The sequence below is a fragment of the Paracoccus versutus genome, from assembly GCF_029909795.1.
Lineage (GTDB): Bacteria > Pseudomonadota > Alphaproteobacteria > Rhodobacterales > Rhodobacteraceae > Paracoccus > Paracoccus versutus.
This window is the reverse complement of sequence record NZ_CP038196.1, coordinates 1128817-1186487: the sequence shown is the minus strand read 5'-3', so window position 1 is coordinate 1186487 and position 57671 is coordinate 1128817. Positions and strand designations below refer to the sequence as shown.

49 protein-coding genes and 3 pseudogenes (2 of these 52 only partly in view) are annotated in these 57671 nt (G+C 66.8%); 29 read left to right on the top strand and 23 right to left on the bottom strand.

The window, feature by feature from the left end; genetic code table 11:
* The 3 genes and pseudogenes from E3U25_RS24905 to proS all read right to left on the bottom strand — a co-directional run.
* A pseudogene (locus tag E3U25_RS24905) lies at nt 1-273 on the bottom strand (NAD-dependent epimerase/dehydratase family protein); its annotated part reaches 147 nt to the left of the window's first position; the annotation flags it as partial.
* Nucleotides 274-306: 33 nt separating this feature from the next.
* Nucleotides 307-1431 carry a GDP-mannose 4,6-dehydratase gene (gene gmd / locus E3U25_RS05780; protein WP_181180798.1) on the bottom strand — a complete coding sequence of 375 codons (1125 nt, stop codon included), beginning with the start codon at nt 1429-1431 and terminating at the stop codon, nt 307-309.
* Between the two features lie 226 nt (nt 1432-1657).
* Nucleotides 1658-3010, bottom strand: a complete 1353-nt coding sequence (gene proS, locus E3U25_RS05775; RefSeq protein ID WP_116220958.1) for a proline--tRNA ligase — start codon at nt 3008-3010, stop codon at nt 1658-1660.
* Nucleotides 3011-3150: 140 nt separating this feature from the next.
* On the opposite strand from proS, the gene E3U25_RS05770 reads away from it, so the two are divergent.
* The 4 genes from E3U25_RS05770 (at nt 3151) to E3U25_RS05755 (ending at nt 8941) form a co-directional block, all read left to right on the top strand.
* On the top strand, nt 3151-4443 hold the full coding sequence (locus E3U25_RS05770) for an AI-2E family transporter (RefSeq protein ID WP_243700203.1): 1293 nt from the start codon (nt 3151-3153) through the stop codon (nt 4441-4443).
* A 3-nt stretch (nt 4444-4446) separates the two neighbouring features.
* Entirely contained in the window at nt 4447-5136 is a 690-nt protein-coding gene (locus E3U25_RS05765) for a P-loop NTPase family protein (RefSeq protein ID WP_116220959.1), read from the top strand.
* Nucleotides 5137-5167: 31 nt separating this feature from the next.
* Nucleotides 5168-7333, top strand: a complete 2166-nt coding sequence (locus E3U25_RS05760; RefSeq protein WP_036757916.1) for an RNA degradosome polyphosphate kinase — start codon at nt 5168-5170, stop codon at nt 7331-7333.
* Between the two features lie 66 nt (nt 7334-7399).
* Nucleotides 7400-8941, top strand: coding sequence for a Ppx/GppA family phosphatase (locus E3U25_RS05755; protein ID WP_036757915.1), 1542 nt, complete (start codon nt 7400-7402; stop codon nt 8939-8941).
* A gap of 163 nt (nt 8942-9104) precedes the next feature.
* On the opposite strand, the gene E3U25_RS05750 is transcribed toward E3U25_RS05755, so the two are convergent.
* A complete protein-coding gene (locus E3U25_RS05750) occupies nt 9105-10154 on the bottom strand; it encodes a dipeptidase (protein ID WP_116221689.1) in 1050 nt (349 codons plus the stop codon).
* 103 nt (nt 10155-10257) lie between these two features.
* Here E3U25_RS05750 and E3U25_RS05745 point away from each other — a divergent pair, with 103 nt between their 5' ends.
* From E3U25_RS05745 to E3U25_RS05730, 4 genes are all read left to right on the top strand, one after another.
* Nucleotides 10258-11211: a hypothetical protein gene (locus E3U25_RS05745; protein ID WP_116220960.1), complete on the top strand. Its 954-nt coding sequence runs from the start codon at nt 10258-10260 to the stop codon at nt 11209-11211.
* Between the two features lie 34 nt (nt 11212-11245).
* Complete coding sequence (locus tag E3U25_RS05740; protein WP_036757913.1) at nt 11246-11569, top strand: antibiotic biosynthesis monooxygenase family protein; 324 nt, start codon at nt 11246-11248, stop codon at nt 11567-11569.
* A gap of 102 nt (nt 11570-11671) precedes the next feature.
* Entirely contained in the window at nt 11672-12307 is a 636-nt protein-coding gene (gene parA, locus E3U25_RS05735; protein ID WP_036757911.1) for a ParA family partition ATPase, read from the top strand.
* A 242-nt stretch (nt 12308-12549) separates the two neighbouring features.
* The gene (locus tag E3U25_RS05730; protein ID WP_036757909.1) at nt 12550-12837 is read left to right on the top strand and encodes a hypothetical protein; all 288 of its coding nucleotides are present in this window, start codon (nt 12550-12552) and stop codon (nt 12835-12837) included.
* Between the two features lie 48 nt (nt 12838-12885).
* Here E3U25_RS05730 and uvrB read toward each other — a convergent pair whose 3' ends face one another.
* On the bottom strand, nt 12886-15072 hold the full coding sequence (uvrB, locus tag E3U25_RS05725) for an excinuclease ABC subunit UvrB (protein WP_072462416.1): 2187 nt from the start codon (nt 15070-15072) through the stop codon (nt 12886-12888).
* Between the two features lie 188 nt (nt 15073-15260).
* Between uvrB and E3U25_RS05720 the strand changes: the two genes are divergently transcribed.
* Nucleotides 15261-15572, top strand: coding sequence for an ETC complex I subunit (locus E3U25_RS05720; protein ID WP_072462415.1), 312 nt, complete (start codon nt 15261-15263; stop codon nt 15570-15572).
* Between the two features lie 25 nt (nt 15573-15597).
* On the opposite strand, the gene E3U25_RS05715 is transcribed toward E3U25_RS05720, so the two are convergent.
* Nucleotides 15598-16761, bottom strand: a complete 1164-nt coding sequence (locus E3U25_RS05715) for an NnrS family protein (protein WP_166435400.1) — start codon at nt 16759-16761, stop codon at nt 15598-15600.
* A gap of 115 nt (nt 16762-16876) precedes the next feature.
* Between E3U25_RS05715 and E3U25_RS05710 the strand changes: the two genes are divergently transcribed.
* Nucleotides 16877-17449: a TonB-dependent receptor domain-containing protein gene (locus tag E3U25_RS05710; protein WP_166435401.1), complete on the top strand. Its 573-nt coding sequence runs from the start codon at nt 16877-16879 to the stop codon at nt 17447-17449.
* Nucleotides 17450-17737: 288 nt separating this feature from the next.
* Nucleotides 17738-19222 (top strand): TonB-dependent siderophore receptor, encoded by a 1485-nt coding sequence (locus tag E3U25_RS05705; protein WP_244294926.1) that lies wholly within the window; start codon nt 17738-17740, stop codon nt 19220-19222.
* Between the two features lie 70 nt (nt 19223-19292).
* On the opposite strand, the gene E3U25_RS05700 is transcribed toward E3U25_RS05705, so the two are convergent.
* Nucleotides 19293-19580: a type 1 periplasmic-binding domain-containing protein gene (locus tag E3U25_RS05700; protein WP_214273834.1), complete on the bottom strand. Its 288-nt coding sequence runs from the start codon at nt 19578-19580 to the stop codon at nt 19293-19295.
* A 46-nt stretch (nt 19581-19626) separates the two neighbouring features.
* Nucleotides 19627-19965, bottom strand: a pseudogene (locus E3U25_RS25020) (substrate-binding domain-containing protein); the annotation flags it as partial.
* 123 nt (nt 19966-20088) lie between these two features.
* On the opposite strand from E3U25_RS25020, the gene E3U25_RS05690 reads away from it, so the two are divergent.
* The 7 genes from E3U25_RS05690 (at nt 20089) to E3U25_RS05660 (ending at nt 27967) form a co-directional block, all read left to right on the top strand.
* Nucleotides 20089-21285, top strand: a complete 1197-nt coding sequence (locus tag E3U25_RS05690; RefSeq protein ID WP_116220962.1) for a Gfo/Idh/MocA family protein — start codon at nt 20089-20091, stop codon at nt 21283-21285.
* Nucleotides 21286-21312: 27 nt separating this feature from the next.
* Nucleotides 21313-22251, top strand: a complete 939-nt coding sequence (locus E3U25_RS05685; protein ID WP_116220963.1) for a sugar ABC transporter substrate-binding protein — start codon at nt 21313-21315, stop codon at nt 22249-22251.
* A 33-nt stretch (nt 22252-22284) separates the two neighbouring features.
* Nucleotides 22285-23241 carry a Gfo/Idh/MocA family protein gene (locus E3U25_RS05680; protein WP_116220964.1) on the top strand — a complete coding sequence of 319 codons (957 nt, stop codon included), beginning with the start codon at nt 22285-22287 and terminating at the stop codon, nt 23239-23241.
* A gap of 306 nt (nt 23242-23547) precedes the next feature.
* On the top strand, nt 23548-24474 hold the full coding sequence (locus tag E3U25_RS05675) for a sugar ABC transporter substrate-binding protein (protein WP_024845934.1): 927 nt from the start codon (nt 23548-23550) through the stop codon (nt 24472-24474).
* An 82-nt stretch (nt 24475-24556) separates the two neighbouring features.
* Nucleotides 24557-26092, top strand: coding sequence for a sugar ABC transporter ATP-binding protein (locus E3U25_RS05670; RefSeq protein WP_116220965.1), 1536 nt, complete (start codon nt 24557-24559; stop codon nt 26090-26092).
* A gap of 39 nt (nt 26093-26131) precedes the next feature.
* Nucleotides 26132-27145 (top strand): ABC transporter permease, encoded by a 1014-nt coding sequence (locus E3U25_RS05665; RefSeq protein ID WP_116220966.1) that lies wholly within the window; start codon nt 26132-26134, stop codon nt 27143-27145.
* A gap of 60 nt (nt 27146-27205) precedes the next feature.
* Complete coding sequence (locus tag E3U25_RS05660) at nt 27206-27967, top strand: sulfite exporter TauE/SafE family protein (protein ID WP_166435402.1); 762 nt, start codon at nt 27206-27208, stop codon at nt 27965-27967.
* Here the strand turns inward: E3U25_RS05660 and E3U25_RS05655 are convergent.
* The 7 genes from E3U25_RS05655 to iolG all read right to left on the bottom strand — a co-directional run bounded on the left by E3U25_RS05655 (nt 27964) and on the right by iolG (nt 38054).
* Nucleotides 27964-28836, bottom strand: a complete 873-nt coding sequence (locus E3U25_RS05655; protein WP_036757890.1) for a MurR/RpiR family transcriptional regulator — start codon at nt 28834-28836, stop codon at nt 27964-27966. The two genes, E3U25_RS05660 and E3U25_RS05655, sit on opposite strands and share 4 nt — an antisense overlap.
* A 60-nt stretch (nt 28837-28896) precedes the next feature.
* Nucleotides 28897-32343 carry a pyruvate carboxylase gene (locus tag E3U25_RS05650; RefSeq protein WP_116220968.1) on the bottom strand — a complete coding sequence of 1149 codons (3447 nt, stop codon included), beginning with the start codon at nt 32341-32343 and terminating at the stop codon, nt 28897-28899.
* Between the two features lie 107 nt (nt 32344-32450).
* Nucleotides 32451-33575 (bottom strand): Gfo/Idh/MocA family protein, encoded by a 1125-nt coding sequence (locus E3U25_RS05645; protein WP_116220969.1) that lies wholly within the window; start codon nt 33573-33575, stop codon nt 32451-32453.
* A gap of 236 nt (nt 33576-33811) precedes the next feature.
* Nucleotides 33812-34780 (bottom strand): hydroxyacid dehydrogenase, encoded by a 969-nt coding sequence (locus tag E3U25_RS05640; protein ID WP_116220970.1) that lies wholly within the window; start codon nt 34778-34780, stop codon nt 33812-33814.
* Nucleotides 34780-35598: an HpcH/HpaI aldolase family protein gene (locus E3U25_RS05635; RefSeq protein WP_116220971.1), complete on the bottom strand. Its 819-nt coding sequence runs from the start codon at nt 35596-35598 to the stop codon at nt 34780-34782. The genes E3U25_RS05640 and E3U25_RS05635 overlap by 1 nt, the downstream gene beginning before the upstream one ends.
* Nucleotides 35599-35612: 14 nt before the next feature.
* The gene (locus tag E3U25_RS05630) at nt 35613-37043 is read right to left on the bottom strand and encodes an NAD-dependent succinate-semialdehyde dehydrogenase (RefSeq protein WP_116220972.1); all 1431 of its coding nucleotides are present in this window, start codon (nt 37041-37043) and stop codon (nt 35613-35615) included.
* Nucleotides 37044-37046: 3 nt separating this feature from the next.
* Nucleotides 37047-38054 carry an inositol 2-dehydrogenase gene (gene iolG, locus E3U25_RS05625; RefSeq protein ID WP_116220973.1) on the bottom strand — a complete coding sequence of 336 codons (1008 nt, stop codon included), beginning with the start codon at nt 38052-38054 and terminating at the stop codon, nt 37047-37049.
* A 115-nt stretch (nt 38055-38169) separates the two neighbouring features.
* On the opposite strand from iolG, the gene iolD reads away from it, so the two are divergent.
* The 9 genes from iolD (at nt 38170) to E3U25_RS05580 (ending at nt 48406) form a co-directional block, all read left to right on the top strand.
* Nucleotides 38170-40041: a 3D-(3,5/4)-trihydroxycyclohexane-1,2-dione acylhydrolase (decyclizing) gene (gene iolD / locus E3U25_RS05620; protein ID WP_116220974.1), complete on the top strand. Its 1872-nt coding sequence runs from the start codon at nt 38170-38172 to the stop codon at nt 40039-40041.
* Nucleotides 40042-40935, top strand: a complete 894-nt coding sequence (gene iolE, locus E3U25_RS05615; protein WP_116220975.1) for a myo-inosose-2 dehydratase — start codon at nt 40042-40044, stop codon at nt 40933-40935.
* Complete coding sequence (locus tag E3U25_RS05610; protein WP_116220976.1) at nt 40932-41744, top strand: SDR family oxidoreductase; 813 nt, start codon at nt 40932-40934, stop codon at nt 41742-41744. Before iolE ends, E3U25_RS05610 begins: the two co-directional genes overlap by 4 nt.
* Before the next feature lie 2 nt (nt 41745-41746).
* Nucleotides 41747-42805 carry a sugar phosphate isomerase/epimerase family protein gene (locus E3U25_RS05605; RefSeq protein WP_116220977.1) on the top strand — a complete coding sequence of 353 codons (1059 nt, stop codon included), beginning with the start codon at nt 41747-41749 and terminating at the stop codon, nt 42803-42805.
* Between the two features lie 17 nt (nt 42806-42822).
* Nucleotides 42823-43956, top strand: a complete 1134-nt coding sequence (locus E3U25_RS05600; RefSeq protein WP_116220978.1) for a Gfo/Idh/MocA family protein — start codon at nt 42823-42825, stop codon at nt 43954-43956.
* A 61-nt stretch (nt 43957-44017) separates the two neighbouring features.
* Nucleotides 44018-45928, top strand: a complete 1911-nt coding sequence (locus E3U25_RS05595) for a bifunctional 5-dehydro-2-deoxygluconokinase/5-dehydro-2-deoxyphosphogluconate aldolase (RefSeq protein WP_116220979.1) — start codon at nt 44018-44020, stop codon at nt 45926-45928.
* Nucleotides 45929-45954: 26 nt separating this feature from the next.
* A complete protein-coding gene (locus E3U25_RS05590) occupies nt 45955-46146 on the top strand; it encodes a hypothetical protein (RefSeq protein ID WP_036754022.1) in 192 nt (63 codons plus the stop codon).
* On the top strand, nt 46143-46937 hold the full coding sequence (iolB, locus tag E3U25_RS05585; protein ID WP_116220980.1) for a 5-deoxy-glucuronate isomerase: 795 nt from the start codon (nt 46143-46145) through the stop codon (nt 46935-46937). Before E3U25_RS05590 ends, iolB begins: the two co-directional genes overlap by 4 nt.
* A 146-nt stretch (nt 46938-47083) precedes the next feature.
* Nucleotides 47084-48406, top strand: coding sequence for a hypothetical protein (locus E3U25_RS05580; protein ID WP_244294930.1), 1323 nt, complete (start codon nt 47084-47086; stop codon nt 48404-48406).
* Here E3U25_RS05580 and E3U25_RS05575 read toward each other — a convergent pair.
* From E3U25_RS05575 to istA, 8 genes are all read right to left on the bottom strand, one after another.
* A complete protein-coding gene (locus E3U25_RS05575) occupies nt 48378-48929 on the bottom strand; it encodes a hypothetical protein (RefSeq protein ID WP_116220982.1) in 552 nt (183 codons plus the stop codon). The genes E3U25_RS05580 and E3U25_RS05575 overlap by 29 nt on opposite strands.
* A gap of 8 nt (nt 48930-48937) precedes the next feature.
* Entirely contained in the window at nt 48938-49483 is a 546-nt protein-coding gene (locus E3U25_RS05570; protein WP_116220983.1) for a hypothetical protein, read from the bottom strand.
* Nucleotides 49480-50055, bottom strand: a complete 576-nt coding sequence (locus E3U25_RS05565) for a hypothetical protein (RefSeq protein WP_116220984.1) — start codon at nt 50053-50055, stop codon at nt 49480-49482. The genes E3U25_RS05570 and E3U25_RS05565 overlap by 4 nt, the downstream gene beginning before the upstream one ends.
* Nucleotides 50056-50793: 738 nt before the next feature.
* Nucleotides 50794-52581 (bottom strand): TniQ family protein, encoded by a 1788-nt coding sequence (locus E3U25_RS05560; protein WP_116220985.1) that lies wholly within the window; start codon nt 52579-52581, stop codon nt 50794-50796.
* 4 nt (nt 52582-52585) lie between these two features.
* Nucleotides 52586-53593, bottom strand: a complete 1008-nt coding sequence (locus E3U25_RS05555; RefSeq protein ID WP_244294932.1) for an ATP-binding protein — start codon at nt 53591-53593, stop codon at nt 52586-52588.
* Nucleotides 53594-53598: 5 nt separating this feature from the next.
* Nucleotides 53599-53763 carry a hypothetical protein gene (locus tag E3U25_RS05550; protein WP_244294933.1) on the bottom strand — a complete coding sequence of 55 codons (165 nt, stop codon included), beginning with the start codon at nt 53761-53763 and terminating at the stop codon, nt 53599-53601.
* Nucleotides 53764-53973: 210 nt separating this feature from the next.
* On the bottom strand, nt 53974-54729 hold the full coding sequence (gene istB / locus E3U25_RS05545; protein ID WP_116220987.1) for an IS21-like element ISPve1 family helper ATPase IstB: 756 nt from the start codon (nt 54727-54729) through the stop codon (nt 53974-53976).
* A complete protein-coding gene (gene istA, locus E3U25_RS05540) occupies nt 54726-56222 on the bottom strand; it encodes an IS21-like element ISPve1 family transposase (protein ID WP_116220988.1) in 1497 nt (498 codons plus the stop codon). The genes istB and istA overlap by 4 nt, the downstream gene beginning before the upstream one ends.
* A 127-nt stretch (nt 56223-56349) precedes the next feature.
* Here istA and E3U25_RS05535 point away from each other — a divergent pair.
* Nucleotides 56350-57354: pseudogene (locus tag E3U25_RS05535) on the top strand (argonaute/piwi family protein); the annotation flags it as partial.
* A gap of 114 nt (nt 57355-57468) precedes the next feature.
* A protein-coding gene (locus E3U25_RS05530; protein ID WP_147304471.1) for a hypothetical protein crosses the window boundary here: on the top strand, nt 57469-57671 show its 5' portion. The gene runs 106 nt beyond the window's last position; only the first 203 of its 309 coding nucleotides appear in the window; the start codon lies at nt 57469-57471; the stop codon falls past the right edge of the window.

Genomic DNA, 57671 nt, shown 5'->3' with positions numbered 1-57671 from the left:
CAGGTTCAGCAGCACCGGAACGCCGATCTCGCGGCAGGCGGTGATCAGGTTCAGCCCGATGCGGGCGTTCTCGGCCAGATACCGCAGCGGCTCGGCCATGTTGGCCTGGATGCCGCCGACGACGCCCGCGGCATGGACCACGGCGTCGGGACGATGCCGCGCCAGCCAGTCCCGCAGCGCGACCGCGTCGCACAGGTCCAGCTCGGCGCGGGCAGGCGCCAGCACCTGCCAGGCGGCGATGCCGGGATGGGCGCGCAGGTTCGACCCCACCATGCCATGGCCGCCGGTGACGAAGAGCCGCGCCATCTATCCCACCTCTCCCGCGACGGCCGGACCCAGCCCATGCCGCCTGAGCAGCGCATGCTGCCGCGCCGCCCGCAGGTCGGCGGCGACCATCTCGGCGATCATCTCGCGCAGCCCGGTCCGGGGGCGCCAGCCCAGCCGGCGATGCGCCTTGCCGGCATCGCCCAGCAGGCTGGCCACCTCGGCCGGGCGGAAATACCGCGGATCGACCCGCATCACCACGTCGCCGGGATGCAAGGCCGGCGCCCGCTCGCCCGCGACCGAGGCGACCAGGGCGAACTCATCCACGCCCGAGCCGCGAAATTCCAGCGCGATGCCCAGCTCCGCGGCGGCCCAGGTCAGGAACTGGCGCACGGAATGCTGCTCGCCGGTGGCGATGACGTAGTCGTCGGGCGCGTCGGATTGCAGCATCAGCCATTGCATGCGCACGTAGTCGCGGGCATGGCCCCAGTCGCGCAGCGCGTCCAGGTTGCCCAGATAAAGGCAGCCGCCGATCCCCTGGGCCAGGTTGGCCAGCCCGCGGGTGATCTTGCGGGTGACGAAGGTCTCGCCGCGGCGCGGGCTCTCGTGGTTGAACAGGATGCCGTTGCAGGCGAAAAGCCCATAGGCCTCGCGATAGTTCACCGTGATCCAATAGGCATAGAGCTTGGCCACGGCATAGGGGCTGCGCGGGTGAAAGGGCGTGCGTTCGGTCTGCGGCGTCTCGCGCACCAGCCCGTAAAGCTCGGAACTCGACGCCTGGTAGAACCGCGTCGCCCGCTCCAGCCCCAGGAAGCGGATCGCCTCCAGCAGCCGCAGCGTCCCCAGCGCATCGACATCGGCGGTATATTCCGGCGCCTCGAAGCTGACCGCGACATGGGATTGCGCGCCCAGGTTATAGACCTCGTCCGGCCGCACCTCGGCCATGATCCGGGTCAGGTTCGAGGCATCGCCCAGGTCGCCGTAATGCAGCAGGAAGCGCGGCGCGACCTCGTGCGGATCCTGGAAGATGTGATCGACGCGCCGGGTGTTGAAGCTCGAGGCGCGGCGCTTGATGCCATGCACCTCATAGCCCTTTTCCAGCAGGAACTCGGCCAGGTAGGATCCGTCCTGACCCGTGACCCCGGTAATCAGCGCTTTCTTCACCATGAACCGCCCACTCTTGAACCACCACAACAACAACCACGACAAGGCCCGCGCCGCCCGGCCCCGCCGACACCGCGCGCAGGGCAGGGGGCGTTCCGTTCACCAGACACACATGCGGCCAAGCCGCCTGGGCAAAGGGCGCCGCCTGGGCGCCGCCCGCCATGTTTCTCCGTTGCCCAAATACCCAGGCAACCGTTCCGCCGCGCGCGGCCGCGCCTATTTCGCGGCCCTATTTCGCGGCGTCGAAGACCGGCTGGTAGATCTCCTTCAGCCGCGCCACCGCCTCCTGCGGCGAGACCTCGATCGATTCGCCGCTGCGGCGCGAGGTCAGCTCGACCTTGTTCGCCGCCAGCCCGCGCGGCCCGACGGTGATGCGCCAGGGCAGGCCGATCAGGTCCATGGTGGCGAATTTCGCCCCCGCCCGCTCGTCGCGGTCGTCGTAGAGCGGGTCCAGCCCCTGCGCCTTCAGCTCGGCGTAAAGCGCCTCGCAGGCGCCGTCGGTCGAGGCGTCGCCCTGTTTGAGGTTGACGATCCCGGCATGGAAGGGCGTCACCCCCTCGGGCCAGACGATGCCCTTGTCGTCATGGCTGGCCTCGATGATCGCGCCCAGAAGGCGGCTGACGCCGATCCCGTGCGAGCCCATGTGAACCGGCACGCGTGCGCCGTCGGGGCCGACCACGGTGGCGCCCATCGGCTCGGAATACTTGGTGCCGAAATAGAAGATCTGCCCGACCTCGATGCCGCGGGCCTGGCGCCGCCGCGCCTCGGGGACCTGCTCGAACAGCGCCGCGTCATGGGTCTCGTCGGTGCGGGCATAGCGGCTGGTGAATTCCTCCAGCACGGCCTGGCATTGCGCGACATCGTCGTAGTCGATGGCGCGGTCGCCGAATTTCAGGTCGGTGATCTCGCTGTCGTAGAACACCTCCGACTCGCCGGTCTCGGCCAGCACCAGGAACTCATGCGTATAATCGCCGCCGATCGGCCCGCCGTCGGCGCGCATCGGGATCGCCTGCAGGCCCATGCGCTCGTAGCTGCGCAGATAGCTGACCAGATGCCGGTTATAGGCGTGCAGCGCGTCTTCCTTGGTCAGGTCGAAATTGTAGCCGTCCTTCATCAGGAACTCGCGCCCGCGCATGACGCCGAAGCGGGGGCGGATCTCGTCGCGGAACTTCCACTGGATGTGATACAGCGTCAGCGGCAGGTCCTTGTAGCTGTTCACATGGCTGCGGAAGATGTCGGTGATCATCTCCTCGTTCGTGGGCCCGTAAAGCAGGTCGCGCTTGTGGCGGTCGCGGATGCGCAGCATCTCTTCGCCGTAATCGTCGTAGCGGCCGCTTTCGCGCCACAGGTCGGCGGGCTGCAGCGTCGGCATCAGCATGGCGATATGGCCGGCGCGGGCCTGTTCCTCATGCACGATCTGCTCGATGCGGCGCAGCACCTTGAAGCCCAGCGGCAGCCAGGAATAGATGCCGGCCGCCTGCTGCTTGATCATGCCGGCGCGCAGCATCAGCCGGTGGCTGACGATCTGGGCCTCTTTGGGGTCTTCCTTCAGGACGGGCATGAAATAGCGCGACAGACGCATGGCGAAATCCTCATGATGGCCGGCACGGGTTAGCGGATCGCGGATAGCGGGGCAACGCCCTTCCTTGCAAGCCGCGCCGCGACCGTCCACATAGGAAGCCGAACGCGGGGACGGGAGCGACGAGACCCATGCAATTGCCGGTGCAGAAACAGATCCTGTATTGGGGCGGCGCGCTGGCCGTGCTGCTGTTGGCGCTTTGGGGGGTGGGCAATGCCGTCACGCCCTTCATCATGGGCGCGGCCGTGGCCTATCTCTTCGATCCCCTGGCCGACCGGCTCGAGCGGCTGGGCCTGTCGCGCACCGCCTCGGTGGTCATCATCACGCTTTGCGGGCTCTTGCTGGTGGTGGCGCTGTTTCTGCTGCTGGTGCCGGTGCTGGTGCGCCAGACCACCGCGCTGATCGAGACCGCGCCCGAGATGTTCCAGCGCCTCCAGCAGTTCCTGATGACCCGGTTCCCCGAGATCTTCACCGAGGGCAGCCCGGTCAACAGCGCGCTTGCCAACATGGGCCAGCAGATCAGCGAGCGGGGCGGGCAGCTGGTCAGCACCGTGCTGGGCTCGGTCATGGGCGTGGTCAGCATGGTCATGCTGATCGTGATCGTGCCGGTCGTCGCCTTCTACCTGCTGCTCGACTGGGACAACATGGTCGACCGGCTGGACGAGCTTCTGCCGCGCCAGCATGCCGGCACCATCCGCCGGCTGGGACACGAGATCGACGCGGCGCTGTCGGGATTCGTGCGCGGGCAGGGCATGGTGATCCTGATCCTGGGCACCTTCTATTCGGTCTGCCTGGCGCTGATCGGCCTGCCCTTCGGCATCGCGATCGGGGTGATCGCCGCCTCGTTGTCCTTCATCCCCTATGTCGGCGTGCTGGTCGGCGGCGCTACCGCCATCGGCGTCGCGCTGTTCTCCTTCTGGGGCGAGCCGGTCTGGATCGGCGCGGTGATCGCGGTCTTCGTCCTGGGCCAGATCGTCGAGGGCAACTACCTGCAACCCAAGATCGTCGGCGGCCATGTCGGGCTGCATCCGGTCTGGCTGATGCTGGCCCTGACCGTCTTCGGCACGCTCTTCGGCTTCGTCGGCCTGCTCATCGCCGTGCCGGCGGCGGCGGCGCTGGGGGTGCTGGTCCGCTTTGCCGTCGCCCGCTACAAGGAAAGCGCGCTCTATACCGGGCGCGAGGTGCCCTCGCCCCCCGCGCCGCCGACCATGGTCGAGCTGGTGCCGCGCGGCACGACCGAGCGTGCGCGCCAGCTGGCGCAGATGTCGCGCGACGTGGCCGTGGCGCAGATCCAGCGCGACGAGCATCTGGCGCATCTGCTGGAGGAACACCAGCACCGCCAGCAGGCCGGCGAGGTTCCCGATGCCGAGGGCCCGCCTTCGCCCTCCGATCTGTGGGCCGAGACGCGCGACCACCTGCGCGGCAAGGACCGCTGAACGGTGGCCAGACAATTGACCCTGGACCTGACGATGCCGCCGGCCTCGTCGCGCGACGACTTCCTGATCACCGCGGCCAATCGCGATGCGCTGGCGATGCTGGACGCGCCGGGCCGCTGGCCGCAGGGCCGGCTGTTGCTGATCGGCGGTCCGGGATCGGGCAAGACGCATCTGGTCGGCTTCTGGGCGGTCGAGCATGGCGCCCATGTCAGCCACGGCTGGACGCTGACCCCCGAAAGCGTGGACGATCTGGTCCGCCCCGGCGCCGCGCTGGTCATCGAGGACGCGCATGAGATCGGCGGCAATCCCGTCGCCGAACAGGGCCTGTTCCACCTGTGGAACCTGGCCGGCGCGCGGGGGGCGCTGCTTCTCATCACCGCGCAGGCGCCGCCGCGCGACTGGGGCGTGGCGCTGCCCGACCTGCGCTCGCGGCTGGAGACGGCGGCGCAGGCGATCCTGGGCCCGCCCGACGACGCGCTGCTGCCGGCGGTGCTGGTCAAGCTGTTCGCCGACCGCCAGATCCAGGTGGCGCCCGAGGTGGTGGACTGGCTTTCGCTGCGCATGGAGCGCGACCTGGACCTGGCCCGCCGCCTGGTCGCCGCCATCGACCGCGAATCGCTGGCCGACCGCCGCGCCATCACCCGGCGGCTGGCGGCCGAGCTTCTGGACAAGCTGGCCCCCGCCGACGCATGATCGCCCCGCATTTTCCCCGAAGTCCCGTGACATGACCCAGGCCGATTTCCTGAAATCCCCCTTTCCCGCCCCGCGCGATCTGCCCGACGGCCCGCCCGAGGGCGCCGCGCGCTTCTTCAACCGCGAGATCAGCTGGCTCGCCTTCAACTGGCGTGTGCTGGACGAGGCGCGCAACCCGCGCGTGCCGCTGCTCGAGCGGCTGCGCTTCCTGTCGATCTCGGCCACCAATCTCGACGAGTTCTACACCGTGCGCGTGGCCGGCCTGCGCGAACTGGTCCGCGAAGGCAACACCACCCTGTCCGACGACGGGCTGACCGCGGCCGAGCAGCTGGCGCTGGTCAATGCCGATGCGCGCCGGCTGATGGGCGCGCAGCAGGCGGTCTGGAACGGCCTGCGCCGCGAGATGGAACAGGCCGACATCGCCATCCTGTCGCGCGGCCGCGTCACCCGCGCCGAGGAAGAGTTCCTGCGCCGGCATTTCATGGAGCAGGTGTTCCCGGTGGTCTCGCCCCTGGCCATAGACCCGGCGCATCCCTTTCCCTTCATCCCCAACACCGGCTTTTCGCTGGCGCTGGAACTGGCGCGGGAAAGCGACGGGCGGCAGATGCAGGCGCTGGTGCCCATCCCCCAGCAGATCGCCCGCTTCATCCCGCTGCCGGGCGGCAAGCGCTTCCTGCGGCTGGAAGACCTGCTGCTGATGCATCTGCCGAGCCTGTTCCCCGGCTATCGCGACATCGGCCATTGCGCCTTCCGCGTGCTGCGCGACAGCGACCTGGAGGTCGAGGAAGAGGCCGAAGACCTGGTGCGCGAGTTCGAGACGGCGCTGAAGCGCCGCCGCCGCGGCTCGGTCATCCGGCTGAAGATCACCGCCGGCGCGCCCGACCGGCTGCGCCGGGTCATCATGCAGGAGCTGGAGGTCGATCCCGAGGAGGTGGTCGAGGTCGAGGGCCTTCTGGGCATGGCCGACCTGCGCGAACTGGTGCTGGACGGGCGGCGCGACCTGCAATGGCCGGGCTTCACCCCGCGGGTGCCGGAACGGGTGCAGGACCACGACGGCGACATGTTCGCCGCGATCCGGCAAAAGGACATGCTGCTGCACCACCCCTACGAGACCTTCGACATGGTGGTGCGCTTCCTGGCGCAGGCGGCGCGCGACCCGGACGTGCTGGCGATCAAGCAGACGCTTTACCGCACCTCGCGCGACAGCCCCATCGTGGACGCGCTCTGCGAGGCGGCCGAATCGGGCAAGTCGGTGACGGCGCTGGTCGAGCTGAAGGCCCGCTTCGACGAGGCCGCGAACATCCGCCAGTCGCGGCGGCTGGAACGCTCGGGCGCGCATGTCGTCTATGGCTTCATGCAATACAAGACCCATGCCAAGATCAGCGCCGTGGTGCGGCGCGAGGGCGACCAGCTTGTGACCTATACCCATTTCGGCACCGGCAACTATCACCCGATCACCGCGCGCATCTATACCGACCTGTCGCTGTTCACCTGCGACCCGGCGCTGGGGCGAGATGCCTCCAAGGTGTTCAATTTCCTGTCCGGCTACGTTCAGCCCGAGGGGCTGGAGAACATCGCCATCTCGCCCATCGACCTCAAGGAGCGGCTGCTGGAGCTGATCGCGCGCGAGGCCGATTTCGCCAGCCGCGGCCGCCCGGCCGAGATCTGGGCCAAGATGAACAGCCTGATCGACAAGGACGTGATCGAGGCGCTTTACGCCGCAAGCCAGGCGGGGGTCAGGATCAACCTGGTGATCCGCGGCATCTGCGGGCTGCGGCCGGGTATCGCGGGCCTGTCCGACAACATCAGGGTGAAATCCATCGTCGGCCGCTTCCTGGAACATTCCCGCATCGTCTGCTTCGGCAATGGCTTCGGCCTGCCCTCCAAGCGCGCGCGGGTCTTCATCAGCTCGGCCGACTGGATGGGGCGCAACCTGAACCGCCGGGTCGAGGCGCTGGTGGAATGCTTCAACGAGACGGTGAAGGCGCAGATCACCAGCCAGGTCATGGCCGCCAACATGGCCGACGAGGCGCAAAGCTGGCTTCTGCAACCCGACGGGCGCTATCTGCGCTATCTGCCGGCCGGGCGCGACGACCTGTTTTCCTGTCACAAGTTCTTCATGGAAAACCCCTCATTGTCGGGGCGCGGCAGCGCGGGCGCGCGTGACGTTCCGGCGCTGATGCACTCGACGGATTGACGCAAGGAGGCAATTGCCCCATCCAAAGCGCGCGACCGGCTTGGTAACGGAATCGAGAGGAACCCGATGAACGGCATCGTGACCGCAAGCGGAGAAACCATCGAACCCTTCGGACGCTCGCTGTTCGAACGCGCCTCGGAACGCGCGCTCAGCCGGGTCGGCGTGGTCGACGTGGGCTCGAACTCGATCCGCATGGTGGTGTTCGACGGGGCGGCGCGCTCGCCGGCCTATTTCTACAACGAAAAGGTCATGGCCGGGCTGGGCTCGGGCCTGGCCACCACCGGCCGGCTGAACCCCGAAGGCGTGCGCCGCGGCATGGCCGCCCTGCGCCGCTTTGCGGTGCTGGCCGACAGCATGGGCATCAAGCCGCTGACCTGCGTCGCGACCGCCGCCGTGCGCGAGGCCGAGGACGGCCCCGCCTTCCACAAGGCGGTCGAGAAGGAGACCGGGCTGAAGCTCTGGGTCATCGACGGCGAGGAAGAGGCGCGGCTTTCCGCGCAGGGCGTGCTGCTGGGCTGGCCGGATGCCAAGGGGCTGGTCTGCGACATCGGCGGCAACTCGATGGAACTGGCCGAGGTGGCGAACGGCAAGGTCGGCGGCCGCATCTCGACGCCCCTGGGCCCGTTCCGGCTGCAGCAGGTCAAGGGCGGCGCCGCGGGCCTGCGCGACCATATCCGCGATGCGATCGAGCGGGCGGCCGAGCGGCTGGGCCGCGGGCACGAACAGATCTACCTGGTCGGCGGCTCGTGGCGGGCCATCGCGCGGCTGGACATGGAGCGGGCGAAATACCCGATGACCGTGCTGCACGAATATCGCATGTCGCCGCAGGCCGTCGCCGACACGGTGAAATGGATCGGCGAGCGCAGCGTGGCCGAGATGCGGGCGATGACCGGCATCTCGCAAAGCCGGATGGAGCTGGTGCCGCTGGCCAGCCAGGTGCTGCGCCAACTGGTGCAAAGCCTCAAGCCGAAATCGCTGGCCGTCTCTTCCTACGGCATCCGCGAGGGGCTGCTTTACGAACAGATGCCGGCCGGGCTGCGCTCGCGCGATCCGCTGATCGAGGCGGCGCGCTTTGCCGAGCGGCAGATGGCGCGGATGCCGGGTTTCGGCAAGAAGCTCTACCAGTTCCTGGAGCCGCTGTTCGGCGACCTGCCGCCCGAGCGCGACCGGCTGGTCCGGGCGGCCTGCCTTTTGCACGACACCACCTGGCGCACCCATCCCGATTATCGCGCCGATGCCTGTTTCGACAATGTCACGCGGGCCAACATGGCGGCGCTGTCGCATCCCGAACGGGTGTTCCTGGGCCTGTCGCTGCTGCACCGCTACAAGAACAGCCGCGCCAATTCGCCCATGGCGCCGCTGTTCGCGCTGCTCTCGGAAAAGGAGATCCGCGAGGCCGAGGTTCTGGGCAAGGCGCTGCGCTTCGGCGCCATGTTCTCGGTCAAGGATCCGGCCGAAGCGGGCACGCTGAAGCTGCAGCGCAAGAAGAAGCTTCTGGAGCTGAAGCTGACCCGGACCGGGCGCGCGCTGATGGGCGAGGTGGCCGAGGCCCGCTTCCGCTCGCTTGCCGATGCGCTGGAGGTCACGCCGGTCGTCACCGGAGGCTGAGGGGGATTCCCGCATAGCGGGAATCCTGTCCGAATGGACAACTTTACCGTGCGGTGCGGCTGTGGCATTTCCCTGCGCATGGGGGCGACGATCCTTGTGTGCCTTTGCCGAGTGTCCGGTTTCGGATCGGCGCCCCCGCGTCCCGCCAGGCTGGCGCGCGCGTTCAGCCGCCCCAGCTCCGCTCCAGCAGGTCCAGCCAGTTGCGCCAGGCGATCTTTTCGACCAGCTCGCGGCCATAGCCATGCGCCAGCATCGCCTGCACCAGCTTCGGCAGGGCGGCGGCATCGGCCAGATCCTCGGGCATGTCGGCGCCGTCGAAATCCGAACCCAGCGCCACGCCGTCCTCGCCCAGCAATTCCAGCAGGTGGTCCAGGTGGCGCAGCATGACCGCGAACCCCTGCATCGGGTCGCGCCGCCCTTCGGGATGCAGGAAGCCCACGGCAAAGTTCAGCCCGACGAGGCCGCGCGATTCGGCGATCACCCGCAATTGCCGGTCGGTCAGGTTGCGCGAGCTGGGCGCGACGGCATGGGCGCAGCTGTGGCTGGCGACCAGCGGCGCATCCGACAGCCGGGCCACGTCGTCGAAGCCCTTTTCGTTCAGATGCGACAGGTCCAGCATGATGCGCAGCCGGTTGCATGCGCGCACCAGATCCTTGCCCGCATCCGTCAGCCCCGGCCCGGTGTCGGGCGAGGCGGGAAAGGCGAAGGGCACGCCATGGGCATAGCGCGTCGGCCGCGACCAGACCGGCCCCAGCGAGCGCAGCCCCATCGCGTGCCAGACATGCAGCGCATCCAGGTCCGGGATCGGCTCGGCGCCCTCGATGTGCAGGATGGCGGCGATGCGGCCCTGGGCCATGGCCGCGCGGATCTCGGCCGCGGTCCGGCAGATCGCCAGCGTGCCGGTCCGCTCCATCGCCATCAGCTGCCCGGCCTGGGCCAGCGCATGGGGTAGGGCCTGGACCGGCTCCACCTCGGGCGGCAGGGGCAGGGCGAAGGGCGGGTTCTTCTTGAGCATCGCCGCCAGCGCATCGTCGGGGCCGGGCGGCGAGGGCGTCCAGATCGCGAAGAAGCCGCCGGCAAACCCGCCCGCCTTCATCCGCGGCAGGTCCAGATGCCCGTTGCCGTCGCCCTCCAGCCAAAGCCGGTCGCGGCCGGGCCCCGCAGCCACCATGCGCTGCAAGAAATCGTTGTGACCGTCGAAGACCGGAATCATGCTCATGTCCTTTCGCATTGCGCGGCGCAACATGCGCCCGTTATGCGCAGGTCGCAAGCGTGCCGGCGGGGTGCGGCCGGCCAAAGCGGGAAAGGGATCCGGGATGCATGCGACGGGGGATTGGCCGGGGGCGGTCACGGATTTCCTGGAACGGAACCTGCCGGCGCTGGACGACGGAAGCGGCTGGCAGGACATGGCCGTGACCGCCTGCCAGATCGGCTGCGAGGCCCTGGTGGCCCTGGGCCGCGCGGATGCGACGGGCTGGGGCGCAAGCCGCCGCGCCGCGCCCCGGCGGCCGGCGATGCCGCCGCGCTGGGACGATCTTTGCGTCGCGGTGCTGGGGCTGGCGCGCCAGCAGGGGCAGCTGGCCTATCGCCTGCCCGATGGCAGCCCGCCGCCGGAACGGGCCGGGGATTTCATCATCCGCCGCATCGGCGCGCCGCCCCCGCCGCCGCCGAACATCGCGGTGGCGCATGGGCTGGGCCCGGCGCTGGCCCGGCCCGAGCTGCTGGCGCTGCTGGATCGCCTGGGGCTGGTCGCGGACGGCGCCTGGACCCCGGCGGCCCAACCCGTGCTGTGGCGCGTCCAGCCCGGTGCCTGGGGCATGAGGATCGAAGCCGACCCGCGTTTCCGCCAGGCGGCCGAGGCGGCGGTCGCGACGCTGCCGGCCGGGGTCCGGGCCGAGATGGACCGGCTGGTCACGATTACCGACGAGGATGTGGCCCAGGCCATGGCCGCGCAGCAGGCCAGGATCGCCGAAGCGCGGCGGACATACGGCCCCGATGCCCGGATCGCGCCCGCGCGAGGCGCCGAACAGGCGCGCCGCGGCCTGGAGTTCCGCGCGGCGCAGGATCTGGACCGGATCTTTTTCCGGCGCTGGCGGCTCGACGGCGGCTGGCTGTCGGGGGCCGAGGCCGGAGGGGCGCTGGAGGTCTTTCACGACCCCCTGGCCCGGCAGATGCGCCTGGCGGTGACGGACCGGCTTTATCCGGCCTTGGGCTTTCTGCGCCCGGCTCGGGATCGAAAACCCTCTTCCCCCGCGCCGCCGCTGCGCTAAGCTTGGGTCAGCAGCGAGGGAGGAGAGCCCAGCCATGACCCGCATCGACAAGGAATTCACCGGCCAGACCGTGATCTGCACCTTCGAGGTGACGCCCGGAACCGCGCATGACGTGCTGGACGCGCTGAACGACGCCTATGACCAGGTCATCCGGCACCAGCCCGGCTATGTCTCGGGCGCGATCCACCTGAACGATGCGCAGACCCGCATCTGCACCTATTCGCAATGGCGCGACCGGCGCGACTACCAGGCCATGCTGCGCAGCCCCGAGATGCGCACCCGCAACCGCGCCATCCATGGCATGTGCCGCCATTTCGAGCCGGTGATGTACGAGGTGGTCGATACCTGGAAGACCTGATGCGGAATGCCGATGCTGCGGCTGCGAAAAGCCGTGCATTGCGCAAGCTTAGCCCCTAGTCTGGCAGGAAACAGGCAGGCGATCGCCGGAACGGAGGGGCTCATGGCAGGACGCATCATCACGATTGCCCAGCAGAAGGGCGGCTCGGGCAAGACCACCATCGCGGTCAACCTGGCGGTGGCCCTGCGCGGACGCGGCCATTCGGTCGCGCTGCTGGACACCGACCCGCAGGGCAGCATGGGGCGCTGGTTCCTGGAACGGCTGGAGCGCCGGGGCGAGGACGAGGCGCTGGAATTCACCACCTCCTCGGCCTGGGGCGCCAGCTACGAATCCGACAAGCTGAAGAAGCGCTTCGATTTCGTCATCATCGATACGCCGCCCAAGATCGACAGCGACCTGCGCCCGGCGCTGCGCGTGGCCGACCTGGTGCTGGTGCCGGTGGCGACCAGCCATGTCGACCTGTGGGCGACCGAGGGCGTGCTGGACCTGGCCCGGCGCGAGAAATGCGACACGCTGATCGTGCTGAACCGCACCCGCTCGCACGCGCGCCTGACCGGCGAGGTGGCCGAGGGTGCCGCCGCGCTGGGGGCCGAGGTGGCGGCGGCACAGCTTGCCAACCGCGTCGCCTATGCCGAGGCGCTGGGGCAGGGGCTGGGCGCGGGCGAGACCGCGCGCCACGCCACCGCCCGCGCCGAGGTCGATGCCCTGGCCGAAGAGGTGCTGGCCGCGCTGCGCTAGGCTCGGGCGCCGACCTTTGCCCATGACGGGCGCCTCGCAGGCACCGGCCCTGCAATGTGGCGATCCGTGGGAATGATGGCCCCCGCGCTTCTTCGTTGCCCAAATACCCCTGCTACCGCGCCGCCCGCACGGCGGCGCCGCCTTGGCGCATCCGCGGAAATCCGCCGATCCGCCGGGGCTTTGGAAACCGGCCGCCGTTCCATGGGTTGAGTGGGCAGCAAGTCCAGACTCATGAGGTCAAGATGAAACTCCCGCTTTCCCTTGCCGTTCTGGCAACCCCCCTTGCGCTGGCCGCCTGCACCCCGGAAGCCCCGCCCCCGCCCGAGCCGGAAACCGTCGCCGTCGATCCCTGCGGCGCGGCGCGCTATACCTATCTGATCGGGCAGACCTCGCCCACCATCTCGGTCCCCGAGGGCCAGATGTATCGCATCGCCCGCGAAGACCGGCCGATGACGATGGAGATGATCCAGGAGCGCCTGACCTTCATCGTGGACAGCCGCGGCAAGCTGCTTTCGGTCAGTTGCAGCTGATCCGAACGCCGGGAACGGGGCATCCCTCCCAGGCCCCGTTCCCGCGCGTCAGCTGCGCCGCCGCGACCGCTTGTTGCCGCCGCGCTGCCCCGCCCGCCCCGCGGTCGAGCGCCCCGAGGACTTGACCGCCGCCTCGGCCGCCTCTTCGATGGCGGATTGCCGGGCCAGCGGGTCGTCGGCCACCGCCAGTTCCACCGCCTCCAGCCGCTTGACCTCGTCGCGCAGCCGCGCGGCCTCCTCGAACTCCAGGTTCTCGGCCGCCTTGCGCATCTGCGCGCGCAGCGCGTCCAGATGCGCCGCCAGGTTGGCGCCGACCAGGGGCTTGTCCACCCTGGTCGTGATGCGCGCCTGGTCGGTATCGCCCTGCCACAGCCCGGCCAGCACGTCCTCGACGTTCTTGCGCACGGTCTGGGGCGTGATGCCGTGTTCCTCGTTATAGGCGACCTGCTTCTGGCGCCGGCGCTCGGTCTCGGCCATGGCGCGCTCCATGCTGCCGGTGATGCGGTCGGCATACATGATGACCCGGCCGTCGGCGTTGCGCGCCGCCCGGCCGATGGTCTGGATCAGCGAGGTTTCCGAGCGCAGGAAGCCTTCCTTGTCGGCGTCCAGGATCGCCACCAGCCCGCATTCCGGGATGTCCAGCCCCTCGCGCAGCAGGTTGATGCCCACCAGCACGTCGAAGGCCCCCAGCCGCAGGTCGCGCAGGATCTCGATCCGCTCGATGGTGTCGATGTCGCTGTGCATGTAGCGCACGCGGATGCCCTGTTCGTGCAGGTATTCGGTCAGGTCTTCGGCCATGCGCTTGGTCAGCGTCGTGACCAGGGTGCGCATCCCGGCGGCCGAGACCTTGCGCACCTCGTCCAGCAGGTCGTCCACCTGCATCTCGACCGGGCGGATCTCGACCTGCGGGTCCAGAAGGCCGGTGGGGCGGATGACCTGCTCGGTAAAGACGCCGCCGGTCTGGTCCAGCTCCCATTGCGCCGGGGTGGCGCTGACAAAGACCGATTGCGGGCGCATCGCGTCCCATTCCTCGAATTTCAGCGGCCGGTTGTCCATGCAGCTGGGCAGGCGGAAGCCATGCTCGGCCAGGGTGAACTTGCGCCGGAAGTCGCCGCGATACATGCCGCCGATCTGCGGCACCGAGACGTGGGATTCGTCGGCGAAGACGATGGCGTTGTCCGGGATGAACTCGAAGAGCGTCGGCGGCGGCTCGCCCGGCGCGCGGCCGGTCAGGTAGCGGGAATAGTTCTCGATCCCGTTGCAAACGCCAGTCGCTTCAAGCATTTCCAGGTCGAAGTTCGTGCGCTGCTCAAGCCGCTGGGCCTCCAGCAGCTTGCCCTCGTCGGCCAGTTGCTTCAGCCGCGTCTGAAGTTCTGCGCGTATCCCCTTGATTGCCTGCTGCAAAGTCGGGCGCGGGGTGACGTAGTGGCTGTTGGCATAGATGCGGATCTGCTTGAAGCTGTCGGTCTTGGCCCCGGTCAGAGGATCGAATTCGGTAATCGATTCAAGCTCGTTGCCGAAGAAGTCGAAGCGCCAGGCCCGATCCTCGAGGTGCGCCGGCCAGACCTCGATCACGTCGCCGCGCACGCGAAAGCCGCCGCGCTGGAAGGCGGCGTCGAGCCGGCGATATTGCTGCGCCACCAGCTCGGCCAGGAATTCGCGCTGGTCGTAGCTTTCGCCGACCACCATGTCCTGGGTCATCGCCGAATAGGTCTCGACCGAACCGATGCCGTAGATGCAGGAAACCGAGGCGACGATGATCACGTCGTCGCGCTCCAAGAGCGCGCGGGTGGCCGAGTGGCGCATCCGGTCGATGGCCTCGTTGATCTGCGATTCCTTCTCGATATAGGTATCGCTGCGCGGGACATAGGCCTCGGGCTGGTAGTAGTCGTAATAGCTGACGAAATATTCCACGGCGTTTTCCGGGAAGAAGCCCTTGAACTCGCCGTAAAGCTGGGCCGCCAGCGTCTTGTTCGGGGCCAGGATGATCGCCGGGCGCTGCGTCGCCTCGATCACCTTGGCCATGGTGAAGGTCTTGCCGGTGCCGGTGGCGCCCAGCAGCACCTGGTCGCGTTCGCCCGCCATGACGCCCTGGGCCAGTTCGGCGATGGCGGTGGGCTGGTCGCCCGCCGGCTGGAACTCGGACCGCATGACGAAACGCTTGCCGCCTTCCAGCTTGGGCCGGCTGACCTCGGGAAAGCGCGCGACGGGGGCGTTGGTGTTGTTGTGGCCCATGGTTTCACCTTTGTTCCTGCCTGGGTCAATCTGGCGCATTCGCGCCCCAATACAAGCCCGGCCGGGGGAATATGCGCCATGCCGGGGCGGCAATCCGGCCGCGATAGCGGGAAATCGCGCGAGGTGCATCTTGATCGCCCGGCCGGCTTCGGGGATAAGGCGGGAAGCAAGAACAGAGGGTTCCCGCCATGCGCGTCCGCATCTACAAGCCCGCCCGCAACGCCATGCAATCCGGCACCGCCCGCACCAAGAACTGGGTGCTGGACTTTCCGCCCGCCGATCCGCGCGAGATCGACCCGCTGATGGGCTGGACCAGCAGCGACGACACCCAGAGCCAGGTGCGCCTGCGCTTCGAGACCCGCAAGCAGGCCGAGGATTACGCGCGCGAGCGTGGGCTGGATTACGAGGTGATCGAGCCGCACACCCGCGCCCCGAACATCCGCCCCCGCGGCTATGGCGAGAATTTCGCCCCCGACCGCCGCGCGCCCTGGACGCATTGATCCGCAGCGGCCCCCGGCCCGCCCGTCACGCCCGGCTGGACGCGCTCAGCACGGGGCGGGGGACCGGCCCTTGCAGCGCATGGCGAAAGTCCCACAGGAAAAGCGCCCATCCGGCCATCCAGCCTGATGCGGCAAGATGCAGCAGCGTCGCCGGCCCGGCCATCGACACGCAGCACATCAGCAGCCGCAGGAGCGTGGCGAGGCTGACCAGGCCGAAGGCAAGGGCCAGCGGGCGCGACACGGCCAGCCTGCCGCCCCTGCGCGGCATGGCCGCCCGTCCCATGATCGCCAGCATCATCGTGCCCATGGCGCCCATCGTGACCGCATGCAGGGCCGTCGCCATGTCGAGCCCGGCCCAGGGCGCCTGCGCCAGCCCCGCCAGGATCAGGGCCAGCGGCAGCCAGAGCCAGGCCAGGTGCAACAGCAGCAGCGCCGGATAGCGGCCGGCGCGCCAGCTGCGCCACAGGCCCATGCGGGCCAGGTGCAGGATGCCCGAGACGATCAGGAGCGGCCCGGCTAGCCCCGAGCGATCCAGCAGCAGCGCCGCGATGGCCAGAAGCAATGCCAGCACGCCGGCGCCCGGCAGCCAGTGCGGCTCGGTCAAGGGCGGCTGGCCGGATGCCGCGGCCCAATGCCGGGTGAATGCGGCAAGGGCGCGGCCTCCGACCAGGCTGATGAGCAGCGCAAAGAACAGCGGCGCCATGTCCTGCGCAAGGCTTTCGGCGGCGGGCCCCGGCCCGGCGATCGCCAGCGCCTCGATGCCGCCAAGGACCAGGGGCGCCAGCGCCAGCGGCATCTTGCGCCAGGCCCCGGCGCCGGCGACCTGCCACGACAGCAGGCCGCCCAGCACGAGGAAATAGGCCGTCGCAGCGGGAAGGGCGAAGGGCGCGGGCAGGCCCAGGGCAAAGCCCAGCCGCCCGGCCAGCCACAGCGCCACCATGATCCCGGTCGTGGCCGGCGCGACCCGGACCCGCCCGGTCCATGCCGGCAGCGCGGTCAGCAGATAGCCGCCCACCGCCGCGCCGCCCATGCCGAACAGCAGCTCATGCCGGTGCCAAGACAGCGCATCGACGCCCATCCCCAAGGGGAGCAGCCAGGCCGAGGGGATGAGGACCGCCCACAGGCCGGCCAGGAAGAACAGCGGGCGATGCGGCGCCAGCCATAGCCCATGGGTCAAAAAGCGAAACATCGTTTTCCGGCTGCTGCCGCGGATGCCCCATAGCGCCAGCAGGGCGGCCGTTGTCAATATGCCGGCCGGGCAGGGCGACCCATGGCCGCGGCGCCCTTGCCCGGAGCGGCTGGCCATGACATCCGCCTTGCCAGGGGATCGCAAGAACCGGCCGACGCCGCTGCCGGTCGAGGATTGCATGCCGGGGCTTTACGACTGCTATCGCGCCGTGGGCGAGGTGGAAAGCAAGGGCCTGGACTTCGAGATCTCGGGCGAGGTGCTGCCGCGCTGGAACCTGATGCCGGGCCATACCTGGAACGAGGCCGAGATCATCAGCGCCACCGTCGATGGCGTGGCGGGCAGCCCCTACAACACCTTCCTGCCCAAGCACCTGCTGAAGATCGCCACCATGTATCATCTGCCGGGCGACAGGTGGCGCCTGGGCGGCGCGTTCCGGCTGCAAAGCGAGATCACCTCGGAATCCAGCGCCGTCTATGACCCGCGCCTGGCCGAGACCCCGGTCCGGCAGGGCGGCCTGGGGCTGGTCGATCGGGTCGCGGGCTATCGCCTGAACGAGAATTTCGACATCCAGCTGAACGTGAACAGCGTCTTCGACCGGCGCTATTGCGAGGTGGTGGACAGTTTCTCGGGCGGGAATTTCGTCGGCGAGCCGCGCCATGTGCTGCTGACGGGGAAGATCACCTTCTGACCCCTGATCCGGCCGGCGGCGGATGCGGCCCTTGCCGGCCGCCTCCGCCAGGCTTTTCCGAACCGTCGTTCCTTGCGGCCCCGAACAGAAGGCCTGGGGCGACAGCCCGGCCCGGACCATGGTGGCCGGGATCGTTTCCGGGTCCGGCCGAGCGGACGCATGGGAACCCGCAAGCGCCCCTGTCTGCGGATCTGGCTTTGCAGGGCGTGGCTGTTGGCTTGGTAATGGCGGCTGATCGGTCATGAGCAGGGCGATTTCTGGCTGGACCGCTATGAGCGGCGCAAGACCGTGCTTTACGGCGTGGTCGAGGCCGACGTCGGCGATGCCGGCACGCTGAGCGCCGGTTACGACTTCCAGCGCAACCGCACCCGCAACCACCAGTTCGGCGGCCTGCCCCTGATCGCCGATGACGGCTCGCAGCTGGATTACGATACCAGCACGAATGCCGGCGGCGGCAACCTGCTGCTGACCCAGACCACGCAGACCCTGTTCCTGCGCTATGCCCAAGACTTCGGCACCGGCTGGCAGGCGGTGGGCGAGTTGTCCTTCTACAGGGCCGAGCGCGAGGGCTATCTGGCCTCGGCCAGCTGGGGCTCGCCCGATCCGCAGGGCTATGGCGTGCAGACCGTGGGCGGCTATGCCGATACCGATACCGACCAGGCCGCGCTGTCGCTGACCGCCTCGGGCCCGGTCGAGCTGTGGGGCCGCAGCCATGACCTGCGCTTCGGCATCACCGGCAGCTGGGGCAAGGACAATCACAAGGCCTATTCGGCCTTCGACGGGACCGATATCGACTATCAGCCGATCACCGGCTCGATCTTCGACTGGGACGGGCATGTGCCGAACCTGGTCCAGCAGGCCGGCTATGTCAGTTATGTCAGCAATACCAAGATCGACCAGGTCGCGGCCTATGGCTCGGGCCGCTTCGGCCTGACCGACCGGCTGAACCTGATCGCCGGCGCGCGCGTGGTCTGGTACGACTACTACTATACCACCGACAGCCGCAGCAGCGGCACGACTACGCATCAGCAGATCAGCCGCAACGGCGAATGGATCCCCTATGCCGGGCTGACCTATGACCTGAACGAGGACTGGTCGGTCTATGCCAGCTATACGCGGGTCTTCAAGCAGGCCAGCTATCGCGACAAGGACAACCGGATCGTGGAGCCGACCACCGGCTCGAACTACGAGCTGGGCACCAAGGCCAGCTTCGCGGACGACCGGTTGAACTTCGCGGCGGCGATCTATCTGCTGGAGCAGGACAACCTGCCGGTCCGCGACCGCAGCGTGACCTATCAGCTGCCTGACGGCTCGAACCCCTACAAGTCCATCGACGGCACCCGCAGCAAGGGCTTCGAGATGGAACTGGCGGGCGAGGTCCGGCCGAATATCCAGCTGGCCGCCAGCTATGCCTATACGACCGCCAAGGACGGCGACGGGCTGCGCATCTCGACCGTCACGCCCCGCCATTCGATCAAGCTGTCGGGGGTCTATGCCTTCGAGACGATGCCCCTGACCCTGGGCGTCAGCCTGCGCTGGCAAAGCGCCATCGAGAATACCTGGGTCTGGCCCGTCACCGGCACCGCGCGGCAGGGCTCCTATGCGGTCGTCGGACTGATGGGGCGCTATGACTTCCAGAACGGCATGAGCGCCAGCCTGAACATCGACAACCTCTTCGACCGCAAATACCTCGCCTCGATCGACGAGACCTATGCGACCGGCAATTACGGCGCCCCGCGCAATGCCACGCTGAGCCTGGATTGCCGGTTCTGAGCAAGGCTGCTGGGCCTGGCCGGCGTCGGGCAAGACCCGGGGCGGGTGCGTTCGCGCCCGCCCATTGCGCTCAACAGGGGCTGTCGGGGAAATAGAACCCCTCGGCATTGGCTTTGGTGATCAGCGGGCTGTCCAGGACATGGCGGCCGCGGATCGGCGACTGCGTGGCATAGCGCATCGCGGTGATCTCGATGGCCGGGGCGATCAGGGTCGGCGGATAGAAGATATTGGCGTCGATCAGCTTGTCGCCGTCCATGATCATCTTGATCACCCGGTTCATGCCCGAACCGCCCAGCAGCACCATACCCTCCTCGCGCCCGGCCTGTTCTATCGCTGCACGGGCCCCCGAGTGCTGCATCGTCGTCGCCGGCCCAGACGCCGTCAATCTTGGGGAAGCGGGTCAGGTAGTCCCGCATGACCTCGAAGGCCTTGTCGGGGTTCCAGTTGGCATATTGCATGTCGAGGATCTCGATCCCCGAACTCTCCAGCGTCTTCTGGAAGGCTTCGATGCGGATAGTGTCGATGGCGGTCGGGATGCCGCGCATCACCACGATCTTGCCGCCGTCAGCGAGTTTCGACTTGAGATATTCGGCGGCAACCACGCCGGATTGCGGGTTGTTGCCACCGACATAAAGGTCTTCGACGCCTTCGTCCGCGCCGAGCGTCAGGTTGATGCCTTTCAGCACCCTGTTCGGGCCATAGGCATGTGCAATTCCATCCAGCCGAAGCGGGTTCGGCTGCATGTGAAATCCTCCACCGCAACAGAAACGCCGATCCATGAAATATTGCAATAATTGTTGCGATCAAGGTCGATCCGCGCTTTCTATTGCCGCAGAGGGCAGGGAATCACCTCGAGGAGGAAGTCGATGTCAAAGAATGCCAACCTTGCGGGGGCCTTCCCCGCCATGGGCCGGAAGCTGCGCCTTGGGGTCGTGGGCGGCGGCGCGGGTGCGTTCATCGGGCAGGTCCATGCGCGGGGTGCGCGGCTGTCGGATCGCTGGCAGATCGTCGCCGGGGCGCTGTCCTCGCGCCCCGAGGTCGCGCTGGCATCGGGCCGCGACTGGGGGCTCGATCCAGATCGAAGCTATACTGACTGGCGCGAGATGGCACGGGCCGAGGCGGCGCGGCCGGACGGTATCGACGCGGTGGCGATCACCGTCCCGAACCATCTGCATTTCGCGGTTGCCATGGCGTTCATGGATGCGGGTATCGACGTGATCTGCGACAAGCCGCTGGTCAATACGCTGGACGAGGCGCGCGCGCTGATCGGCAGGCAGCGCGAAACCGGGTTGATCTTCGGCGTGACCTATTCCTTCGCGGCCCATGCGATGGTGCGGCAGGCCCGGCAGATGGTGCAGGAAGGTGCCATCGGCAGGGTCACGCAGATCCATGCCGAGTATTTCCAGGAAATGGCGCTGCTGCCCGCCGATGCCGCCTGGTCCGGCACGCCCTGGCGGCAGGATCCCGCCAAGGTGGGGGGTGCCGCGACTACGGCGGACATCGGCACCCACGCCCATCATCTGGCCGAGTTCGTATCCGGCCTGCGCATGACCGATCTGCGGGCCGAGTTTCACCGGCTGGGGGCCGATCAGCCGCTGGAGGATACCGCCTTCATGACCTGCCGCTTCCAGGGCGGCGTGCCCGGCACCCTGCTGGTCTCGCAGGCGGCGGCGGGGGCCAGTTGCGGGCTGCGCATCCGCATCTCGGGGACCGAGGGCACGCTGGAATGGGATCAGGAGAACCCGGAATACCTGCAGCACCGCCCCTTCAATGCACCGCATATCCGCATTTCGCGCGGGCATGGCGCAGGGATGCTGTCGGATGCCGCGCGCTTCGTCCACATGCCGCGCGGCCATCCCGAAGCGCTCTCGGACGCCTGGGGCAATCTCTACGAGGAATTCGCCATCGCCATCGAGGCCCGTCGCGAAGGGTGCGATCTGCCGGACGGGCTGCTGGCCTATCCGGGGCTGGAGGAGGGCGCTGCGGGCGTTGCCTTCATCCAGGCCGCGATCCGCTCGAATGCCGAAGGCGGGGCGTGGGTATCCTGCGCCTTCGACGCCTGACGGAAGAACACAAGCAGGAGGAACCACATGAAACGACTGATGATCACCACCGCTTTCGCGATCACCGCATTCGGTGCGCAGGCGCAGGAAATCGGCGTCGCGATGGCGCAATTCGACAACAATTTCCTGACCATCCTGCGTCAGGGCATCGAAGAAGCGGGCCACGCCGAGGGCGTTACCTTGCAATTCGAGGATGCGCAAAACGACGTGCCCCGGCAGTTGAGCCAGATCCAGAACTTCATCTCGTCCGGGGTCGATGCGATCATCGTGGTCGCGGTGGATTCCGATGCGATCACCCAGATGGACAAGATGGCGAACGATGCCGGCATTCCCATCGTCAATATCAATCGCGAGCCGCCGAATGTAGAGAGCCTCGGGCCGCTGGAAGCCTTCGTCGGCTCGCGCGAGGTCGATGCAGGCACGATCCAGGCGACCGAGGCTTGCCGCCTCGTCAAGGAAAAGATCGGTAACGGCGCGGCAAACGGCGTCATCCTGGCGGGCGACCTGTTCATCCAGGCCGGCCGCGTGCGGACCGAGACGGTGCAGGACTTCGTCAAGACGCCCGGCTGCGATTTCGTGAAGATCGAGGACATGCAGGTCGCAGACTGGTCGCGCAGCAAGGCGTCGGATCTGGTCTCGAATTGGCTGACCGCCGGGCTGACGCCGGATGTGATCTTTGCCAACAACGACGAAATGGCCATCGGTGCTGCGCAGGCGCTGAAGGCCGCTATGGTCGACCCCGAGGATGTCGTCGTGGCCGGCATCGACGCGACGCCGGACGCGCTGATGGCGCTGAAGGCTGGCGACATCGACCTGACCGTATTCCAGGACGCGGCGGGGCAGGGACGCAAGGGGCTGGAGGTCGCCGCCGCCATGGCGCGGGGTGAGGAACTGGCAGAGCGCGCCGTCTATATCCCGTTCGAACTCGTGACTCCCGAGAATGTCGATGACTATCTGGCGCGCTGAAACCGGCCATCTCGCCATGCGGAGGGATTGCAGATGAGCCTGGCCGTTGGCGTGATCGGCGCCGGTGTCATGGGCGGGTTTCATGCCCGCCTTTTCGCCGAGGAGATTTCGGGGGCGCGGCTGGTTGCGGTTTCCGACCCCGATCCGGGCCGGGCTGGCGCATCTGCATATGGCGCGCAGGTCTTTGCCGAAGGACTGCCGCTGATCGAAAGCGATGCGGTCGAGGCGGTTCTGGTCGCCGCCCCGGATACCGCCCACCATGACCTGGTCATGGCGGCGATACGCCTGGGCAAACCCGTGCTCTGCGAAAAGCCTCTGGCCTCGACGGTCGCGCAATGCCGCGAGATCGTCGAGGCCGATGCGGGCCGCAACCTGGTCAGCGTCGGCTTCATGCGCCGCTTCGATCCCGCCTATCGCGAAATGAAAGCCGCCTTGGACGCGGGCCGGATCGGCGCGCCCTTGCTGATACATTGCCTGCATCGCAATCGCGAGGCGCCGCGTTGGTTCGACGGCTCGATGATCGTTACCAATGCCATGGTGCATGAGATCAACATCTGCCGCTGGTTGCTGGACACCGAATACACCTCGGCAAGCCTGACGCAGGTTGGCGATGCCGGCGACATGCTGCTGGCCGAATTGCACACGGATCGCGGGGCGGTCGTCTCGGTCGAGATGTTCATGAACGCCGCCTATGGCTACCACGTCCATGCCGAGATCGTCGGCCGCGAGGGGACGGTGGCCATGGCCGAACCGGCGCAGGTGCGATTGCGGCGCGGGGGTGCGATGCAGGCCGGATATTCGCCCGACTGGATCGGGCGCTTTGCCGACAGCTATCGCTTGCAGGATCAGGCCTGGGTGCGGGCATGCCGTTCCGGCCGGACCTGCAAGAACATGGCGACGGCCCGCGACGGTCTTCTGGCGACCGGTTATTGCCAGCAGTTGGTCGAGCATCTGCCAGCAGGCGGGGGGCCGCTGGCGCCTCGCATGTAAACATGCGCAAGAGAGCGTTTGTTGCCGTATTCAGTATCTGCAATTTTTATTGCAATCGCGTTGCAGAGGGGCTATGGTCAATGTCGAGGCAGGGAATCCCTGCCTCGCGGAGGCCGGGGGCAAGATACGGGACACGCATCGCTCACGGTTCTCGGACATGGCGGGAGGTCGTCATCAAGTCGGAAGGGATGCGGCGGAACAGCGGTTCCGCCAACGGCTTGATATTGCCTTGTCGCATCGAGGTTTTGGCTTCGTCCGACGCGAGAAGATCGGACGGAGGTAACAGGAGGAGGAAAGACCCACATGATCAAGAAACTCGCGACGGCCACCGCATTCTGTGCGCTGATGGCAGGCACGGTTCAGGCCGAGACCATCGGCGTTGCGATGTCGCTCTTCGACGACAACTACCTGACCGTGCTGCGTCAGAACATCCAGCGCCACGCCGGCGATCTGGGCGTCACCGTGCAGATGGAGGATGCCCAGGGCGACATCGCCCGCCAGCAGTCCCAGATCGAGAATTTCGTCGCCTCGGGCGTGGACGGCATCATCGTGATGCTGGTCGACGCCGATTCCGGCCAGGCCATGTCGCGCATCGCCGACCGGGCGGGCGTGCCGCTGGTCTTCGTCAACATGCTGCCGGCCAACATGGACGAGTTCCCGGAAAAGCAGGCCTGGGTCGGCTCGGACGAAGAGCAGGCGGGCGAGTTGCAGGCGACCGAGATGTGCAAGCTGATGGGCGGCGAGGGTGATGCCGTCATCCTGATGGGCCAGCTTGGCACCACCGGGCAGCGCGGGCGCACCGCGGCGGTCGAACGCGTGCTGCAGTCGGATGAATGCAAGGGCATCAACGTACTCGACTCGCAATCCGCGAACTGGATGCGAACCCCGGCGCTGGACCTGATGACCAACTGGCTGACCTCGGGGATGCAGCCCGACGCCGTGTTCTCGAACAATGACGAGATGGCGCTTGGTGCGGTTCAGGCGCTCAAGGCATCGGGGATCTCGATGGACGATGTGATCGTCGGCGGCGTCGATGCCACGCAGGACGCGCTGGCGGCGCTGGAGGCGGGGGATCTGGACGTCACGGTCTATCAATCCGCCAAGGGGCAGGGCGAGGGTGCGCTGGACACCGTCCTGAAGATCGCCCGCGGCGAGGCGTTCGAGCCGCGCGTGGCCGTTCCCTTCGAGCTGGTCACGCCCGAGAACGTCGCGGAATACAAGACCCAGAACTGATCCGGGCGGGCATTCGGTCGCGGACCGGATGCCCGGACCTCAATCCGGGGGCCGCGTCCCCTGACAGTCTTTCGGGGGGAAGATGGTTTCGAAGACCACACTGGAGGCGATCGAACGCTACAAGGAAAAGAGCCTGCCCTATATCCTTGAAATCGAGGGTATTCGGAAGGAGTTTCCCGGCGTGGTGGCGCTGGATGACGTGCAGTTCCGGCTGCGGCCGGGCTCGGTTCACGCGCTGATGGGCGAGAACGGCGCAGGCAAGTCCACGCTGATGAAGATCATCGCCGGCATCTATACGCCCGACCGCGGCACCATCCGCCTGCGCGGCGAGGAGGTCGTTCTGGCCAGCCCGCTCGATGCGCTGGAACAGGGCATCGCGATGATCCATCAGGAACTGGCGCTGATGGACTGGATGACGGTCGCCGAAAACATCTGGATCCGGCGCGAGCCGAAAAATGCGCTCGGCCTGATCGACCACCGCAAGATGACCGAGATGACCCAGGAATTGTTCGCGCAGCTTCGGCTCAAGATCGATCCGACCGCGCAGATCAGCACGCTCACCGTCGCGCAGCGGCAGATGGTCGAGATCGCCAAGGCGGTCAGCCATCGTTCCCAGGTGCTGATCATGGACGAACCGACCTCGGCGATCACCGAAACCGAGGTCGACCACCTGTTCGAGATCATCCGCGACCTGAAGGCGCGCGGCGTGGCCATCGTCTACATCACCCACAAGATGAACGAGCTGTTCGAGATCGCCGATGAGTTCTCGGTTTTCCGCGACGGCAAGTATGTCGGCACCCATGCCAGCATCGACGTGACCCGCGACGACATCATCCGCATGATGGTCGGCCGCGAGATCACCGAGATGTTCCCCAAGGAAGAGGCTGAAATCGGCGAGGTGATCCTGTCGGTCGAGAACCTCTCGCTGCCGGGCACCTTCCACGGCATCACCTTCGATCTGCGCCGCGGCGAGATCCTCGGGCTGGCCGGCCTGGTGGGCTCGGGCCGCTCGAACGTGGCAGAGGCGCTGTTCGGCGTGACGCCGGCCGTCGAGGGCAGGATCCGCATCGCCGGCCGCGATGTCCCCATCGCATCGCCCGCCGACGCCATGCGCGAGGGAATGGCGCTGCTGACCGAGGACCGCAAGGCGACGGGCTGCTTCCTGCCGCTGACGATCCTCGAGAACATGCAGATCGCAGCCTTGCATGAAGGCCATGTCAAGCTGGGCTGCGTCGACGAGCGGGGGATGACCAATCTCTGCCTCGGGATGAAGGACAAGCTGCGGATCAAGACCCCGAACCTCGATGAGCGGATCGAGAACCTGTCGGGCGGCAACCAGCAGAAGGTCCTGATCGCGCGCTGGCTGCTGACCAAGCCGCAGATCCTGATCCTGGACGAGCCGACCCGCGGCATCGACGTGGGTGCCAAGGCGGAAATCCACCGGCTGATCTCGGGCCTGGCGCAGCAGGGGGTCGCGGTCATCATGATCTCGTCCGAATTGCCCGAGGTTCTGGGCATGTCCGACCGGATCATGGTCATGCACGAGGGCCATATGACCGGCATCCTGGACCGGGCCGAGGCGACCCAGGTGAAAATCATGGAACTGGCGGCCCGCTGAGGCCCGCGCGGCGCCCGGCGCCCGAGGAGGAACATTATCATGGACAATGTGCAGATCGAACCCGTCAAGCGACAGCGCCGAGGGCTGCCGCAGGAGCTGAACATCCTGCTGGTGCTGGTCGCCGTCGCGCTGGTCTTCGAGATCCTGGGCTGGATCTTCCAGGGCCAGAGCTTCCTGATGAACACCCGTCGCCTGACGATCATGATCCTGCAGGTTTCGGTCGTGGGCATCATCGCCATCGGCGTCACGCAGGTCATCATCACCGGCGGCATCGACCTGTCGTCCGGCTCGGTCGTCGCCATGACGGCGATGATCACCATGAGCGTGGCGCAGTCGGGCGATTACGCGCGGGCCATGTATCCGGCGCTGACGGACCTGCCGGTCATCGTGCCGCTGGCCGTCGGGCTTGGGCTTGGGCTGATCGCAGGCATGATCAACGGCGCGCTGATCGCGCTGACCGGGATTCCGCCCTTCATCGCCACGCTGGGCATGATGGTGACGGCGCGCGGCATCGCCAAATGGTATACCAAGGGCCAGCCGATCAGCTTCCCCACCGACAGCTTCGCCGCGATCGGATCGGGCGCCTGGCCGGTCTTCATCTTCCTGGCGGTGGCGCTGATCTTCCATATCGCCCTGCGCTATACGCGCTATGGCAAGTTCACCTATGCCATCGGCGCCAACCCGCAGGCGGCGCGCGTCTCGGGCATCAACGTGCAGCGCCACCTGATCAAGGTCTATGCCATCGCCGGGCTGCTGGCGGGGCTGGCCGGCATCGTCACCGCCGCCCGCGCCGAGACCGCGCAGGCCGGCATGGGCATGATGTATGAGCTTGACGCCATCGCCGCGGCCGTGATCGGGGGCACCTCGCTCAGCGGCGGGCGCGGGCGGATCTTCGGCACGGTGATCGGCACGCTGATCCTGGGGCTGATGATGTCGGGCTTCACCTTCCTGCGGGTCGATGCCTTCTACCAGGAAATCGTCAAGGGCGTGATCATCGTCGCCGCCGTCGTGGCCGATACCTTCCGTCAGAACGCCCGCAGCAAGAAAGCCTGACCTTCCCCCAGGCTTTGGGCCCGGAGCATCTCGCTCCGGGCCTTTTTCATGGATACCGCCATGCATTGGACCATCTTCGCATCGCCGACCGAACTGGCCGTGACCGCGCTGGCCGTCGTCCTGGTCGGTCTTTCCAAGGGCGGCCTTGGCGGCATGAGCCTGCTCGGCGTGCCGCTCATGGCCCTGGTCATGCCCCCGGTCACGGCAGCGGCGATCCTGCTGCCGGTGCTGGTGGTGATGGATGTGGTCAGCGTGGCAAGCTGGCGGGCTTGGGTCGATTGGCAGATCATGCGTCGGATCATGCCCGGAGCGGTCGCAGGCATCGGGATCGGCTGGGCCAGCGCCGAACTGGTCTCGGACTCGGCGGTTCGCCTGGTCGTGGGACTGGTTTCGCTGGCCTTCGTGGCACGTGCGCTTGTCGGAACGGGGCAGGGCACCGCGCTTGCCGGCGCGCGTCCGGCTGCCGCCCGCTTCTGGGGCGGGCTGGCCGGCTATGCCAGCTTCGTCGCCCATGCCGGAGCGCCACCCCTTCAGATCTACATGATGCCGCTGCGGCTGGATCCGAAGCTCTTCACCGGCACCACGGTGATGTTCTTTGCCGTGACCAATGCGCTGAAGCTGGTCCCCTATGCCGCGCTGGGGGAGTTCGGTTCCGATAACCTGGCCCGCGCCGCAGCCATGCTGCCGCTGGCGATAGGGGCGACCTGGCTCGGGGGCTGGGTGGTTCGCCACATGCGCGCCAGCATCTTCTATCCCTTCACCTATGCCTCGGTGGCGCTGGTCGGGGTCAAGCTGGTCTGGGACGGGCTGGCCGGGCTCTAGGTCCCGGTCACGGTCGGGATGCGCGGATCCTCGTCATTGTGCTGCACGCGGGCAGCGACGGCCACCACCAGCGCCTGCGCCAGGCACATCGGCGCGGCCAGCGAGCGCGAGAAGGTGTAATCGTGCTCGGGCACCGGGAACAGCACCCGCGCCCACCGCGCCAGGGGCGACAGCGTGCTGTCCGAGATGGCGATGATGTCGATCCCCTTCTGGCCCGCTTCCTCGACCACGTTCACCACCTCGTTGGCATAAAAGCGGAACGAGACCGCCAGCAGAACGTCGGTCTTGCGAATGGTGCGGCCGATATGCGTGGCCAGCCCGCCACCGGGGTCCAAGAGCACGCAGCGCTTGCCCAGCATGGTCAGCACATAGCGCAGAAGCTCCACCACCGGCGACGAGCGCAGCTGGCCGATCAGGTAGATGATGTCTGCACGGTCCAGCAGGTCGGCCGCCAGCGCCAGGTCCTCGGGATTCACCTCGTCCAGCAATTGCTGAAGCGAGGCGATGTCGCGCACCACCAGGTCGCGCAGGAAGCCGATTTCGGTCGGGTCGCCCGCGCCCTTCAGCTCGGTTTCCAGCGCCTTGACGCGGGCCTCGAAACCCGGAGCGGCGGTGGCCAGGCGCTTCTGGAACAGCGCCTGCAATTCCTTGAAGCCCTTGTAGCCCAGGGATTGCGCGAAGCGCACGAAGCTCGAGGCGTGAATGCCGCACCGCTCGGCGATGGCATTCACCGAATGGACGGCGACCTCGTTGGGGTTCTGGGTCAGATAGACGGCGATGCGCTGATAGGTCTTGCTCATCTGATCGTGGCGATCATGGATGATGCGGATCAGCTCTTCGTAATCCTGCGGCGGGTGGCTTGTTGGCATGGCGTTCCTCTGCCGCCAAGTCTGCAATAATTATTGCAGGGTGCCAAGCCCTCTTTCTTCCTATTCCATCTCTATCATGAGGTCTTTTGCGTCGATCTGTTCACCTGGCCTGACGTGGAGGGTCTTGATCAGGCCGGCTCTGTCGGCGTGGATGGCGGTTTCCATCTTCATCGCCTCGATGGTCAGCAGCAGGTCGCCGGGGTTGACCTTCTGCCCCTGGGCGACGGCGACCGAGGCGACGACGCCGGGCATGGGGGCGCCGAGATGGCCCTCGTTGCCCGGATCGGCCTTGGGACGGGCGGCGGTCTGCGCCTTCACCAGCCGGTTCGGAACCCGGATCACCCGCGGCTGGCCGTTCAGCTCGAAGAAGACCTTGACCTCGCCCTTCTCGTCGGTCTCGCCCACGGTCTGCAGCCGGATCTCCAGCGTCTTGCCGGGGTCGATCTCGGCCTCGATCTCCTCGCCCGGCTCCATGCCGTAGAAGAAGGCCCGAGTCGGCAGAACCCGGACCGGGCCGTATTGCCGGTGCCGGCCCATGTAGTCCAAAAACACCTTGGGATACATCAGGTAGCCGTTCAGGTCCTCGTCGTCGACCGCCTTGCCTTCCAGCTGGCGGACCAGCTCGGCGCGGGCGGCCGCGATGTCGACCGGCGGCATCGCCGCGCCGGGGCGGGCGGTCAGCGGTGCCTCGCCCTTCAGCACCTTCCCTTGCAAGGCCTCGGGCCAGCCGCCGGGGGGCTGGCCCAGGTTGCCGCGCATCATGTCCACGACCGAATCGGGGAAGGCGACCTCGACCGCCGGGTCCTCGACCTGCGCGCGGCTCAGCCCCTGCGCCACCATCACCAGCGCCATGTCGCCCACCACCTTGGAGCTGGGCGTGACCTTGACGATGTCGCCGAACATCCGGTTCACCTCGGCATAGGCCTGGGCGACCTCGTGCCAGCGCTCCTCGAGCCCGAGCGAGCGCGCCTGCGCCTTGAGATTGGTGAACTGGCCGCCGGGCATCTCGTGCAGCCAGACCTCCGAGGCCGGGGCCTGCAAGCCGCTCTCGAAGGCGGCGTAATGCTCGCGCACCGCCTCCCAGTAGTTCGAGATCCGGCGGATCGCCTCGATGTCCAGCCCGGTGTCGCGGTCGGTGTGGCGCAGCGCCTCGACCACCGAGCCCAGGCAGGGCTGCGAGGTATTGCCCGAGAGCGCATCCATGGCGCAATCCACCGCATCCACCCCGGCCTCGGCCGCGGCCAGGATCGAGGCGCCGCTGAGCCCGCCGGTGTCATGGGTGTGGAAATGCACCGGCAGGCCGATCTCTTGCTTCAGCGCGCGGACCAGGATGGCGGCCGAGGCGGGCTTCAAGAGCCCGGCCATGTCCTTGAGGCCAAGGATATGCGCGCCGGCATCGCTGAGCTCGCGCGCCATCCTGAGGTAATATTGCAGGTCGTATTTCGCGCGCGCGGGATCGAGCAGGTCGCCGGTATAGCAGATCGTGCCCTCGCAGATCTTGCCGCTTTCGATCACCGCATCCATGGCGACGCGCATGTTCGGGGTCCAGTTCAGGCTGTCGAAGACCCGGAACACGTCGACCCCGGTCCTGGCCGCCTGGGCGACGAAGCTTTGCACCACGTTGTCGGGATAGTTGGTGTAGCCGACGCCGTTGCTGGCCCGCAGCAGCATCTGCGTCATCAGGTTGGGCATGCGGGCGCGGATGTCGCGCAGCCGCTGCCAGGGGCATTCCTGCAGAAAGCGATAGGCGACGTCGAAGGTGGCGCCGCCCCAGCATTCGACCGAGAACAGGCCGGGCAGGTTCGCGGCATAGCTGGGCGCCACCCGGATCATGTCGATCGAGCGCATGCGCGTCGCCAGCAGCGACTGGTGCCCGTCGCGCATCGAGGTGTCGGTGATCAGCAGGCGCTTCTGGTCCAGCATCCAGTCGGCGACGGCCTTGGCGCCCTTTTGCTCCAGCAGCTGGCGGGTGCCGGGGGCGGGCTCGGCCGCCGGATCGGCCTGGGGCCGGGGCGGCACCGGGATGCGGGCCTCGGCCGGCGGGCGGGGGCGGCCGGCGGTCTCGGGATGGCCGTTCACGGTGATGTCGGCCAGGTAGACCAAGAGCTTCGTCGCCCGGTCGCGGCGCTTGCGGAACGCGAACAGGTCCGGCGTGGTGTCGATGAACTTGGTGGTATAGGTGTCGTCGAGGAAGGTCGGGTGCTTCAAGAGGTTGATGACGAATTCGATGTTCGTCGCCACGCCGCGCACCCGGAACTCGCGCAGGGCCCGGTCCATGCGCGCGATGGCCTTTTCCGGGGTCTGGGCATGGGCCGTGACCTTGACCAGCAGGCTGTCGTAATAGCGGGTGATGACGCCGCCGGAATAGGCGGTGCCGCCGTCCAGGCGAATGCCGTTGCCGGTGGCCGAGCGATAGGCGGTGATGCGGCCGTAGTCGGGGATGAAGCTGTTCAGCGGATCCTCGGTCGTGACCCGGCATTGCAGGGCGTGGCCGTTCAGGTGCACGTCCTCCTGCCGGGCGACGCCGGTGGCCTGCGCCAGCGTCGCGCCCTCGGCGACCAGGATCTGGGACTGCACGATGTCGATGCCGGTGACCTCCTCGGTCACGGTATGCTCGACCTGGACCCGCGGGTTCACCTCGATGAAGTAGAAGGCCTGGCTGTCCATATCCATCAGGAACTCGACGGTGCCGGCGTTCTGGTAGCCGACGGCGCGGCCGATCTTCAGCGCCAGGCCGCAGACTTCCTGGCGCTGTGCCTCGGTCAGGTAGGGCGCCGGGGCGCGTTCCACCACCTTCTGGTTGCGGCGCTGCACGGTGCAGTCGCGCTCATAGAGATGGTAGAGCCCGCCATGGCTGTCGCCCAGGAGCTGCACCTCGACATGGCGGGCGCGCAGGATCATCTTTTCCAGGTAGCCCTCGCCGTTGCCGAAGGCGGCCTCGGCCTCGCGCCGTCCCTCGCGCACCTTCTCGGGCAGCTCCTCGGGGGTCATGATCGGGCGCATGCCGCGCCCGCCGCCGCCCCAGGAGGCTTTCAGCATCAGGGGATAGCCGATCCCGGCCGCCTCGCGCCTGATCGCGTCGAAATCCTCGCCCAGCACTGCGGTCGCCGGGATCACCGGCACCCCGGCCGCGATGGCCACGCGCCGGGCGCTGGCCTTGTCGCCGAGCGCGCGCATGGTGTCCGAGGAAGGCCCGATGAAGGCGATCCCCGCCGCGGTGCAGGCATCGACGAAATCGGGGTTCTCGCTGAGCAGCCCATAGCCCGGATGGATGGCATCGGCGCCGGATTCCCTGGCGACGCGGATGATCTCGGCGATGCTGAGATAGGCCGCCACCGGCCCCAGCCCGCCGCCGATGCGGTAGGCCTCGTCCGCCTTGAAGCGGTGCAGGCTCAGCTTGTCTTCCTCGGCATAGACCGCGACCGTCTTCTTGCCCAGCTCGTTCGCAGCCCGCATCACGCGGATCGCTATCTCACCACGGTTCGCTATAAGAATCTTTCGGAACATGCGGAGCCCTTTCGAAAGGTGGGTGCCCGGCGCGCAGCCGGGCACCTGGGGGGAAGGGGCGAGGAGCGCCCCAGCCGATGCCGCGGGAGGGAGGCGGCAGCGGATTCTCAGGCCGTGACGGCCATCCACTGCCGCGTTGCGGAGGAGCGCTGGATCGTCTCGACCAGCCGCTGGATACGCAGACCGGCCGCGAAGCCGAAAGGCTCGGGGATCTCGCCGGCGATGGCGCGCAGATAGCCCTCGATCTCGATGGCCTTCAGGTCGTTGAAGCCGATCTGATGGCCGGGGGCGACGCAGAAGCGGCCATAGGGCGGGTGGTCGGGGCTCGCCTCGATGCGGCGGAAGCCGCGCCGGCCGGGTGCGTCGGCGGTCGAGTAGAAATGCAGCTCGTTGAAGCGTTCCTGGCTGAAGGCCAGCGCGCCCTTGGTGCCGTAGACCTCGAAATCATGCTGCATCTTGCGGCCGGTGGCGATCCAGTTGCCCTCGACCGAGCCTTGCGCGCCATTCGCGAAGCGCAGGAAGGCGCGGCCGACATCGTCTACGGTCACGGCACGCATGCCGCCCTGGCCGTCGGGGCGCTGGCCGATGATCGTGATGCAATCGCCCATCACCTGGGTGATCGGACCCAGCAGGAATTCGGCCGTGGCCAGCGCATGGCTGCCGATATCGGCCAGCGCGCCGCCACCCGCCGGATCGTGGCGGAAGGTCCAGGGGCCGTCGGCATCGGCCATGTAATCCTCGGCATGCAGCCCGCGATAGCCGCGGATATCGCCCAGTTCGCCCGCCGCGATCATCTCGCGCGCAAGCCGCAGCATCGGGTTGCAGAGATAGTTGAAGCCGACCTGGGTCTTGACGCCTTTGGCCGCCGCCGCATCCGCCATCTGGCGCGCATCCGAGGCCATCGGCGCCAGCGGTTTTTCGCAATAGACGTGCTTGCCGGCGGAAATGGCGGCCAGGGCCATTTCCTTGTGCAGCGCATTCGGCGCGGTGATGTCGATCACGTCGATCTGGGGGTTTTCGACCATGCTGCGCCAGTCGGCGGTGGCATGGGCAAAGCCGAAATCGGCGGCGGCACGGGCGGCGGCGTCCTCGGTGACGTCGGCGACCGTATGCAGTTCCGGCCGATAGGGCAGGTCGAAGACCTTCTGCGCGCTCGCAAAGCCGAAGACATGGGCCTTGCCCATGAAGCCGGTGCCGATCAGGCCGATACGCAGGACGGGTTTGTCAGACATGGACAGGATCCGGTTTGAAATGACGTTGCACTCAGCCGCCATCCAGATGGCGGACGAGACGGCTGATTGACGGGGTTTCGGCATGGCCGTGCGGCCGGGGGCCATTGCGCGGCGGTGCTGGAAGATCCTGCTCCAGGCGCCGTGGCAGGTCCGATATGAATGCGGCACCGCCGTAGCGGAGAACCGTCGCCTGCCCGACGACGGCTCCGAAAGCCGCAAGTCGGCGGTGCATCGTCTCAAGCATGGGCGAAAGCCGCATTGACGATGAGGCCGCGGTCGAGCGTGCCGTCCAGATAGTCGATCGCGTTCTGGATCGAGGCGATGGCCATGCGTTCGCCGCATTCGGCGGTCAGCCCGGCGATATGGGGCGACAGCACCGCGGTCGGCTGGCCGAACAAGGGCGAACCGCAGGGCGGCTCGTCGTCGAAGACATCGACCCCGGCAGCGCCGACCTGGCCCGAGGCCAGCGCCTCGGCCAGCGCCGCCTCGTCCACCACGCCGCCGCGCGCCGTATTGGCAAGGACGACACCCGGCTTCATCAGCGCGATCTCCCTTGCCCCCAGCACCGGCTTGTCGGCCCTGGGCACATGGATCGAGATGCAATCGGCCCAGGCCAGCCCCTCGTCCAGGTCGGCGATCTCTGCCACCGGACCTTCGGGCCAGCCCTTGCGCGAGAGATAGGGGTCGTGGGCGCGGACCGTCATCTCGAACCCGGCGGCCATGCGCGCAAGGCGCTGCCCGGTGCGGCCATAGCCGATGATCAGCAGGTTCTTGCCCGAGATTTCCTGCTGTTCCAGCCGGTTGCGCCAGCCCCATTGGCCGGGCTCGCGCACCGCGCGGTCGGCCAGCAGCACGCGCTTGGCCCCGGCCAGCAATTGCATCATTGCATGTTCGGCGACCGAGATCGAATTCACGTCGCCGACGATGGTCAGGGCGATGCCGCGTTCGTTCAGCGCGGCGAGATCGACGGCATCGTAGCCGACGCCGTGGCGCGAGACGACCTTCAGCCTGTCGGCCAGCGCCACGGTGGCGGCGGACAGCGGCTGGGTGCGGATCACAAGCGCATCGGCCTTGTGGATCAGCGGCGCGTAGGAGGGTTCCGAGATTTCCTCGACATAATCCACGGTGATGCCGCGGGCGGGGAGTTCGCGCAGCAGCGCCTCTCCCGCGGGATGCAGCTTTCCGGCAACAAGAAGATGCGGCATCAATAGGCTCCTTTCGTGGCGGAGGCGGGGGCGGAGGCGGGGTCGGAGCCGGTCAGGTCGCGCCAGGTCGCGACCGAGGCGCTGGCCGCGCCGGCCAGCAGGCGGGTGTCGCCGCCGACCGTGGTCAGGTCGAACCCCCAGCCGATGGCTTTCGCGGCATATTCCGGCGTGCCGCAATGCAGGCAGGCACGGATGCCGTTCGCCTTGCAGGCGTCCTTGATGCGTTGAAGCAGCGCGATCATCTCGGGCTCTTCGCGGTCGAAGCCGGGGGGCAGGCGGCCTTCCTGGGTGCCCAGCGTCAGGTCCGCGGGGCCGACATAGATGCCGTCGAGACCGGGGGTCGCCGCGATGGCGTCCAGGTTGTCCATGCCCTGCTGCGTTTCGACCATCGCCAGCGCGAGCACCTGCTCGTTCGCCGCCACGCCATAGCCGCCATAGGCGAAGGTGGCGCGGGTCGGGCCGAAGCTGCGCTGGCCATGCGGCGGATAGCGCATGTAGCTGACGAATTCCGCCGCCTCCTGGGCCGAGTTGACCATCGGGCAGATGATGCCCTGCGCGCCGGCGTCCAGCGCCTTCATGATCGCGCCCGGCTCGCGCCAGGGCACGCGGACCATCGGCGTCACGCCGGATGCCCGCATCGCCTGCAGCATGGGCAGCACGGCACTGTAGTCCAGCGCGCCGTGCTGGGCGTCGATGGTGATGCTGTCATAGCCCTGCGCCGCCATGATCTCGGCAGTCAGCGGGTTGCCGATGGACAGCCAGCCGTTGATCGCGGGGCGGCCCTCGGCCCAGTGTTGTTTCAGCTTGTTGGTGAACATCGCGTTTCCTCCCCTCAGAACACGATCTGCGCCAGCTTGGTGTCGAGGTAGTCCTCGATTCCCTCGATGCCGCCTTCGCGGCCCATGCCGGAATGGTTGGTGCCGCCGAAGGGCGCCTCGGATGCGGCCAGCGCAAAGCTGTTGATGCCGACCATGCCGGCCTTCAGCCCCGCCGCCATGCGCCGCGCCCGGTCGGGCGAGCGGGTGAAGGCGTAGGCGGACAGGCCCATGTCCGACGCGTTGGCGCGGGCGATCACCTCGTCCTCGGTCGAGAAGCGGGTGATGGCGGCGATGGGGCCGAAGTTCTCCTCGGCAAAGACTTTCATGTCGTCGCCGACATCGGTCAGCACGGTTGGCTCGAAGAAGAAGCCGCTGTTCAGATGCGCCGGGCGCTTGCCGCCATGGGCAAGCGTCGCGCCGTTGCGAAGGGCGTCGGCGACGATGGATTCAATCTCAGCCAGCCGTCCGCCATTGATCAGCGGACCCATGCCGGTTTCGGGGTCCAGCCCGTCGCCCAGCTTGATCTGCGCCGTGCGCGAAACGAAGCCCTCGACGAAGGCGTCGTGCAGGCTGTCATGGACGAAGATCCGGTCCGGGGTCACGCAGACCTGCCCGCAATTGGCGAACTTGGTCGGCACGGTCAGGTCCAGCGCGGCTTCCAGATCGGCGTCGTCATGGATGATCAGCGGCGCGTTGCCGCCAAGCTCCATCGAGACCTTCTTCACCGTATCGGCGGCGTCTCGGATCATCTGCTGGCCGACGCGGGTCGAGCCGGTCAGGCTGACCTTGCGCACCCGGCTGTCCGCCATGATCGGCGCGTAGGTATCGGCGGTCGAGCCGGTGACAAGGTTCACCGCGCCGTCGGGCAGTCCCGCCGCACGCAGGCAATCCACCATCACCATCGCCACGCCCGGCGTCTGCGAGGACGGGCGCAGCACCACCGGGCAGCCGGCGGCCAGCGCCGGGGCCAGCTTGCGAGCGGGCAGGGCGGCGGGGAAGTTCCAGGCGGTAAAGGCCCCGACGACGCCCACCGGCTCGCGCGTCACCTCGAAACGACCGCCGGGGACGCGGCTGTCGACGATGCGGCCATAGATGCGGCGCGCCTCCTCGGCGAACCAGCGGAACTGGTCGCAGGCAAGGGTCCATTCCCGGCCGGCCTGCGCGATGGGCTTGCCGGTCTCGGCCGAGATCATCCGCGCGGCCTCATCCGCGCGGCGGATCATCTCGTCCGCGGCCTTGTGCAGGGCTCCCGCGCGGCCGAAGCCACCCATCTCGCGCAGCTTGGGCAGGGCGCGTGCGGCAGCATCCAGTGCCGCCTGCGTGTCCTCGGCGGTGGCAAGGGTCACCCGACCCAGCGGTTTTTCCGTGACCGGAGACATGACCTCTCCGCTGACGGTGCCGGGGGTCCAGCGACCGTCGATGAACAGTCCGAATTGCGAATACATGGCTTATGCGATTTCCCTGGTTGCGACCGTGCGGCCCTCGGCGGCGGAACGGATCGCGGCCTCGGCCAGCAGCAGCGCCTGCCTGCCGTCCTCGAACCCGACCGGCACCGGCTTGCCTTGTTCGATGGCATCGACGAAGGCGCCGATCTCGGCCGCGAAGGCATCGGCGTAACGGTCGATGAAGAAATTCTTCAGCGGTGCGGCCCGGTCGGTGAATTCCGCGCCATAGAGCCGCACCTGATCCAGCGTCCGGTTTTCCGAAATCGCCATGCCGGCGCTGCCGAAGGCCTCGACGCGCTGGTCGTAGCCATAGACGGCACGGCGCGAGTTGGTGATGATTGCCTGCTTGCCCGATTCGGTCTTCAGGACAACGGTGACGGTGTCGTAATCGTCGCAGCGTTGCATCAGGGCCGGGTCGACCAGGCGCGAGCCGGTGGCGCTGACCTCGGTCACTTCCTCGCCCAGGATGAAGCGGGCCATGTCGAAATCATGGATGGTCATGTCGCGGAAGATGCCGCCCGAGGCCGCGATATAGGCGTCGGGCGCCATGCCCGGATCGCGCGAGGTGATCGTGACCTGGTGCAACTCGCCGATCCGGCCCGATTCGATGGCGTGCCGGACCCCGGCATGGCCACTGTCGAAGCGGCGCACGAAGCCCAGCATGATCGGCAGGCTGGTGCCGGCAATTTTCGTTGCGCAGGCATTTACCCGGCCCAGCGACAGGTCGATGGGCTTTTCGCACAGGATCGCCTTGCCCGCCGCGACCGACTGCTCGATCAGATCGGCATGGGTGGCGGTTGAACTGGCGATCAGCACCGCATCCACCTCGGCCGAGGCCAGCGCCGCCTCGACCGAATCGAATTGCGGCACGCCCAGTTGGGCTGCGACTTCGGCGGCTGCGGGGGCATGGATGTCATAGACGCCTGCCAGCCGGGCGCGCGGATGGGTGGCGATGTTTTCGGCATGCATGCGGCCGATGCGGCCGGTGCCGAGGACGGCGATTCCTGTCATGGGTTCCTCCCGAAATGCCTTTCGAACTCTTCCCGCAATAATCATTGCAGAACTATTGCATTGTCAATCATCATTCCGTATCGTCCAGAAAACACCATCCGCAGGAGGAGGCGAGATGCCACGCAAGACCGTGCGCCTGACCATGGCCCAGGCCCTTGTTCGTTACCTTTGCAACCAGTTCACCGAGATCGAGGGCGCGCGTGTCCCGCTGTTCGCGGGCGTCTTCGGCATCTTCGGCCATGGCAACGTGACCTGCCTTTCCGAGGCGCTGGAGCAGGTCCAGGACCAGCTGCCGACCTGGCGCGGCCAGAACGAACAGTCCATGGCGCTGGCCGCCATCGGCTTCGCCAAGGCCAAGCGTCGCCGCCAGGTGATGGTCGCCGCGACCTCGATCGGGCCGGGGGCGCTAAACATGGTGACGGCGGCAGGTGTCGCCATGGCGAACCGGCTGCCGGTGCTGCTGATCGCCGGCGACACCTTCGCGAATCGCCTGCCCGATCCTGTGCTGCAGCAGGTCGAGCATTTCGGCGACCCGACCATCACCGCGAACGATGCCTTCAAATCGGTCGTGCGCTACTGGGACCGCATCACGCTGCCCGAACAGCTGATCCAGTCGCTGCCGCAGGCGGTGGCGACCATGCTGGATCCCGCCGATTGCGGCCCGGCCTTCATCGGGCTGGCGCAGGACACGCAGGAACTGGCCTATGATTACCCCGAGGTTTTCTTTGAACCGCGCGTCTGGTCGATCCCGCGCCCGCGTCCCGACCGCGACGCGGTCGCGGCGGCGGCCGAACTGCTGAAAACGGCCAGGAAGCCGCTGATCATCTCGGGCGGCGGCGTGCGCTATTCGCTGGCCGAGGACGCCTTGGCGGATTTCGCCGCCAAGCGCGGCATCCCGGTGGTCGAGACCATCGCCGGCAAGGGAGCGCTGACCCATGACCATCCGGTCCATGCCGGGCCCATCGGCATCGTCGGCTCGACCTCGGCCAATGCGCTGGCGAAAGAGGCCGACGTGATCCTGGCCATCGGCACCCGGCTGCAGGATTTCACCACCGGCTCCTGGACGGCCTTTGCCGAGGATGCGCGGTTCATCTCGGTCAACGCGGCGCGCTTCGATGCCGTCAAGCATCGGTCGCTGGCGGTGGTCGGCGATGCGCTGGAAACCATCGGCGAGCTGGACGCGGCGCTTGGCGATTACGCGGCCGATGCCGGGCTGATGAAGCGCGCCAAGACCCTGTTCGCCGAATGGAACAAGCTGCTGGACGAGCATCAGGCGCCGACCAACGAGCTGGTGCCGTCCTATGCGCAGGTTGTCGGCGTGCTGAACAAGGTCGCCGGGCCGAACGACACGCTGATCGCCGCGGCGGGCGGCACGCCGGGCGAAGTGACCAAGGGCTGGCGGGTCAAGAACCCGAACACCTTCGACTGCGAATTCGGCTTTTCCTGCATGGGCTACGAGATCGCGGCCGGCTGGGGCTGCGCCATGGCGCAGGAGGGGCCGGGCGCGACCGGCGGCACACCCATCGTCATGCTGGGCGATGGCACCTACATGATGATGAACTCGGACATCTATTCGGCGGCGCTGACCGGGCACAAGATGGTCGTGGTGGTCTGCGACAACGGCGGCTTCGCGGTCATCAACCGGCTGCAGCAGGCCAAGGGCGTGCCGGGCTTCAACAACCTGCTGGCGGATTGCCGGATCCAGAACCGCGACAACCCGCTGCATGTCGATTTCGTGAAACATGCCGAGGCGATGGGCGCCCGCGCCGTCAAGGCCGAAAGCCTGGCCGATCTGGAGGGCGCGATGCAGGATGCGCTGGCCCATGACGGGGTGACGGTGGTCTTGATCGTCTCGGATGCCTGGAAATGGGTGCCGGGGGATGCGGATTGGGACGTCGGCGTGCCCGAGATCTCGAATTTCGAAACCGTCCGCGCCGCCCGTGCGGCGCAGGAAAAGATCCGCGAAGCGCAGCGCCTGGGTGTGTAAATGAAAGCGAAACTTGGCATCGCGCCGATCGCGTGGTGGAACGACGACCTGGCCGAACTGTCCGATGACGTCAGCCTGGAGGAATGCCTGCGGCAGGCGTCCGAGGCCGGCTTTACCGGGATGGAGACCGGCCGGCGCTTTCCGATGGACATGGCCGAACTGGGGCCGATCCTCGACCGTTTCGGCATCTCGGTCTGCGGCGGCTGGTTCTCGGGCCTGCTGCTGGACGGCGATATCGAGGTGGAAAAGGACCGCATCGCGCAGCAGATGGCGTTCTTCATCGCCGCCGGCGCGCCCTGCATCGTCTATGGCGAAACCGCACGCTCCATCCAGGGTGTGCGTTCCGCGCCGCTGGCTACCAAGCCGAAGCTGACCGAGGCCGAGATGGCCGCCTATGGTCGCAAGATCAGCGATTTCGCTGATTGGTGCGCGGGGCAGGGGATGCCGATTTCCTACCACCACCACATGGCGGCTGCGGTCGAGACCGAGGCAGAGCTCGACCTGCTGATGAAGCATTCCTCGGTGCCCCTGCTGTTCGATGCGGGCCACATGGCCTTTGCCGGCGGCGACGTAATGCGGGTGATCGAGAACCACCATGCCCGCATCACCCATGTCCATACCAAGGACATCCGCCGCGCGGTCGTGGACGGGCTGGACCGGACGCGCGAAAGCTTCCTCGATGCCGTCATCAAGGGCGCCTTCACCGTTCCGGGCGATGGCTCGCTGGATTTCGAGGCCATCGTCAAGGCATTGGCGGCCAAGGGCTACGAGGGCTGGTTCGTGGTCGAGGCCGAGCAGGATCCCGTCGCCAATCCCCCGCTGGAGATGGCGAAAAAGGGGCACAAGGAACTGCTGCGCGTGATGGCGGCGGCAGGCTATGAGGTGGTGAAATGAACCGCATCGATGGAAAGGTCGCCGTCGTCACCGGCGGCACGCAGGGGCTTGGCGCGGCCATAGCGCGGCTCTTTGCCGAAGCGGGTGCGGCGGGCATCGTGATCGTCGGCCGAGGCGTCGAGAAAGGGCAGGCGGTCGCGACCGAAATCACGGCGGCCACCGGCGTTCCGGTCGAGATGGTCGCCGCCGACCTGGGCAGGATCGAGGACGTGCAGGCCATCATCCCCGCCGCCGACCGACGCTTCGGCCGTGTGGACATTCTGGTCAACGCCGCCGGCCTGACCGACCGCGGCAACCTGCTGAACACCACGCCCGAACTCTTCGACCGCATGTTCGCGGTCAACACCCGCGCGCCGTTCTTCCTGATGCAGGACGCGGCCAAGGTGATGACCCGTGAGGGGATCGAGGGTCGGATCGTCAATATCGGTTCGATGTCCGCGCTTGTCGGGCAACCCTTTCTCGCACCCTATGCGGGTTCCAAGGGGGCCTTGGCGACGCTGACCCGCCATGCCGGCTTTGCGCTGATGCGCCATCGCATCCACGTCAACCAGCTGGACATCGGCTGGATGAACTCGGACCACGAACGCGCGCTGGTGCTGTCGGAGACGGGCGATCCCGATTTCATCGACCGGGCGGCGGCGCAGAAACCCTTTGGCCGCATCCTCGCCCCGAAGGAAGTCGCGCGCGCCGTCCTGTGGATGGCGTCCGACGACAGCGGCATGATGACCGGGGCGGTGATCCCCTTCGACCAGTCCGTCCATGGCGGCTATGAGGACGCGCCGGTCCCGGCGGCCAAACTGGAGGCATGACGATGCAGACCATCAAGGGGCCGGGCGTCTTCCTGGCCCAGTTCGCGGCCGATGACGCGCCCTACAACTCGCTGCCCAGCCTGGCGACATGGGCGGCCGACAAGGGCTTCAAGGGCGTCCAGATCCCGACCTGGGACACGCGCCTGATCGACATGGCGAAGGCCGCCGAAAGCGATGCCTATTGCGACGAGATCAAGGGGATGCTGGCCGATAACGGGCTCCAGATCACCGAATTCGCCTCGCATATCACCGGCCAGCTGGTGGCGGTGCATCCGGCCCATGACGTCATCATGGACAGCTTCGCGCCTGAACATGTGCGCGGCAACCCGACCGCGCGCCGCGCCTGGGCCGAGGAGCAGCTGCGTTTCGCCGCCCGCGCCTCGCAGCGGCTGGGGATCGACCGGCATGTCACCTTCTCGGGCGCGCTGCTGTGGCCCTACCTTTACCCCTATCCGCAATGGCCCGAGGGGTTGGTCGAGGAAGGTTTCGACGAACTAGCAATGCGTTGGGCGCCGATCCTCGATGATTTCGACGCGCATGGCGTGGATGTCTGCTACGAGATCCACCCCTGCGAGGATCTGCATGACGGCCATAGCTGGGAATATTTCCTGGAGAAGGTCGGGAACCATCCCCGCGCCAACCTGATGTATGACCCCAGCCATTTCGTGTTGCAGGCGCTGGATTACCTGGCCTTCATCGACCACTACCACGAGCGCATCAAGACCTTTCACGTCAAGGATGCCGAGTTCCGCCCGGACGGCAAGTCCGGCGCCTATGGCGGCTATCAGCCGTGGAGCAGGCGCGCAGGCCGCTTCCGCTCGCCCGGCGACGGGCAGGTCGATTTCGGGGCGATCTTCACCAAGCTGACGACCCATGGCTTCGACGGCTGGGCGGTGCTGGAATGGGAATGCTTCGTCAAGAACCCCGAGGACGGCGCCCGCGAAGGCGCGCAGTTCATCGCGGATCACATCATCCGGGTGTCGGACCGCGCCTTCGACGATTTCGTGAAATCCGGCGCCAATCGCAGCGCCAACCGGGCCATGCTCGGACTGGAGGAATGACCATGTTGCGTCTTGGAATGGTGGGCGGCGGGCAGGGCGCCTATATCGGCAATATCCATCGCCTCGCCTCGCGGCTGGACGGGCAATGGCAGCTGGTGGCCGGGGCCTTTGACGTCGATCCCGAGCGTGGCCGCGCCTTCGCGATCTCGCAGGGGCTCGACCCCGCACGCAGCTATGGCACCTATCAGGAACTGATCGCGGGCGAGGCCGGGCGCGAGGATCGCGTCGATGCGGTGGCGATCTGCACGCCGAACTTCACCCATTACCCGATCGCCAAGGCGCTGATCGAGGCGGGCTTCGACGTGATCTGCGAAAAGCCCCTGACCGCGACGCTGGAGGATGCCGTGGCGCTGGAAAAGCTGGCGCGAGAGAGTGGCCGCTTCGTCGGCGTGACCTATACCTATTCCGGCTATCCGATGGTCCACGAGGCCCGCGTCCGCGTCGCCCGCGGCGAGTTGGGTGCGATCCGCACGGTGCAGGTCGAATATCCGCTGGAATGGATGGCGACCGCCATCGAGCAGTCGGGCAATGCCCAGGCCGCCTGGCGCACCGATCCCAAAAAGAACGGCCGCGGCGGCTCCATCGGCGACATCGGCACCCATGCCTATCACCTGGCGGGCTTCGTCACCGGCTTGACGCTGGAAAGCCTGACCGCCGACCTGGCGACCTTCGTCGGCGGCCGGGCGCTGGACGACAACGCCCATGTGATGATGCGCTATCAGGGCGGGGCGCGGGGCTTGCTGTGGTCCTCGCAGGTGGCCATCGGCAATTCCAACGGCGTGCGGCTGCGGGTGTTCGGCGAAAAAGGCTCGCTGCAATGGTTCCAGGAGCAGCCGAACGAGTTGGTCTTCACGCCGCTGGACGGCCGGGTGCAGATCATCAAGCGCGGCGCCGATGATCTGTCCGAGGACGCCAAGCTGCGCATCCGCACGCCCCCCGGCCATCCCGAGGGCTATCTGGAGGCCTTTGCCAACCTTTATGCCGGTTTCGCCGAGGCGATCCGCGCCCGGCAAGAAGGGCGCGAGCCCAACCTGCTGGGGCAGAACCTGCCGCTGGTCTATGACGGGCTGAAAGGCGTGGCCTTCGTCGAGGCGGTCGTGGACAGCCATGAGGCCGAGGGCCAGCCCTGGCTGACGCCCGTGGCGGTCTGACGGCAGCGGCCCCTGTTTGGGGGCCGCACATCGCGCCAAAGCGGTCAGGGGAGGGGGAACCATGAAGACTCTCGACATCATCACGCTCGGCCGTTCGTCGGTCGATTTGTATGGCCAGCAGGTTGGTGGCCGTTTGGAGGACATGGGGTCGTTTGCGAAGTATGTTGGCGGGTCTCCGACGAACATCGCCTGCGGGACGGCGCGGCTGGGGCTGCGCGCGGCGGTGATCACGCGGGTCGGCGACGAGCACATGGGCCGGTTCATCCGCGAGCAGCTTTCGCGCGAAGGCGTCGACACCCGCGGCGTCGCCACCGATCCCGAGCGGCTGACGGCGCTGGTGCTCTTGGGCATCCGCGACGAGGACAGCTTCCCGCTGATCTTTTACCGCGAGAACTGCGCCGACATGGCCTTGTGCGAGGCCGACATCGACGAAGGCTTCATCGCCGAGGCCCGGGCGCTGGTCGCGACCGGGACGCATCTATCGCATCCGCGCACCGAGGCGGCGGTGCTGAAGGCGCTGGCGCTGGCAAGGAAGCACGGCGCGCGGACGGCGCTCGACATCGACTATCGCCCGAACCTCTGGGGCGTCGCCGGGCATGGCGCGGGCGAGAGCCGCTTCGTGGAAAGCGCCGCGGTGACGGCGAAGCTGCAATCGACGCTGCATCTCTTCGACCTGATCGTCGGCACCGAGGAGGAATTCCACATCGCCGGCGGCACCACCGACACCATCGCGGCGCTGCGCGCGGTCCGCGCCGTCAGCACCGCCACGCTGGTCTGCAAGCGCGGCGCAGCGGGCGCGGTGGCCTTCGAGGGCGCGATCCCGGACAGCCTCGACGAAGGCCAGGCCGGCCCCGGCTTCCCCATCGAGGTCTTCAACGTGCTGGGGGCGGGCGACGGCTTCTTCTCGGGGCTGATGAAGGGCTGGCTCGACGGCGAGGATTGGCCGCGCACGCTGGAATACGCCAATGCCTGCGGCGCCTTCGCGGTCTCGCGCCACGGCTGCACGCCGGCCTATCCGTCGCTGGCGGAACTGGAGTTCTTCCTCAGGCGCGGGGTGCTGCGGCCGGACCTGCGCAACGATGCCGAGCTGGAGCAGATCCATTGGGCCACCAACCGCCAGGGCCGGATGGGCGGCGACTGGTCGACCATGCGGGTCTTTGCCTTCGACCATCGTGTCCAGCTGGAAGAGATGCCGGGCTACACGCTGGAAAAAGGCGCCGCGTTCAAGGAGCTGTGCCTGCAAGCCGCCCTGAAGGTCGCCGACGGGCGCCCGGGCCATGGCATCCTCTGCGACGACCGCATCGGGCGGCGGGCGCTGCATGCGGCCTCGGGGACGGGGCTGTGGATCGGGCGGCCCTGCGAATGGCCCGGCTCGCGGCCGCTGCAGCTGGAGCCGGACCTAGGCCCGGATTGCGGTGCCCTGTCCGAATGGGCGCGCGAGCAGGTGGTCAAGGTGCTGTGCTTCTGCCATCCCGATGATGACGCGGAAACCCGCGCCGCGCAGGAGGCCACGGTCAAGCGGCTGTTCGCGGCGGCGCGGCGCAACGGGCTGGAATTCCTGCTGGAGATCATCCCCTCCAAGGTCGGGCCGGTGGACGAGCAGACCACCGCCACGCTGATCCGGCAGTTCTACGCCATCGGCGTCTATCCCGACTGGTGGAAGCTCGAGCCGATGCAGACCCGCGCAGCCTGGGCCAACGCCATCGCCGCGATCGAGGAGCACGACCGCCACACCCGCGGCATCGTGGTGCTGGGGCTGGACGCGCCGGAGGCGGAACTGCGCGCCAGCTTCCAGGTCGCGGCCGGCTTTCCGCTGGTCAAGGGCTTCGCCGTCGGCCGGACGATCTTCGGCGAGGTCGCGCGGCAATGGCTGAAGGGCGAGATGGACGACGCAGCGGCGGTCGAGGAGATGGCGGCGCGCTATCAAAACCTGTGCGGGATCTGGGACGAGGCGCGCGAAAAGGCGCGCTGACCTGATCTGAACCCAAAGGTCTGACAATGTTCGATCTTGACGACATGTTCTATCGCCCGTTCTGGATCCGGCTGCTGCTGGTCGCACTGGCCCTGGGCTGGGGGCTGTTCGAATTCCTCTCGGGCGCGCCCTTCTTCGGCGTGATCTTTGTCGCCATCGGGCTTTACGCAGGCTGGCGCTTTTTCGTGACATTCAACCCACTCGGGGGAGACAGATGAGCGACCTGCTGCTGAGACCGCCTGCCACGAAAGGCAAGATCTACGACGTCACGCCGCAATCCGCCGGCTGGAAATATGTCAGCTTCGGCCTTTACCGGCTGGGTTCCGGCGAGACCGCGACCGAGGATACCGGCGGCAACGAGGTCATCCTGGTCATGGTCGAGGGCAAGGCCAGGTTTCGGGCCGCCGGGCAGGACTGGGGCGTGCTGGGGGACCGGATGGATGTCTTCGAGAGGACACCACCGCATTGCCTCTATGTCCCGAACGGCAAGGACTGGGCGGCCGAGGCCGAGACCGATTGCGTGATCGCCATTTGCTCGGCGCCGGGGAAAGGCGGGCACGCGGCGCGCCGCATCGGCCCCGAGGGCATCACCCTGACCCAGCGCGGCGAGGGCACCAACACCCGCTTCATCAACAACATCGCCATGGAGGCCGAGGACTATTGCGACAGCCTGCTGGTCACCGAGGTCTTCACCCCCGCCGGCCACTGGTCGAGCTACCCAAGCCATCGCCATGACGAGGACGACTTCCCCCGTATCACCTATCTCGAGGAGACCTATTACCACCGCCTGAACCCGGCCACCGGCTGGGCGTTGCAGCGGGTCTATACCGACGACGGCAGCCTCGACGAGGTGATGGCGGTGCGCGACGGCGACGTCACCCTGGTCCCCCGCGGCCACCACCCCTGCGGCGCCCCATACGGCTTCGAGCTCTACTACCTCAACGTCATGGCCGGGCCGCGCAGGAACTGGCGCTTCGTCCCCGCGCCAGAGGTCGAACATCTATTTTAGGCTGGGTGATGGATGCCTGCAATGATCCTGGTCGCGATCCTGATCAATGTGGGAGACGGAGCCGAGTGGCCTTGGCCGCCCACGCCGATGACGCCCAGTCCTGAACCCGGCTTGCGATGCGCGGGCGATCCTGCAATCCTGCGGCCATGACCGGGGACCTGCATATCCTGCGCCAGCATGTCCTGCTGGCGGCGCGGCTGTTTCGGAACTACGGCGCGGTGCTGGCCGCCACCTGGCTGGCGGGCGGGCTGCTGGGCACCGTGCTGATGATGCTGGCGGTCGAGATCGGCTTCGCCGACCGGCTGGCCGGGCTGATCGCGCTGGTGCCGGTGATCCTGCTGCAGCTGGTGCTGTTCGTCGCCATGTTCGTCATCCTGCGCGACGGGCTGCCGGTGCTGCGCTTTCGCGCAAGGCGCCGCCGCGAGGCGCCGCCCGCCGGGGAAGGCGCTGCCGAAGCTCCGGGCATCGGCATGCTGGCCGGGGCGCTTCTGGCGGTGCTGATCCCGTTCTACGGCTATTATGCCGGCTGGGGCCTGCTCGGGAACACGCTGCGCGACTATTCCAAGGCGTTCCTTTCCACCTCGATGGAGCGCATCGACTTCTCGGACGTCTCGCCCGAGCGGGCGCCCACCGCGCTCGAGGTGCAGAGCACGCTCTGGGTGGTGGTGGCCGTGCTGCTGATCTGGGCGGTCCGGCGTGGCGCCAAGGCCATGCACAAGCGCAGCGAGGCCGGGATCTGGCCGCTGCTGGTCGTCGCCTGCGAGGCGAGCTGGGCGGTGCTGGGCCTTTACGTCATCTCGGGCTGGCAGGAGGGCTTCGTCGCATGGCTGGCCCAGCTGCCCTCGCCGGGCGAATTCTGGCAGAACCTGTTTCCCCCGGCCGCGGCCGAGGTGGTCGATGCCGCGCGCCGCCCGGTGGATTGGCCGCCCGTCTTCCAGCCGTGGCCCTGGCTGGAGCGGCTGTTCTGGTATGCGCTGCTGCCGCTGATCTGGTTCAACCTCGGCGCCATCGTCTATGGCCACGACCTGAACATGATGGCCGAGGAAACGCGGCGCTCTGCCGGCAAGGTGCTGGACCGCTGGCAGGGGCTGCCAAAGCCGCTGACCGACTTCCTCGGGCATTTCTGGGCCGGGCTGGTCAAGCGCTGGCATGCGGTGGCGAACGGCGTGCTGCTGGCCGGGTCGGCGGGCTTCGCACTGACCGTCTCGGTGCTGGTGCTGTGGCGGCTGGCCGACTGGGCGGGCCGCTGGGCCTGGGTCGGGCTGGCCGAGCTGATCGGGCCGCAGGACCTGTCGGTCTGGCAGGTGGCGCAATATCCGCTGGGCCTGCTTTTCGGCGCGCCGGGCCAGCCGCAGCAGGGCGTGGTGGTCTGCGTCCTGCAGTTCTGCATCCTTGCCGCCGGGTTGGAGCTGGCCGGGCGCGCCCAAGCGGAAAAGGCAGCTACTGCAGATCGCGCAGAACCGGCGTGACCGCGAATTCCAGCGCCTCGGGCCGCGTCCCCCAGGCCGAGACGCGCAGCCGCGCACCCTTCAGCAATTCGGAGGGCACCAGGAAAAGCTGGTCCGACAGGAATTCCTGCCCGTCCGGCGGCGGGTCATAGGGAATGGGGTTGCAGCGCCCCTTGCTCTCGCCATCGGGGGAAAGCACCCGGACGGCACCCTCGGAATCGGCGCTGATCAGCGGCAGCCAGACCTGATCCGCCGCGTCGCGCAGGCTGATGTCGCAACCGGCCCAGCCCTGCCGCGCCGCCTCGGGACCGCGCAGCGCCAGACGGACCAGCACCAGCGCCCGCTCGGACAGGTTGGGCGCGCTTCCCGCCCAGACCTGATCGACCCGGACATGCACGCCCCGCAGCTCGGCCCCCGCCTCGCCGGCCTGCACCACCCGCCATTCGCGGGCGCGGCGCAGGTCGGTGATCTCGGTCCAGCCCCCGACCACCACGTTGGCGAGCAGCAGGACCGCGGCAAGGAGGATCCACAGCAGATGTCTCATGAGAGGTCTCATGGCTCGAACCGGATAACCGGCTGGCGCTCGGGCAGGGCCGGCGGGGCCAGGTGCAGGGCGCTGTCGAAAACCGCGGTGAAGCTGCCCGTCAACACCAGCGCGCCCCCCGCCACCTCGTCCTCGGGCAGCTCGAAGACCGCAACGGCGTGGTTGCCCAGGCCGGGCTGGAACCAGCGGCTTTCCAGCCCGCGCGGAATGTCCTCGGCGCGACGGGACAGCGCGTAGCGCCGCCCGCTCGCGCCCTGCCAGACGGCGTCGAGGCGCTGCGAGGTCCCAATGGCCTCGGCCTCGATTTCGGCGATCAGGAACACGCCGTCGCTGTCGCGGACCAGGTCGCGGCCATAGCGGCGAAAGGCGATGCGATCGGCCAGGCGCAGGCCGGTGAAGCGGGCGCGGAAGCTGCGCGCCTCGCCCGTCGCGCCCGCCGCGACGGCACTGGGGAACGGCTGCACGACGCTGTTGTAGTCGGGCGCGGTCTGCATCATCGCGCCCAGCAGCGCGGCCCCGGCCAGCACGAGGGCGATGCTGCCGGCGCGGATCATGGCGCCCCCTCCGGGACCATGGACATGCGGGCGACAGGCTGGAACAGCAGCCAACTCGCCTTGCCATAGAGATTGTCCCTGAGCTTGAAGGTCTGCCGGTGGAAGGTCAGCGAGACCGGGCCGGGCTGCCAGTCCGGCGGCACCTGCCAGGCCAGCGTCACCCGCTCGGCCACGCGCGGATGCAGCTGCACCAGCAACTCGCCATCGCGGTCCAGCGTGATCTCCGGCTCGGGCCAGGCGACGCCGCCGGCGGCAAGCGCGGGCGGGTGCGGCGGAAAGCCGAAGACGGCGACCTGGCTCTCTCCGGTCAGGTTCAGCAGCCGGGCGCGCAGCAGCAGCTGCTCGGGCTCGCCCTCGCGCCTGGGCGGTGCCAGCGTCAAGGCCAGCGGCGTGATCTCGACCCGGCCCAGATCGACCGGCTGGCCGGCCGCGACCTCGGGCGGATCCCGTGGCGCCCTTGCCTCCTCGACCTGGAGCCAGAGACCGACGAGCACCGCAGCCGCAACCCCGATCGAGGCGGCCAGTCGTAGCCTCAGACGCCGAAACAGAGAGGTCTGCCGCGTTTCCGTCATGCAGGGATTAAGGCCCAGGCCCCCGCGCCAACACAAGATTCATCGGCAGACGGTCGGCGGAATCCGGCCTTCCGGCATCGTCAACACGAGGCAGGGGGACGGCGTCGGGTTGCCGGGTCGTCGCTGTCCAGCGAGGCGATGGTGATGCCGGTCTTTGCGACAAAGGGCTTGTAACAGGCCTCGACCTGGTTGTGACCGTAGGTACCGCCCAGGACATGTCGGTCAGCCTACACAATGTGCTCCGGACGCTGGAAAACCCGCTCGAAGCCCTGCACCTGGCCGCCATATTAGCCGCCAGGATGCGTCGAGACTGATCCCAGCGAGAACCACGACCGCGCCTGTGCTTCCCAATGCGACGAAAAGAACCGACTAGACGCGAACCTGGTGCACGGTAGGTCTGCTTCCATGGACACCCCACCGGATGTCCTCTGGATAGCCAAGCGAGACATTGACCACGGGGGTCCGGCCGACCGTGCCCGTTCATCGAAGCTGAGATGCGAGGCCAAGAGGGCTTCTCCTTGAATTGCAACTGCCTGAAAACTGAAATGACGGCCAATAAGAGGCCATGGCCGTAAAATTTCTTCATTGGAATCAATGACTGTTTTCGCATCCGGCGGCGGTTCTGTTCCATTCCGAGGGCAAATAACGCCCATCGAAACTCGCCTGTGACCTCTGATACGCAACAAAAAAAAGCCGCCCATGATGGGCGGCTCGCAAGACTTCAGGCTTGGATAAGGGTCAGATGTCGGATCGGCGGAAGATTTGAGTCGCCAAGGGCATGCCTGACAGAATCGGCAAGATCCCGCGCTGCTGCAAGGCTGCATGCATTTCCGCGATCGTCGTGCCTTCAGCTTCGGCCAGTTCGCGGATCGAGATATGGTCGTGCCGGAACCGTTCGAAGTCGGGCTTCGCGACCTGATGGCGACGTTTCAGCGGGCCGATGAGCGGCACAACGCGCCGGATGATCGGCGCTCCGCTCTCGTCGGGAATGCGCATGATGTTCTCGAGGATCTTCACCTCGACGCTTAGTTCCTTTGCCGCGTCTTCCTTCGAGATTGCGGCCGTCATCGGTGGCGCCTCCAGGATGCGCAGCAACTGGCGTTCATCGATCAGCAGGCCATCGAAATCGGTTCGCCCGACCAGGCCATAGAGGTCGAGGCTCCCGGACAGGACCAGCCGAATGATCCGGTCGATTTGCCAATGTGCGTGGCGCGCGGCCGCGCTCAGGGTGGCGAACTGCACGGGGACAACCTCAAGGGTGGTGGCGTTTTCGAAGAGAATGGCCAGAAGGTCGTTGACTGAGTCCAAGCTGACCCGCTTCAGGGCATCCGCGTCGCGATCGAAAATAATCCTGTCGCCCAAGACCCTTTCGACCAGTCCCGCATTGAGGATCGCCGCTGCCGTCGTCGTGTCGCAGCCAAGATGGGCGGAGAGTGCGTTGGCGGGAACCGATCCCCGCAACTCGCACGCGATAGCTTCGCTTTCGACCGCATCGAAGGTAAGCGCATTCAAAGGTCGGCCGTCATCTGCCGACAACAGCCCCAACCCGGCGAATACATCTTTCACCTGCAACTTGGGCATGCCGGACACCGCGGAGAGTGTGGCCAGGTCATGTCGACGCCGCGCAGGCAGCACCTCCCCGAAGATCTCATCCCCGGCTGCGAGAGGGACATTGTAAAGGAGGAACGACCGCACCAGCGGGCGGAGCGGGGACAGATCCTCGTTCAGCCTTACCGCGTCATAGAGCCTGCCCAAGGCACGGGCGGGGGTGTTGACGCGGGCCTTTTGGCCCCGTTGGCACAGAATATCGTCGAGGGCCTTCAGGATGCCCGCCTCGCCCCGCCGCAGCGCTTCGAAGCCGATCCGGCAAGCATCCCCGAGGTCGCCGGTCGCGTGATCCCGCATGGCATTCCCCAGGCAGCTCGAAATGCCCATGACCTGATCGAGACGACAACCGTCCGGCCACAGCGGTTCGCACGTGGAGCCGGCCAACCGATCCTCGACATAGCGCTGCAAGGGTCCGGGTGTCATCGGCGTGGCCGCATCGCAAAGCGCTCGCAGCGCTGCGGGGTCGGGGAACGAGACAGACGGCACCAGCGCGTCGAAATGCACGTCGGTCGGTGTCGTGATCAGAGCAATGCCGTGGCGATCACAGCAGATGGTGCTGTTGAATTGCCAGATAACACGGCTGTGCCGGAATCCGTCCTCCAGCAGACAAAGCGGGCAGAATACCGTTTCGCGGCGGCAAAGCATGGACGGTTTGAACACCTCGTGCCGAAACCGCCGCATATTCCCATCATGCCTGAAGATCGCGGAAGCCTCCAACGCCGACGCTTCGCCGCCGAAGAGATCGGTGAGACGGGCAAGCACCGCCAAGTCCTTCACCGGTTCGACGTCCTCCTGAGGGAAGCCGACGACCCTCAGCAGCTCCGGCAGACAATGCCCCGCCTGAACCTGGGCGGAACGATCCGCCCAGGACAGAATGGTTTCACCCGGGATGATCGGGATATGAGGCAACATCGGCATGGGATCAGCCCTGACGCAAGGCGCGGCGTTGCCGTGCCGTGCGCGACGCGTCGAACTCCGCAGCTTGCGCATCCAGTTCGAACCGATGCCAGTCCGGCGAAACGAAGACGTTGCGGTCCCAGGCGCACATCTCCTGCATGCCCCAGGCTTCGGCGAAATGCTGGCGCCCAAGGACAGTATCACCCTCGAAAAGCGCCCGTTCGATGGCATTGATCGTGGTTTCCACCGCCCGGCCGAACCGGTGCCGGCTGCCATGGATCAAGCGACTGACAACCGACCCCGAGCCATCGAAGGTCAGCCCCGCCGCTGCGCAGTAGTCGCAGATCACCTCGGTCAGGCCACCATTGTCTGCCCCGATCTGCAGATCACCCGGAATGATCTTGGTGAACCGGCGATTGACCTGGGGGTCATAGCCGGCAATCTCGATCAGGCGTTCGGTGCCGCTCAGGATGACCACCACGGAATTCGGACCTTTCATCAGGCCCTTGATCATCTTGAGCATATCATCGATTTCCCGGGTCGATCGGGACAGGAACAAATCCTGCGCCTCATCGAGCCAGATCGTTGTTGCACCGGTCGCCGCGATCCGGTTCTTCACCAGATCGAGCAGTTCCCAGGCGCTGGTGCGGGACGATACCCTGGTCAGGCCCATTTCCCGCAACAGGGCACGCAGGATGCTGCGCAGGGTCGCGGGGCTTTCGACCTGCACCTGGAGGACACGGGGTGCCCCGGTGTCAGGATGGGTGCCCAAGGCCGGGAATTCCTGCAAGACATTGCGGATGGCGGTGGTCTTCCCGCCGCCCGCCGGCTCAATGAGGATGATACCGCGGCTTTCCAGTCCCGCCGTGAAGCGGACAGGTTCGGCGGTGATCTGCCCGGTCTGGTCGACGTGCAGAAGGCGGCAAAGTTGGGCCTGAACCTCCCGGTCGCGTTCGGTGACGACATGGCGCGCGCGAAGCTGCGCCATGACGGGGGCAATGGCGATATAACGGGTCTGGGTATCGGTGTTCATCATCGTCATCCTTTTGCCTTGCCATCGAATTTCGGGCCGCGATCGGGCTTGGGAAGCGCGGCCGCTTCGCTTCCGACGTCCTTCATGGGCGCACGAGGCTGAATGGTCCGTCCATAGTTGTCAGCGGGCTGATGGGTGCGCGGGGTATCGGGCCGCACCTCGAAGCTCATCATCACCTCCTCGCGCGCGAGGACGCGTTCTTTCGACCAGTCCTGATTGATGACCTGGTATTCCAGCTGCTGGCGGTGTCAACGGCGGAGTAAAACCCGGCCACGCGGCGGCGCAAAAGTCTGCCAGTTAGCGGCACAAGCACGGAACGTCGGGAGGGCGTAGCCCGACCAGAGTTCCGTGCTTGTGCCGTTGGTATTTTTTGAAAGGGGTCAGCCGGCCTTTCGGGCGCGGCTTTGGGCGAGACGATAGCTCTGGCCATTCATTTCGAGAATGCTGACGTGGTGGGTCAGCCTGTCGAGAAGCGCGCCGGTGAGGCGTTCGGAGCCGAATGTCTCGGTCCATTCGTCAAAAGGCAGATTGCTGGTGATCAGGGTCGATCCGCGCTCGTAGCGTTGCGAGATCAGTTCGAACAGCAGCTCGGCGCCGGTCTTCGACAGCGGCACGAAGCCGAGTTCATCGATGATGAGCAGCTTGTATCCTGCCATCTGCTTCTGGAAGCGCAGCAGGCGGCGCTCGTCGCGGGCCTCCATCATCTCGCTGACCAGGGCCGCGGCGGTGGTGAAGCCGACGGACAGGCCCTTCTGGCAGGCGGCCAGACCAAGGCCGAGCGAGATGTGCGTCTTGCCCGTGCCACTGGGGCCGAGAGCAATAATGTTCTCGCGCCGCTCGATCCATTCGCACCGGGCCAGTTCCAGCACCTGCATCTTGTTGAGCTTCGGGATGGCCGTGAAGTCGAAGCTGTCCAGGCTTTTGACGGCCGGGAACCTGGCGGCCTTGATGCGCCGCTCGACCATCCGCCGTTCCCGGTCGATCAGTTCCAGTTCGACGAGCCGGGCGAGATATCGGACATGGTCCACGCCTTCCGCCGCACATTGCCGGGCCAGTTTCTGGTGTTCTCGCAGGAAGGTCGGCAGTTTCAGCGCCTTGAGGTGATGGGCAAGCAGGATTTCCGGGGCGTCGCTCATGCCACGCCCTCCGCATTGACAGACAGCAGCCGCATGTAGGAGCGGGCCTCGGTCTTCTCGACCGTTGCCCTGGGCAGGTAGGGATAGCAGTCCAGATCCAGCCGGGGTGGCCGGCGCTCCACCCGGCACAACAAGAGATGCTTCACCGCATCGAAGCCGATCGCCCCCATCTGCAGCGCCTGCCTCACGGCCGCATGCAGATCGGCCAGATCGAAGGTTTCCAGAAGCCGCAGGACCTGGACATATTCGCGTCGGCCGTGCCGGTTCATCCGTGCCTCCATCAGCCGGCGCAGGGTGGCGAACTCCTCTGGCAGGTCCCAGTCCTGCAATGGTGCCGCCTGATCCAACGCATTGATCTTCTGCTCGATCAGCGGAAGGTAATGGAGCGGGTCGAAGACGATCTCGTCGCGATCCCAGCACCGGGGATGGCGGGCGATCACTTCGCCCCGGCAGCCGATCACCACCTCATGGATATAGCCCCGGATCCAGACATCCTGATGGCCGTAGGCGACGGGCACCGAGTAATCGTTGGTCTTGTAGCGCACCAGCGATTGCGACGACACGCGGCCGGTCGCCTGATCGCAGGCATCAAAGGGCGCCGCCGGGAGCGGGCGCATCGCGGCGAGATCGCGCTGCAGTCGCTCGCCGATCGTTTCGCTCTCGCCGCGAAGGACATCGTGCTGACGCCGCTTGCAGCGCTCCTCCAGCCAGAGGTTGAATTCTTCCCAACTGGCGAACTCAGGCATCGGCACCATGAAGTTGCGGCGGCAATAGCCCACCAGGCCTTCGACATTGCCTTTGTCGTTCCCCTTGCCAGGGCGGCCATAGCGATCCCGGATCAGGTAATGCGACAGAAACCCGCTGAACAGCGCCGCCCGCTTGCGGGTGCCATCCGGCAGGATCTTCGCCACCAGGCAGCGGTCATTGTCGTAGACGATCGACTGCGGAACCGCCCCAAAAAAGGCAAAGGCATGGACATGACCGTCCACCCAGGCCTCGGCAACCGCCGCCGGATAGGCACGGACGTAGCAGGCGTCGCTATGCGGCAAGTCCAGCACGAAGAAATGCGCCTTCTGTTCGACACCTCCGATCCGAACCATTGCCTCGCCGAAGTCGGCCTGCGCGTGTCCTGGGGGATGCGCCAGCGGCACGAACACCTCCTGGCCCCGCCGCTCACGTTCCCGGATATAATCCTTGATGATCGTGTAGCCGCCGGTGAAACCGCATTCTTCGCGCAGACGGTCAAACACACGCTTCGCCGTATGCCGCTGCTTGCGCGGCATGGTCCGGTCCGCCTCCAGCCAACCCTCGATGATCGGGATGAACGGATCGAGCTTCGGGCGCCTGACCTCGGCCGTCCGCCGGTAGCCCGGAGGAACCGAGAACGTCATCATCTTTGCGACCGTGTCGCGCGATATGTTGAATGTCGTCGCCGCCTGACGCTGGCTCATACCAGCAGCACAGGCCTGACGAACCTTGAGATAGAGTTCCACGCTGTAGATCCTCCCATCCTCCCTGCAGCCGCAGAAAGGGAAAAGGTGGACGACTTTTACGCCGCCCGCAGCAGCACCATGCCGCCGCTAACGTGGACTAATTTCGCACCGCCATTCTCAGGAGGCTTCGCGAAGGCAGAAAACACGAGCAATACTGCCCTTGTTCGAGGCGTTGCCCGATTTTGATACGAGCCGAGAGGACTTGTTCGACGATGTCCCTGACTTTCGGCGCCGGATCAAGGCCGAGTTCCTCTCCATAGCGCCCACGCAGATGCTTCGGGAAACAACACTCGCACCGGATGCTTTCCTAAATAAGGCTGGTTATCCAATCCGCAAGACGCAGGATGCGGCAACAGTCGCGTGGAATCTCGCGACAGGTCTGTATTACAAGTCACAACCGAAGCCACCTTGGCGACTGTCCGAAATACGGCCGGGCGTCTGCTATATCGGCATGGTTTACAAAAACCTTCCGAACAATCGGGATAATCATGTCTGTTGTGCTGCCCAGATGTTCCTGACGGAAGGTGATGGGGTGGTGTTCCGTGGCGCAAATGGTCCATGGAAGACCGATGAATATGAGTATCACCTTAGTCCAGAGGCTGCCGAGGCTCTCCTCACCACTGTAATAGAGACTTATACAGAGATGCACGGCGCCCCGCCTAAGGAACTTTTCATCCATGGGCAGGCTTCTTTCAATGATGCGGAATGGGACGCGTTCTGCCGTGCAGCACCATTAGAGACGAATGTCATAGGCGTTCGGATCAATTCAACCAGTGGGGATGTGAAGCTCTTCCGAAATGGTGACTATCCGGTAATTCGTGGCACAGCGCTGCTTTTGAATGATCGAAACGCCTACCTCTGGACCAGCGGATATGTTCCTCAGATCGACACCTACATTGGGCCTGAAACGCCTAACCCACTTTTGATCACAATTCTTCGCTGGAAGAAATCTCGACCTGAAATTATTTCCGTTCTGAATGACATTATGGGGTTGACGAAAATCAACTATAATTCTTGCAATTTCAACGATGGGTTGCCGGTTACCGTTCGCTTTGCCAAGATGGTGGGCGATATTCTCGTGATGGGTTCTGCAAAAGAAGGAGGGCCGCAGCCCTTCAAATTCTACCTTTGAAGATCCTAAGATCACCCACAAGTCATCTGGGCCAAGGTAACTTAATTCGACGTGAGCAATATCTTTGGCAACGTTCGCCTATAACCGCAATGTGTGCTGGTATGTATTCGACCTATGACGGCGCAATACCGGCCCAACAAGAGTGTCAGCACGATGCGGATAATCCTGAAGCACAGCCATCCCTGTCCTGGGTGTCGTGCGACATTGCCGGATGGCCTGCCAGACACTGAAACCGATGTCATCGTAAGCTTCGCGGACGGGATCGAGGTGCCGGGCCGCCTATGGCCATCGACCGATGACCGCCGCTTGGAGATCGC

Coding starts and splice junctions, on each gene's coding strand:
- E3U25_RS05745 (WP_116220960.1), top strand. CDS start 10,258: ATGCATGCGACGGGGGATTGGCCGGGGGCGGTCACGGATTTCCTGGAA.
- istB (WP_116220987.1), bottom strand. CDS start 54,729: ATGAGCGACGCCCCGGAAATCCTGCTTGCCCATCACCTCAAGGCGCTG.
- parA (WP_036757911.1), top strand. CDS start 11,672: ATGGCAGGACGCATCATCACGATTGCCCAGCAGAAGGGCGGCTCGGGC.
- E3U25_RS05580 (WP_244294930.1), top strand. CDS start 47,084: ATGACCGGGGACCTGCATATCCTGCGCCAGCATGTCCTGCTGGCGGCG.
- E3U25_RS05655 (WP_036757890.1), bottom strand. CDS start 28,836: ATGCCAACAAGCCACCCGCCGCAGGATTACGAAGAGCTGATCCGCATC.
- E3U25_RS05600 (WP_116220978.1), top strand. CDS start 42,823: ATGGTGGGCGGCGGGCAGGGCGCCTATATCGGCAATATCCATCGCCTC.
- E3U25_RS05640 (WP_116220970.1), bottom strand. CDS start 34,780: ATGCCGCATCTTCTTGTTGCCGGAAAGCTGCATCCCGCGGGAGAGGCG.
- E3U25_RS05720 (WP_072462415.1), top strand. CDS start 15,261: ATGCGCGTCCGCATCTACAAGCCCGCCCGCAACGCCATGCAATCCGGC.
- E3U25_RS05650 (WP_116220968.1), bottom strand. CDS start 32,343: ATGTTCCGAAAGATTCTTATAGCGAACCGTGGTGAGATAGCGATCCGC.
- iolB (WP_116220980.1), top strand. CDS start 46,143: ATGAGCGACCTGCTGCTGAGACCGCCTGCCACGAAAGGCAAGATCTAC.
- E3U25_RS05570 (WP_116220983.1), bottom strand. CDS start 49,483: ATGATCCGCGCCGGCAGCATCGCCCTCGTGCTGGCCGGGGCCGCGCTG.
- E3U25_RS05755 (WP_036757915.1), top strand. CDS start 7,400: ATGAACGGCATCGTGACCGCAAGCGGAGAAACCATCGAACCCTTCGGA.
- E3U25_RS05660 (WP_166435402.1), top strand. CDS start 27,206: ATGCATTGGACCATCTTCGCATCGCCGACCGAACTGGCCGTGACCGCG.
- E3U25_RS05565 (WP_116220984.1), bottom strand. CDS start 50,055: ATGACGGAAACGCGGCAGACCTCTCTGTTTCGGCGTCTGAGGCTACGA.
- E3U25_RS05590 (WP_036754022.1), top strand. CDS start 45,955: ATGTTCGATCTTGACGACATGTTCTATCGCCCGTTCTGGATCCGGCTG.
- iolG (WP_116220973.1), bottom strand. CDS start 38,054: ATGACAGGAATCGCCGTCCTCGGCACCGGCCGCATCGGCCGCATGCAT.
- proS (WP_116220958.1), bottom strand. CDS start 3,010: ATGCGTCTGTCGCGCTATTTCATGCCCGTCCTGAAGGAAGACCCCAAA.
- E3U25_RS05610 (WP_116220976.1), top strand. CDS start 40,932: ATGAACCGCATCGATGGAAAGGTCGCCGTCGTCACCGGCGGCACGCAG.
- E3U25_RS05670 (WP_116220965.1), top strand. CDS start 24,557: ATGGTTTCGAAGACCACACTGGAGGCGATCGAACGCTACAAGGAAAAG.
- E3U25_RS05710 (WP_166435401.1), top strand. CDS start 16,877: ATGACATCCGCCTTGCCAGGGGATCGCAAGAACCGGCCGACGCCGCTG.
- E3U25_RS05680 (WP_116220964.1), top strand. CDS start 22,285: ATGAGCCTGGCCGTTGGCGTGATCGGCGCCGGTGTCATGGGCGGGTTT.
- E3U25_RS05560 (WP_116220985.1), bottom strand. CDS start 52,581: ATGCCGATGTTGCCTCATATCCCGATCATCCCGGGTGAAACCATTCTG.
- E3U25_RS05700 (WP_214273834.1), bottom strand. CDS start 19,580: ATGCAGCACTCGGGGGCCCGTGCAGCGATAGAACAGGCCGGGCGCGAG.
- E3U25_RS05550 (WP_244294933.1), bottom strand. CDS start 53,763: ATGAGCTTCGAGGTGCGGCCCGATACCCCGCGCACCCATCAGCCCGCT.
- E3U25_RS05575 (WP_116220982.1), bottom strand. CDS start 48,929: ATGAGACATCTGCTGTGGATCCTCCTTGCCGCGGTCCTGCTGCTCGCC.
- E3U25_RS05685 (WP_116220963.1), top strand. CDS start 21,313: ATGAAACGACTGATGATCACCACCGCTTTCGCGATCACCGCATTCGGT.
- E3U25_RS05690 (WP_116220962.1), top strand. CDS start 20,089: ATGTCAAAGAATGCCAACCTTGCGGGGGCCTTCCCCGCCATGGGCCGG.
- E3U25_RS05730 (WP_036757909.1), top strand. CDS start 12,550: ATGAAACTCCCGCTTTCCCTTGCCGTTCTGGCAACCCCCCTTGCGCTG.
- E3U25_RS05665 (WP_116220966.1), top strand. CDS start 26,132: ATGGACAATGTGCAGATCGAACCCGTCAAGCGACAGCGCCGAGGGCTG.
- uvrB (WP_072462416.1), bottom strand. CDS start 15,072: ATGGGCCACAACAACACCAACGCCCCCGTCGCGCGCTTTCCCGAGGTC.
- E3U25_RS05715 (WP_166435400.1), bottom strand. CDS start 16,761: ATGTTTCGCTTTTTGACCCATGGGCTATGGCTGGCGCCGCATCGCCCG.
- E3U25_RS05605 (WP_116220977.1), top strand. CDS start 41,747: ATGCAGACCATCAAGGGGCCGGGCGTCTTCCTGGCCCAGTTCGCGGCC.
- E3U25_RS05630 (WP_116220972.1), bottom strand. CDS start 37,043: ATGTATTCGCAATTCGGACTGTTCATCGACGGTCGCTGGACCCCCGGC.
- E3U25_RS05635 (WP_116220971.1), bottom strand. CDS start 35,598: ATGTTCACCAACAAGCTGAAACAACACTGGGCCGAGGGCCGCCCCGCG.
- E3U25_RS05740 (WP_036757913.1), top strand. CDS start 11,246: ATGACCCGCATCGACAAGGAATTCACCGGCCAGACCGTGATCTGCACC.
- E3U25_RS05595 (WP_116220979.1), top strand. CDS start 44,018: ATGAAGACTCTCGACATCATCACGCTCGGCCGTTCGTCGGTCGATTTG.
- E3U25_RS05645 (WP_116220969.1), bottom strand. CDS start 33,575: ATGTCTGACAAACCCGTCCTGCGTATCGGCCTGATCGGCACCGGCTTC.
- E3U25_RS05760 (WP_036757916.1), top strand. CDS start 5,168: ATGACCCAGGCCGATTTCCTGAAATCCCCCTTTCCCGCCCCGCGCGAT.
- gmd (WP_181180798.1), bottom strand. CDS start 1,431: ATGGTGAAGAAAGCGCTGATTACCGGGGTCACGGGTCAGGACGGATCC.
- iolE (WP_116220975.1), top strand. CDS start 40,042: ATGAAAGCGAAACTTGGCATCGCGCCGATCGCGTGGTGGAACGACGAC.
- E3U25_RS05750 (WP_116221689.1), bottom strand. CDS start 10,154: ATGATTCCGGTCTTCGACGGTCACAACGATTTCTTGCAGCGCATGGTG.
- E3U25_RS05555 (WP_244294932.1), bottom strand. CDS start 53,593: ATGAACACCGATACCCAGACCCGTTATATCGCCATTGCCCCCGTCATG.
- iolD (WP_116220974.1), top strand. CDS start 38,170: ATGCCACGCAAGACCGTGCGCCTGACCATGGCCCAGGCCCTTGTTCGT.